At 64.1% G+C, this 57,671-nt stretch carries 49 protein-coding genes (2 of these 49 cut by a window edge); 24 read left to right on the top strand and 25 right to left on the bottom strand.

The window, feature by feature from the left end:
- A protein-coding gene (locus C5B91_RS08495) for a PKD domain-containing protein (protein ID WP_008096252.1) crosses the window boundary here: on the top strand, window positions 1-946 show its 3' portion. The gene continues 485 nt to the left of window position 1, outside the view; the window shows 946 of its 1,431 coding nt (coding positions 486-1,431); its start codon lies off the left edge, out of view; the stop codon is at window positions 944-946.
- 269 nt (window positions 947-1,215) lie between these two features.
- On the opposite strand, the gene C5B91_RS08500 is transcribed toward C5B91_RS08495, so the two are convergent.
- Window positions 1,216-5,733, bottom strand: coding sequence for a dockerin type I domain-containing protein (locus C5B91_RS08500; RefSeq protein ID WP_233514250.1), 4,518 nt, complete (start codon window positions 5,731-5,733; stop codon window positions 1,216-1,218).
- A 490-nt stretch (window positions 5,734-6,223) separates the two neighbouring features.
- Here C5B91_RS08500 and C5B91_RS08505 point away from each other — a divergent pair, with 490 nt between their 5' ends.
- The 5 genes from C5B91_RS08505 to C5B91_RS08525 all read left to right on the top strand — a co-directional run bounded on the left by C5B91_RS08505 (window position 6,224) and on the right by C5B91_RS08525 (window position 10,951).
- A complete protein-coding gene (locus C5B91_RS08505) occupies window positions 6,224-6,475 on the top strand; it encodes a hypothetical protein (RefSeq protein WP_008096243.1) in 252 nt (83 codons plus the stop codon).
- A 485-nt stretch (window positions 6,476-6,960) separates the two neighbouring features.
- Entirely contained in the window at window positions 6,961-7,251 is a 291-nt protein-coding gene (locus tag C5B91_RS08510) for a hypothetical protein (protein ID WP_049967474.1), read from the top strand.
- Between the two features lie 172 nt (window positions 7,252-7,423).
- A complete protein-coding gene (locus C5B91_RS08515) occupies window positions 7,424-9,679 on the top strand; it encodes an NADP-dependent malic enzyme (RefSeq protein WP_115819697.1) in 2,256 nt (751 codons plus the stop codon).
- Between the two features lie 97 nt (window positions 9,680-9,776).
- Entirely contained in the window at window positions 9,777-9,974 is a 198-nt protein-coding gene (locus tag C5B91_RS08520) for a hypothetical protein (protein ID WP_004967129.1), read from the top strand.
- A gap of 77 nt (window positions 9,975-10,051) precedes the next feature.
- Entirely contained in the window at window positions 10,052-10,951 is a 900-nt protein-coding gene (locus C5B91_RS08525) for a universal stress protein (protein ID WP_115819696.1), read from the top strand.
- A gap of 54 nt (window positions 10,952-11,005) precedes the next feature.
- Here the strand turns inward: C5B91_RS08525 and C5B91_RS08530 are convergent, their stop codons facing one another.
- The 5 genes from C5B91_RS08530 to C5B91_RS08550 form a co-directional block, all read right to left on the bottom strand.
- Window positions 11,006-12,040, bottom strand: coding sequence for a sodium:calcium antiporter (locus tag C5B91_RS08530; protein WP_115819695.1), 1,035 nt, complete (start codon window positions 12,038-12,040; stop codon window positions 11,006-11,008).
- Window positions 12,041-12,158: 118 nt separating this feature from the next.
- Entirely contained in the window at window positions 12,159-13,607 is a 1,449-nt protein-coding gene (gene thiC, locus C5B91_RS08535) for a phosphomethylpyrimidine synthase ThiC (RefSeq protein ID WP_049967477.1), read from the bottom strand.
- A gap of 155 nt (window positions 13,608-13,762) precedes the next feature.
- Complete coding sequence (locus tag C5B91_RS08540) at window positions 13,763-14,188, bottom strand: EamA family transporter (RefSeq protein WP_008096222.1); 426 nt, start codon at window positions 14,186-14,188, stop codon at window positions 13,763-13,765.
- 150 nt (window positions 14,189-14,338) lie between these two features.
- Complete coding sequence (locus C5B91_RS08545) at window positions 14,339-18,055, bottom strand: glycoside hydrolase family 97 catalytic domain-containing protein (RefSeq protein ID WP_115819694.1); 3,717 nt, start codon at window positions 18,053-18,055, stop codon at window positions 14,339-14,341.
- Window positions 18,056-18,207: 152 nt separating this feature from the next.
- On the bottom strand, window positions 18,208-19,365 hold the full coding sequence (locus tag C5B91_RS08550) for a multicopper oxidase domain-containing protein (RefSeq protein ID WP_115819693.1): 1,158 nt from the start codon (window positions 19,363-19,365) through the stop codon (window positions 18,208-18,210).
- A 254-nt stretch (window positions 19,366-19,619) separates the two neighbouring features.
- Between C5B91_RS08550 and C5B91_RS08555 the strand changes: the two genes are divergently transcribed.
- The gene (locus tag C5B91_RS08555) at window positions 19,620-19,988 is read left to right on the top strand and encodes a helix-turn-helix domain-containing protein (RefSeq protein ID WP_049967480.1); all 369 of its coding nucleotides are present in this window, start codon (window positions 19,620-19,622) and stop codon (window positions 19,986-19,988) included.
- 3 nt (window positions 19,989-19,991) lie between these two features.
- Here the strand turns inward: C5B91_RS08555 and C5B91_RS08560 are convergent, their stop codons facing one another.
- Window positions 19,992-20,630 (bottom strand): helix-turn-helix domain-containing protein, encoded by a 639-nt coding sequence (locus C5B91_RS08560; protein WP_008096218.1) that lies wholly within the window; start codon window positions 20,628-20,630, stop codon window positions 19,992-19,994.
- A gap of 156 nt (window positions 20,631-20,786) precedes the next feature.
- On the opposite strand from C5B91_RS08560, the gene C5B91_RS08565 reads away from it, so the two are divergent.
- Both C5B91_RS08565 and C5B91_RS08570 read left to right on the top strand, forming a co-directional pair.
- A complete protein-coding gene (locus tag C5B91_RS08565) occupies window positions 20,787-21,884 on the top strand; it encodes a halocyanin domain-containing protein (protein ID WP_115819692.1) in 1,098 nt (365 codons plus the stop codon).
- 153 nt (window positions 21,885-22,037) lie between these two features.
- Window positions 22,038-22,673: a hypothetical protein gene (locus tag C5B91_RS08570; RefSeq protein WP_199519522.1), complete on the top strand. Its 636-nt coding sequence runs from the start codon at window positions 22,038-22,040 to the stop codon at window positions 22,671-22,673.
- 60 nt (window positions 22,674-22,733) lie between these two features.
- Here C5B91_RS08570 and C5B91_RS08575 read toward each other — a convergent pair whose 3' ends face one another.
- Window positions 22,734-23,057 carry a CGCGG family rSAM-modified RiPP protein gene (locus C5B91_RS08575; protein ID WP_115819691.1) on the bottom strand — a complete coding sequence of 108 codons (324 nt, stop codon included), beginning with the start codon at window positions 23,055-23,057 and terminating at the stop codon, window positions 22,734-22,736.
- A 119-nt stretch (window positions 23,058-23,176) separates the two neighbouring features.
- Between C5B91_RS08575 and C5B91_RS08580 the strand changes: the two genes are divergently transcribed.
- The 3 genes from C5B91_RS08580 (at window position 23,177) to C5B91_RS08595 (ending at window position 27,734) form a co-directional block, all read left to right on the top strand.
- Window positions 23,177-25,459, top strand: coding sequence for a nitric-oxide reductase large subunit (locus tag C5B91_RS08580; RefSeq protein ID WP_115819690.1), 2,283 nt, complete (start codon window positions 23,177-23,179; stop codon window positions 25,457-25,459).
- A 531-nt stretch (window positions 25,460-25,990) separates the two neighbouring features.
- Window positions 25,991-26,647 (top strand): helix-turn-helix domain-containing protein, encoded by a 657-nt coding sequence (locus tag C5B91_RS08590; RefSeq protein WP_049913656.1) that lies wholly within the window; start codon window positions 25,991-25,993, stop codon window positions 26,645-26,647.
- Between the two features lie 166 nt (window positions 26,648-26,813).
- Entirely contained in the window at window positions 26,814-27,734 is a 921-nt protein-coding gene (locus C5B91_RS08595; RefSeq protein WP_199514362.1) for an alpha/beta fold hydrolase, read from the top strand.
- Window positions 27,735-27,871: 137 nt separating this feature from the next.
- On the opposite strand, the gene C5B91_RS08600 is transcribed toward C5B91_RS08595, so the two are convergent.
- The 4 genes from C5B91_RS08600 to C5B91_RS08615 form a co-directional block, all read right to left on the bottom strand.
- Window positions 27,872-29,053, bottom strand: a complete 1,182-nt coding sequence (locus C5B91_RS08600; protein ID WP_115819689.1) for a tryptophan--tRNA ligase — start codon at window positions 29,051-29,053, stop codon at window positions 27,872-27,874.
- Window positions 29,054-29,420: 367 nt separating this feature from the next.
- Complete coding sequence (locus C5B91_RS08605) at window positions 29,421-29,915, bottom strand: hypothetical protein (protein WP_008096197.1); 495 nt, start codon at window positions 29,913-29,915, stop codon at window positions 29,421-29,423.
- A 95-nt stretch (window positions 29,916-30,010) separates the two neighbouring features.
- Window positions 30,011-30,577 carry a halocyanin domain-containing protein gene (locus C5B91_RS08610; RefSeq protein ID WP_049967485.1) on the bottom strand — a complete coding sequence of 189 codons (567 nt, stop codon included), beginning with the start codon at window positions 30,575-30,577 and terminating at the stop codon, window positions 30,011-30,013.
- Between the two features lie 85 nt (window positions 30,578-30,662).
- Complete coding sequence (locus tag C5B91_RS08615; protein ID WP_049967486.1) at window positions 30,663-31,835, bottom strand: TIGR04053 family radical SAM/SPASM domain-containing protein; 1,173 nt, start codon at window positions 31,833-31,835, stop codon at window positions 30,663-30,665.
- Between the two features lie 32 nt (window positions 31,836-31,867).
- Between C5B91_RS08615 and C5B91_RS08620 the strand changes: the two genes are divergently transcribed.
- From C5B91_RS08620 to C5B91_RS08630, 4 genes are all read left to right on the top strand, one after another.
- Window positions 31,868-32,227 carry a DUF2249 domain-containing protein gene (locus tag C5B91_RS08620; RefSeq protein ID WP_008096194.1) on the top strand — a complete coding sequence of 120 codons (360 nt, stop codon included), beginning with the start codon at window positions 31,868-31,870 and terminating at the stop codon, window positions 32,225-32,227.
- Between the two features lie 139 nt (window positions 32,228-32,366).
- Complete coding sequence (locus C5B91_RS22075) at window positions 32,367-32,519, top strand: HVO_2142 family zinc finger protein (RefSeq protein WP_008096193.1); 153 nt, start codon at window positions 32,367-32,369, stop codon at window positions 32,517-32,519.
- A gap of 170 nt (window positions 32,520-32,689) precedes the next feature.
- Window positions 32,690-33,769, top strand: a complete 1,080-nt coding sequence (nirK, locus tag C5B91_RS08625; RefSeq protein WP_008096192.1) for a copper-containing nitrite reductase — start codon at window positions 32,690-32,692, stop codon at window positions 33,767-33,769.
- A gap of 153 nt (window positions 33,770-33,922) precedes the next feature.
- On the top strand, window positions 33,923-34,243 hold the full coding sequence (locus C5B91_RS08630; RefSeq protein ID WP_049967487.1) for a hypothetical protein: 321 nt from the start codon (window positions 33,923-33,925) through the stop codon (window positions 34,241-34,243).
- A gap of 216 nt (window positions 34,244-34,459) precedes the next feature.
- On the opposite strand, the gene C5B91_RS08635 is transcribed toward C5B91_RS08630, so the two are convergent.
- Window positions 34,460-34,726 (bottom strand): hypothetical protein, encoded by a 267-nt coding sequence (locus C5B91_RS08635; RefSeq protein WP_049913654.1) that lies wholly within the window; start codon window positions 34,724-34,726, stop codon window positions 34,460-34,462.
- Window positions 34,727-34,901: 175 nt separating this feature from the next.
- On the opposite strand from C5B91_RS08635, the gene C5B91_RS08640 reads away from it, so the two are divergent.
- Window positions 34,902-35,519 (top strand): hypothetical protein, encoded by a 618-nt coding sequence (locus C5B91_RS08640; RefSeq protein WP_115819688.1) that lies wholly within the window; start codon window positions 34,902-34,904, stop codon window positions 35,517-35,519.
- A gap of 33 nt (window positions 35,520-35,552) precedes the next feature.
- Here the strand turns inward: C5B91_RS08640 and C5B91_RS08645 are convergent, their stop codons facing one another.
- Window positions 35,553-35,855, bottom strand: coding sequence for a cupin domain-containing protein (locus C5B91_RS08645; protein WP_115819687.1), 303 nt, complete (start codon window positions 35,853-35,855; stop codon window positions 35,553-35,555).
- 167 nt (window positions 35,856-36,022) lie between these two features.
- Here C5B91_RS08645 and C5B91_RS08650 point away from each other — a divergent pair, with 167 nt between their 5' ends.
- A complete protein-coding gene (locus C5B91_RS08650; protein WP_049913653.1) occupies window positions 36,023-36,322 on the top strand; it encodes a hypothetical protein in 300 nt (99 codons plus the stop codon).
- A 32-nt stretch (window positions 36,323-36,354) separates the two neighbouring features.
- Here the strand turns inward: C5B91_RS08650 and C5B91_RS08655 are convergent, their stop codons facing one another.
- Window positions 36,355-37,695 carry a hypothetical protein gene (locus tag C5B91_RS08655; RefSeq protein WP_115819686.1) on the bottom strand — a complete coding sequence of 447 codons (1,341 nt, stop codon included), beginning with the start codon at window positions 37,693-37,695 and terminating at the stop codon, window positions 36,355-36,357.
- A 110-nt stretch (window positions 37,696-37,805) separates the two neighbouring features.
- On the bottom strand, window positions 37,806-38,039 hold the full coding sequence (locus C5B91_RS08660) for a DUF2249 domain-containing protein (RefSeq protein WP_008096179.1): 234 nt from the start codon (window positions 38,037-38,039) through the stop codon (window positions 37,806-37,808).
- A gap of 372 nt (window positions 38,040-38,411) precedes the next feature.
- On the opposite strand from C5B91_RS08660, the gene glpK reads away from it, so the two are divergent.
- The 3 genes from glpK to C5B91_RS08675 are packed head-to-tail and all read left to right on the top strand — an operon-like array spanning window position 38,412 to window position 42,257.
- A complete protein-coding gene (glpK, locus tag C5B91_RS08665; protein ID WP_008096177.1) occupies window positions 38,412-39,962 on the top strand; it encodes a glycerol kinase GlpK in 1,551 nt (516 codons plus the stop codon).
- 1 nt (window position 39,963) lies between these two features.
- A complete protein-coding gene (locus tag C5B91_RS08670; protein ID WP_115819685.1) occupies window positions 39,964-41,043 on the top strand; it encodes a hypothetical protein in 1,080 nt (359 codons plus the stop codon).
- Window positions 41,044-41,090: 47 nt separating this feature from the next.
- Window positions 41,091-42,257, top strand: a complete 1,167-nt coding sequence (locus tag C5B91_RS08675; RefSeq protein WP_008096173.1) for a Cdc6/Cdc18 family protein — start codon at window positions 41,091-41,093, stop codon at window positions 42,255-42,257.
- Between the two features lie 510 nt (window positions 42,258-42,767).
- On the opposite strand, the gene C5B91_RS23075 is transcribed toward C5B91_RS08675, so the two are convergent.
- Window positions 42,768-43,124 carry a hypothetical protein gene (locus C5B91_RS23075; RefSeq protein ID WP_394337647.1) on the bottom strand — a complete coding sequence of 119 codons (357 nt, stop codon included), beginning with the start codon at window positions 43,122-43,124 and terminating at the stop codon, window positions 42,768-42,770.
- 257 nt (window positions 43,125-43,381) lie between these two features.
- Between C5B91_RS23075 and C5B91_RS08690 the strand changes: the two genes are divergently transcribed.
- Entirely contained in the window at window positions 43,382-44,251 is an 870-nt protein-coding gene (locus C5B91_RS08690; RefSeq protein ID WP_115819683.1) for a class 1 fructose-bisphosphatase, read from the top strand.
- Between the two features lie 757 nt (window positions 44,252-45,008).
- Here C5B91_RS08690 and C5B91_RS08695 read toward each other — a convergent pair.
- The 6 genes from C5B91_RS08695 to C5B91_RS08720 all read right to left on the bottom strand — a co-directional run bounded on the left by C5B91_RS08695 (window position 45,009) and on the right by C5B91_RS08720 (window position 51,239).
- Complete coding sequence (locus tag C5B91_RS08695; protein WP_008096168.1) at window positions 45,009-45,242, bottom strand: hypothetical protein; 234 nt, start codon at window positions 45,240-45,242, stop codon at window positions 45,009-45,011.
- 132 nt (window positions 45,243-45,374) lie between these two features.
- Window positions 45,375-46,481 (bottom strand): ABC transporter ATP-binding protein, encoded by a 1,107-nt coding sequence (locus tag C5B91_RS08700; RefSeq protein ID WP_008096166.1) that lies wholly within the window; start codon window positions 46,479-46,481, stop codon window positions 45,375-45,377.
- Window positions 46,478-47,524: an ABC transporter ATP-binding protein gene (locus tag C5B91_RS08705; protein WP_008096164.1), complete on the bottom strand. Its 1,047-nt coding sequence runs from the start codon at window positions 47,522-47,524 to the stop codon at window positions 46,478-46,480. Before C5B91_RS08705 ends, C5B91_RS08700 begins: the two co-directional genes overlap by 4 nt.
- Window positions 47,525-47,566: 42 nt before the next feature.
- On the bottom strand, window positions 47,567-48,580 hold the full coding sequence (locus C5B91_RS08710; protein WP_008096163.1) for an ABC transporter permease: 1,014 nt from the start codon (window positions 48,578-48,580) through the stop codon (window positions 47,567-47,569).
- Between the two features lie 34 nt (window positions 48,581-48,614).
- The gene (locus tag C5B91_RS08715) at window positions 48,615-49,619 is read right to left on the bottom strand and encodes an ABC transporter permease (RefSeq protein WP_008096162.1); all 1,005 of its coding nucleotides are present in this window, start codon (window positions 49,617-49,619) and stop codon (window positions 48,615-48,617) included.
- Window positions 49,620-49,640: 21 nt separating this feature from the next.
- Window positions 49,641-51,239, bottom strand: a complete 1,599-nt coding sequence (locus C5B91_RS08720; protein ID WP_008096161.1) for an ABC transporter substrate-binding protein — start codon at window positions 51,237-51,239, stop codon at window positions 49,641-49,643.
- A gap of 515 nt (window positions 51,240-51,754) precedes the next feature.
- Between C5B91_RS08720 and C5B91_RS08725 the strand changes: the two genes are divergently transcribed.
- Together C5B91_RS08725 and C5B91_RS08730 are read left to right on the top strand one after the other, a co-directional pair.
- A complete protein-coding gene (locus C5B91_RS08725) occupies window positions 51,755-53,905 on the top strand; it encodes a glycoside hydrolase family 3 N-terminal domain-containing protein (protein WP_115819682.1) in 2,151 nt (716 codons plus the stop codon).
- 996 nt (window positions 53,906-54,901) lie between these two features.
- Entirely contained in the window at window positions 54,902-55,999 is a 1,098-nt protein-coding gene (locus C5B91_RS08730; RefSeq protein WP_115819681.1) for a TrmB family transcriptional regulator, read from the top strand.
- A gap of 179 nt (window positions 56,000-56,178) precedes the next feature.
- Here the strand turns inward: C5B91_RS08730 and C5B91_RS08735 are convergent, their stop codons facing one another.
- Together C5B91_RS08735 and C5B91_RS08740 are read right to left on the bottom strand one after the other, a co-directional pair.
- Complete coding sequence (locus C5B91_RS08735; RefSeq protein ID WP_049967496.1) at window positions 56,179-56,997, bottom strand: IclR family transcriptional regulator; 819 nt, start codon at window positions 56,995-56,997, stop codon at window positions 56,179-56,181.
- 617 nt (window positions 56,998-57,614) lie between these two features.
- A protein-coding gene (locus tag C5B91_RS08740; protein ID WP_115819680.1) for a M20 family metallo-hydrolase crosses the window boundary here: on the bottom strand, window positions 57,615-57,671 show its end. It continues 1,200 nt past the right edge of the window; only the last 57 of its 1,257 coding nucleotides appear in the window; its start codon lies off the right edge, out of view; it ends in the stop codon at window positions 57,615-57,617.

Consider the following 57,671-nt stretch of genomic DNA (forward strand, 5'->3'; position numbering starts at 1 on the left):
GGTCGGTGACGCCGACGCCGGCGAAGATACGTCCGCTCCGGTCGCAGACGCCGGCGACGACCTGACGACACCGGTCAACACGACCGTGACGCTGAACGCGAGCGGTTCGACGGACAACGTCGGTATCGACACCTATCAGTGGGACCTCGATGGGGACGGAGACGTCGAGCGAACGACCGAGACCCCGACGGTGACCACGTCGTTCGCTCGCCCCGGAACGACGGCTGTCGAACTCAGAGTAACCGACGCCGCCGGGAACACCGACTCGGACACCGTGAACGTGACCGCGGTGAGCGACTCGGAGGGCGTTACGGTGCGGTTGGACCCCGAGTCGACCCGTATCTCGCGGGATAACGAGACTGCGGTCGATATCGTCGTTGAGAACGTCACGAACGGCGTCCGGTCGTACGACGTCTCGGTTTCGACGGCTGACGGCTCGCCGGTCACCTTCGAAAACGCGACGCTCGCCGGCGACCCCGGCTTCCAGTCGGTCGATATCGCCCCGAACGGAGACCGAATCTCTATCACCGCAGCGGCGGCTGACACGCCTGACACCGGCGCGGTCACCGTTGCGACGGTGACGGTTCGCGGGACTCGCAGCGGAACCGCGACGCTCGAAGCGACCGTCACGGCGCTCGGCGACGAGGATAACGAGCCATACACCGTCGGGACCGTGTCTAACACGTCGGTGACCGTTGGACAGCGCACCGGACCGCCCGCAATCGTCGCGGACCGCCTCCCGACGGACGTTGACAACGACGGCGTCTACGAGGACATCAACGGCGACGGGAACGTCTCGGTCTCGGACGTGCAGGCGATGTTCGCGAACCGAGACGACGACGCGCTCCGACAGCAGCGCGGCGCGTTCGACTTCACCGGGGACGGTGACATCAACATCGTCGACGTGCAGCGTCTCTTCGCCGACGTTCGCGGCCGTCCCGCCTGACACCCGACACGCCGCTTCCACGGTCGCTCGTGGCCGTGCCGTCGGCGACCGGTTGGTTCTCTTTCTTCCGCCGCCCTGTCCGAACGCTGGGTGTGACCGCGTTCCAGTCCGCCGTTGCATCCCCGCACGCTCGGCTCGCACCCGTGGTGAGCGGTCGCCGTTCGAACGCTCGTGGTGACGGAGGCTCCACACGCCGACCCACGAGGACGAGCGACCGGTGGCCCGCAGAAAAAACGTCCCGTCGCGGGGGCTCCCGCGAGGGTGCTGTCTCAGTCCCGAATATCGACGAACAACCGCTGTACGTCGACGATGTTGACCTCGCCGTTACCGGAGAAGTCGAACGCGTCGGCGTTGTCCGTGATGGCCGGACTGTTCCGGTTCGCGAACATGGCCTGCACGTCGGAGACAGTCACGTTTCCGTCGCCGTTGACGTCTTCGAACGTTCCGTCGCCGTCCGGGTCAGTCGGCACGTCGTCCGATGCGCCGACCGGCTCTAGCGCAACCGCGGTGAGGCTCACACCGCTCTCGGAGCCGATGTCGTACTCGGTTCCGGGTTCGCTTCCCAGCACCGTCTCCGACACTGCGAGTTCGGACGTTCCGGCGGACGTGAGCGTGACGTTCACGCGAGCGAAGGTGACGGTCCCGTTCTGCGCCGTGTCCATGCCGAACGCGTCGATTGCGACCGAGTCGTTCTCCGGGCCGCGATTGACATCCATCCCGTTCGGCGAGCCGAGGACGGTCACGTCGGTAATCGTTCCCGCCGTGCCGTTCGTCAGGTTGAGCGTCGTTTCGAACGCGCCGACGCCGTCGGTGACGTTCGTCGCGACGAGGTCGACGGTCACCGTCTCGTTCACGCTCGCGGTCGTCGGCGTCGCGAGCGCGCGAACGTCGACCGCATCCGGCGTTGTGTTGCTCTCGTCGTCCTCGTCGTCGTCCAACTGGACGGTCACGGTTCGGTCGTCGTCGAGCGAGAGCGTCTCGGTGGTCTCGAGACCTTCGAGGTCGGTCGCGTTCGGCGGCGCTTCGACGGTCAGCCGAAGGTCGCCGACGAGTTCGACACCGGGGCGACCGGTCGCGTCGAGCACCATCGTCCCGTTCGGGAGGGTGCTTCCGGAGACGAAGCCGACCGAACCGTTGTTGCGGTGATCGACGGTAACGCGGGCGTTCTCGACCGGGTCACCGCTCGCGTCGACGACAGAGACGTTGAGCCGGTGGGCCTCGGGGAGCGCGACTGTTCCGGCGTCGTGCGGGGCGGTCCCCACGTTGATCGACGTCGCCGCGTAGACGTCCGGGACGGCGTCACGCGGGAAGCTCGTTCCCTCTTCTGCGTAGCGTTCCTGTCTGAACTTCAGGCTGTAGGTTCCGTTTTCCGCGACTGCCACGCTGAACGACCCGTCGTCGGCCGTGCGAGCGAAGCCGCCGCCGGACGTTCCGTTCGTATCGCCGAGGACGACCGCGGTCCGGTTGACCGCCGGTTCGCCGTCCGCCCGGACGAACTGTCCGGTGACGTCTACACGGTCAGTCAACCGGAGCGTGAGGTCCGTATCCGACGTGACGTTCAGCCGTGTCCCGACGAACGTCTCGTTCGGCCCGTACACTTGGACCTGCACGTTGCCGCCGTAATCGTTGGGGACCGCGTCCGGGCCGGCCACTTCGACACCCTGCGTCTGGCCGAAGATGAGGCGGCCGTCGTTGTCGGTCTCCCCGCTGACGGAGTCGAACACGCGGTTTCCGCCGTAGGCGACGACGACCGTCGCGTCGTCGACCGGGTCACCTTGCCGGTCGAGTACGGTCACGTTGAGGCGGTTGGCATTCGGTAGTTCATCGCTCCCGAGGTGCATCGAGTCGTCGGCGTAGACACGGTGGAGCGGGTAGAGGTCCGGCACCCCGTCGACTTGGCTACTCGGCTGGACGAACGAAACCTGATACGCTCCGCGGGCGGCCGTCAGGTCGTATTCGCCGCTCGGTCCGAGCGACGACACGTCGCCGTCGGGTGCGCCGAGACGAGTGTTGAGCGCGACCTCACCGGGCGGAACCGTTCCGTCGGCGGCCTCCACGAATCCCGTCAGGTTCGACTCCGACCCGCCGGTCTCGTTCGGCGCGAGCGTGAACGAGAGTTCGGTGTCGCTCGTCACGGTGGCGCGCTGCTGTTGAATCGTCTCCTCGTACGCGTCGGAGTCCGCCGGCGGCAGGACCTCGACGGTCACGTTGCCGGTGACTTCCACGCCGGGACGGGATGCATTACTGAGGGTGAGCAGTCCGTCACCGTTCGTCTGCCCTCCGGACACGGCCTCCGCGGGGCCGTTGGCGTGTGTAATTCGCAGCCGCGCATCTTCGACCGTGGTCCCGTTTTCGGCCGTCACAGAGACGTTGAGGACGTGGGCCTCGGGAATCTCACCATCGACGGTCGTCGTCTGTGACGTGTTGATTCGGTCGACCGCGTAGACGTCCGCGACGCCGTCGCGCGGCCACGCGTCGGCTCCGGCGGCCGACTCGCTCCCGTTGAACTGATAGAATCCGACGTGATACTCGGTGTCCTGAAGCACCGACTGGTCGAATTCGGCGATGGCCTGCGTCGTGTTGTAGAACCCGGTATCGTTCGTCGTCGCGGCGGCCGCCGGCGTGTTGGGCGACTCGTCGAAGAACGCGACCGTGTCGTTGACCAGCGGCGTCCCGTCGGTCGTCGTTATGCGACCGGAGACGGACGTGGTCTCGCGGACCGGCTCCGCGTCCTGATTGACGTCGATGTAGCCCTCGTCCGACGAGAGCCGACCGTCTGCGGTGACGGTCTGGACCATCGCGGAGTAGCCGTCTGCTTCAGTCGTCGCCGGAATCGTGACCGACGCGTTCTCGCCCGGTTCGAACGTGCGGGTCATGAGAACGCGTTCTTCCGCCTCGTTATCCCACGAGTAGACGGTGAGAACGCCGCCCTCGACCGTCTCGTCGGGGACGTCGTAGTTGATTGTCACCGTCTCGCCGGGGGCGACTTCGGTGTAGCCGTTCCCGCGGTCAGTGACGTTGACGTCCACGACGTACTGGCTCAGCGACGGCGACGTCCAGTAGTTGAAGTCCCGCGTTCGGCTGTCGGCCGCGAGGGCGACCGAGAGCTGCGCGTCCGCGGGCACGTCGTAGGTGAACGACGCCTGCCCGCTCGCGTTCGTCGTCACCAGCCCGGTCGCGAACACGCCGGCTCGCAGGCCGTCACGCGCACCGACGTACGCGACAGGTGCGTTCGAGACGGGCGAGCCATCCGCGTCGGTGAACGATATCGAACCGTTCGCCGACTGGCCGGCTTCGGCTCCGAACGCTCCGTCGAGTTCGGTTTCGCCCTGTGAGATGTCGGTGTAGCCGTAGCCGACGACCGTGCTGTCGTTGACGGTCGTCGTCGCGCGCAGTCGGATGTTCCTGTTGTGGTAGTTCGCAAGCGACTGCGGCAGGTCGAACGAGATGCTCGCCGCTCCGGTGCTGTTCGTCGTGACGGTCTGGTAGTCGAGAACCGTCGCCTCGACCCCGGATAGCACGCGAACGTCCTGATTACTCACGGCTGTGCCGTTTTCCTCGACGATGACCGTCGCCGTCGCGCTTCCGTCCGGGCTGACGTCACCGCCTGTCCGGACTTCCACCTCGGCCGCCGGCTCGTCCGGCACCGGTTCGTCGTCCTCGCTCGTTCGGTTTTCGACTTCGAGTTCGGCGTCCTCAGCGATTCGGACGCCGTTCGTCTCGAGGGTGACGTCGTAGTGGACGCGGTACTCCGTCTGGTTCGCCGGCACGTCCCACGACGTCACGAACTGGCCGCCGGCAGTCGTCGTGAGCGTCTGGGTCTCCAGAACTGCATCGCTCTCGTTTTCGACGCGCAGCGTTATCTCTTCGTTCGCCAGCGGTTCGCCCGTCTCGGTGAGGACCGTTCCGGAAATCGATGCGCGCTCGCCCGGCCGAAGCTCCCACCAACCCGGGATGTTGACAGTACTGATGTACGCCGCCGAATCGATGGTCGCACGCTCGGTTTCGCCGTTCGGCCCAGTCGCGCGAACGACGTACGGCCCCGTCTGCGTCGTCGTGAACGTGAGTTGAGCGAAACTGTCGGTCCCCGTCGTCACGTTCCGCTCAGTTACGCTTCCGTCGGGTGCCCGAATCTCGACGTGGACCGGGTCGCCGGTCGTTGGTTCCCCGTCGACGCTCGTGTGGACCGCAACGTCCACGGTGCTGTTCCGCGGCGTCGTCTGGCGGTAGTACTGCGGAACGAGCTGGGCTCTCGCGCCCGCGGTGAAGCTCGCGTAGCCCGAATAGCCGCTCACGTCCGACGTAACGAACACTCGGTACTCGCCGTCGTCGCGGCCGGTGAGGTCGTAGTCGACGACCGCTGTCCCGTTTTCACCGGTCGTCACGTTGAACGTGTCCGTGCCGTTCGGCGTCTCGACTTCGACCGTGAGCGACGTGTTCGCCGGCACGTACTCCTCGGTCGTCACGTTCACTGCACTCACGCGGATGTCGACAGTACCGTCGCTGTCGTACGACGGTTCGCCGTACTCGTAGGCGACGCTCGCGGCCACTTCTATCTCCGCGTTCGAGTCGTGACTGAACGAACTGAGGAGTTCGTCGGACGACTCGGCGTCGGTCGCCGTGACCGTCGAATCGTCCGAGAGCTCGACGCGTTCGGTCTGCTTCTCGATGCCGTCGTCGGTCCGCGTGTAGGTGACGACGAGATACTCCCCGCGCGGGAGCGACGACGTGTCCACGTCACCCCCTTCGAAGTGATAGTCTGCCCCCGAGCCCGTGTCGATAAACACCACCTCGAGGACCCCGCTTTCGTTTATCGGTTGTACCTCTGTATCCGGTTGCTGCTGTATCTCCTCTGCCGCACTAACCCCAACCAATGCGACCGAGCAGACGAACAGCGCTGCCCCTAGTGTAATGGCTATCCGTGCTCGCATCGGCCGCAAGTGGTTATTGAAATAGTATAATTGTATGGTTCGTTGGAAACAATTGACTGTCCCGCGCTTTCGACGGACTCCGCGGCTTTCTACTGACCCCTTTCGAGAACCGTTCTCGAAGTCTCTCAGAGCAGAGTCGATGAGTATAATACCTTTAAGTTTGTTACACTAGGTGTGCGAATCGGTAACGAGACTTCCCCTCTCCGACTCGTCGACGCTGATGGACACATCACTGTCATTCGGAGAAACAATTATTGGCTGTCACATGGACTTCCAACCGAATGAGTGCCTTCAGTACCCGTGAACGTGCGGATTCGTAGGTGCTGACAAGAACGTTCCATACAATATGGTGGCTACACACTACGAAGTGGGTGAAACAGTACCTGCGGACATCTGCTCGGTCCCCGCCGAGGAAGAAGAGATAACGTTCGCCGTCTCCGTCGACGTCTACGACGGGTACGGGAGCGCCAAGCACGTCTATCCGACAGAGCAAGTCGAACGCATCTGGGACCTGTTCGTCACGAACGCCGAAACCGACGAGGTGGTGGTCGAAGACGAAGTTCGGCTCTACACGATTCCACACGACGCGCTCCGCTGAGTGTGTCGTGGTTGCACGCACGCTCGCCTCCGCGTCCTGCTCGACTCGCGTTCGACGACCGAACAGGGGACGAACTATCCGAAAGCTGACTATCGGTCGAACGGTCCAAAACTCGTTGATATACCACCGAAAGGACCAGACAGATTAAAGACATCTACGCGTGACCACGCGACGACGAACGCATCGATTTGCACCGGACTAGCGGGTGTCGGTTCCGAGTGATTCGCGTGTAGATGGCCCGAGAATCGCGCTCGGTGGCCGTGTCCAAAAATCGGTGACTGACCCAGAATTGCGGCACGGCAGGCCGACGACCGGTGAAAACCCCGCGTTAGACGTATCAAATAGCCTGTTAGTTCTGTGGGTTGAGTAATAATTATCACGGTGCTCGTTGGACATATGGATGAAACTTGAGCGGTACGCCTCCGGAGTATGGGTAGGGAGCGGTACTGCTTATAGTAATGAAAAATTGTGTGGGTTGTCAACGCATGGCCAAAGAGAGATACGATGCAGGGGAAACCGTACCGTCGAACATCTGTACAATCGCCGACGACGAGGACGGACTGACGTCCGGGGCGACAGTCGAAGTCGACGAGGGAGAGGTTGCGTTCGCCGTGCCGGTCGAAGTCTATCACGGCTACGGGAGCGCGAAGCACATCTATCCGGTCGAGCAGGTCGAAGACGTGTCGGACCTGTTCGCGACGGAGAGCCACTTCGAGGAGGTGTCTATCGCGGAGAGCGTGCAGTTGTACACGATGCCGCACGAGTCGCTCCGCTGACTGCGCGGCGCGCGAGTCGGCCTCCGCGTCGCGACCCGCGTCGCTCGCTCCGCTCGCTCGCCTCCTCGGCGCGAAATCCCGGTTCCGTGTCGCCTGATTCTACATGATTATTTCTACGAACGCCTCTGTCGGAGCGAAGACTCTACCTATCTTACCGTTCCCATCACGAGCAATGACGCTCGAAGACGACGCCCGGGACTACCATCGGCGGCCGCCCGCGGGGAAAGTGGAGATAGCGACGACGAAGCCGACGAACACCCAACGCGACCTGAGTCTGGCGTACTCGCCGGGCGTGGCCGCGCCGTGTCGCGACATTGCCGACGACGAGACGGCGGCCTACGAGTACACGGCGAAGGGCAACCTCGTCGGCGTCGTCTCGAACGGCTCCGCCGTCCTCGGGCTGGGGGACATCGGGGCGCAGGCGTCGAAGCCGGTGATGGAGGGCAAGGGCGTGCTGTTCAAGCGCTTCGCCGACATCGACGTGTTCGACGTCGAGTTCGACCACGACGACCCCCAAGCGTTCGTGGAGTCGGTCGCCGCGATGGAGCCGACGTTCGGCGGCATCAACTTGGAGGACATCCGTGCGCCCGAGTGCTTCGAAATCGAGGAATCCCTGCGCGACCGGATGGACATCCCCGTGTTCCACGACGACCAGCACGGCACGGCCATCATCTCCGGCGCGGCGCTCCTCAACGCCGCCGACATCGCGGACAAGGACCTGTCGTCGCTGAACGTCACCTTCTCCGGTGCGGGCGCGGCCGCGACCGCGACGGCGCGGTTCTACGTCTCGCTGGGCATCCCCCACGAGAACATCACGCTGTGCGACATCGACGGCGTTCTCTCGGATTCGCGGGCCGAGGCCGGCGAACTCGACGAGTACGCCGAACCGTTCGCCCGCGGCGTCGACGACGGCGACCTCGAAGACGCAATCGAGGGCGCGGACGTGCTCGTCGGCCTCTCGGTCGGCGGCATCGTGAGCCAGGAGATGGTGCGGTCGATGGCCGACAACCCCATCATCTTCGCGATGGCGAATCCGGACCCCGAAATCGCCTACGAAGACGCGAAAGAGGCCCGCGAGGACACCGTCATCATGGCCACCGGACGGTCGGACTACCCGAATCAGGTGAACAACGTCCTCGGCTTCCCGTTCATCTTCCGCGGCGCGCTCGACGTACGCGCCACCGAAATCAACGAGGAGATGAAGCGCGCGGCCGCCGAGGCGCTGGCGAACCTCGCCCGACAGGACGTGCCCGACGCGGTCGTCAAGGCCTACGGCGACGGGCCGCTGCAGTTCGGCCCCGACTACCTCATCCCCAAGCCGCTCGACCAGCGCGTCCTCTACGAGGTGACGCCCGCCGTCGCCGAGGCGGCCATGGAGAGCGGCGCGGCCCGCCGCGAGCGCGACCTCGACGACTACCGCGAGGAGTTGGAGGCCCGCCTCGGGAAGTCCCGCGAGATGATGCGCGTCGTCCTCAACAAGGCGGCGACGAACCCCAAGCGGGTCGTTCTCGCCGAGGGCGAAGACGAGAAGATGATTCGCGCCGCGAGCCAGTTGGTCGAAGAGGGCATCGCCGAACCCATCCTCGTCGGCCGGACGAAGGAGATTCTCCGCACCGCCGAGGACCTCGGTCTCGATTTCGACCCGACCATCGCCGACCCCGAAAGCGGTCAGTGGAACCACTACGTCGACCACCTCTACGAGCGCCGCCAGCGCAAGGGCCTCACCCGGACGGAGGCTGCCGAACTCGTGCGGAGCGACTCGAACTACTTCGCCAGCGTGATGGTCGCCATGGACGACGCGGATGCGATGCTGACGGGGCTGACTCACCACTATCCCTCGGCGCTCCGCCCGCCGCTGCAGATTATCGGCACGGCCGACGACGCCGACTACGCCGCCGGCGTCTACATGCTGACGTTCCGGAACCGCGTCATCTTCTGCGCCGACGCGACGGTCAACCTCGACCCCGACGAGAACGTGCTCGCCGAGGTGACGAAACACACCGCCGAACTCGCCCGGCGGTTCAACGTCGACCCCCGCGCGGCCCTGCTCTCGTACTCCGACTTCGGGAGCGTCACGAACGAGGGGACGCGCAAGCCCCGCGACGCGGTCGAACAACTGCACGCCGACCCAGACGTGGACTTCCCGGTGGACGGCGAGATGCAGGCCGACACCGCCCTCGTCGAGGAGATGCTGACCGACACCTACGACTTCGCGGAACTCGACAACCCCGCGAACGTCCTCGTGTTCCCGAACCTCGAAGCGGGCAACATCGGCTACAAACTCCTCCAGCGTCTCGGCGGCGCGGAGGCAATCGGCCCGATGCTCGTCGGCATGGACAAGCCGGTCCACGTCCTCCAGCGCGGCGACGAAGTCAAAGACATCGTCAACTTGGCCGGTGTCGCCGTGGTGGACGCCCAAGAGGAGTAACGCGCTCCGAGCGGCGTCGAGCCACCTCGGCTGGCCGCGGCGGCCACTCCGTCGTGTCAGCACGAGAAATTAAATACGTTCAGCCGAGTCAGGGTGTATGGTCGAGTTGGGTACACACACGTCGGCGTCGGAACGCCGGTTCGCACTCGGGTGGGTCGGGATGGCCATCGTGATGTCGCTCGCGGTGGCGGCCATCGATTTCCTCGAACTGCCGTTGCAGACGGTGTACGTGTTCGCGGCGGGCGTGACGCTTCGAGAAGCTATCGGACTGGCCGTCTGGGCGCTCCGGCGCTGACGGCGAGACACGACCGCCTTCTCACCGCGCGATGACCACCCTCCCCGCTTTTGTGAGTTCGCTGAGAATATCGAACCATGTTCGACCGACTCCTCTTTCCGACCGACGGGAGCGAGGGCGCGGACGCCGTCCTCGACCACGTCATCGACATCGCCGCCGCCCACGACGCGACCCTCCACCTGCTGCACGTCGCCCCGCCGGAGTCCGAGCGCCGCCCGAACCTGAGCGACGAGGGTGAGAGCGAGGGAGACGAACCCGACGAGCGCCGCCGAAGCGACGGCGAGCGCTTCGTGAGCGACGCCGCGGCCCGCGCGTCCCAGTCCGACGTGGCGGTCGTGACGAGCGTCGAGCGCGGCGAACCGTATCGAGTCATCACCGAGTACGCCGCCGAACAGGACAGTGACCTCGTCGTCATGCCGACTCACGGGCGGACGGGGCTGAGCCGCCTGCTCCTCGGGAGCACCACGGAACGCGTCGTCCGACGGTCCGACGTGCCCGTGCTCACCGTCCGGCCGGACGCGGCGACCGACCTCGCGTACCCCTACGCCGACGTGCTGACGCCCACCGACGGGAGCGCCTGCGCGACCGCGGCGGTCACGTTCGGCAGCGAGGTGGCGGCGGCGACCGACGCCGCGCTCCACGCGGTCTCGGTCGTCAACGTCGCCGCCTTCGGCGCGGACATCCGCGGGCCGCTCCTCATCGACGAACTCGAAGAGCGGGCGAGCGACGCGGTCGAACAGGCGGGCGACGTGGCGGCCGCCGCGGGCGTCGAGACGGTCAGGGAGTCCGTCGGCCGCGACGTGTCGATTCACCACGGTATCCTCGCGTACATCGACGAACACGACGTGGACATCGTGGTGATGGGAACCCACGGCCACACGGGCTTCGACCGCTACATGCTCGGAAGCGTCGCAGAGAAACTGGTCCGAACCTCGCCGGTGCCGGTGGTGACGGTCAGAGAGCCGCGAAACGAGTAGGGAGAGCCGTCGGGCGTCGGCCCGCGGTCGGCGGACGCCGGTCGCTTTCGCCCGTCAGTTCCGAAGCAGGCTCGTGACGCCCGCGGTCTCGGCGATGATCCACCCGACGAAGACGAGATACGCCGCGCCGAGCGCGTAGCACTCCAGCCGCGAGAGCGACAGGTCCGTCCGGAGCAGGCCGAACAGCAGGACGGTCGCCAGCGTCAGCACGCCCAGCATGGGGACGGCGACGGCGAAGTCGACCGGGACGCTCCCGACGATGAGGACGCCCACGGGGATGGCGACGAGCAGGTCGAACGTGTTCGACCCGAGGACGTTGCCGAGGCTCGTCGCGCTGTTGCCGTCGGCGGCCGAGCGGACGCTGACGAGCGTGTCGGGGAGGCTCGTCGCGGCGGCGACCACGGTGACCCCCGCGAGGAACGTCGGGACGCCGAAGGTCCCGCTGAGCGACTCGACGCTCCCGACCAGTTGCTCGACGCCGACGAGGATGACGAGGAGGCCGCCGAGGAGGCGCATCCACTCGCGACCGATGCCGTCGGCGACGCCCGCGTTCTCGGCTTCGTACTCCGAGACGTCCTGCCACTGGATGAACAGGTAGAGGCCGTAGAGGAGCAGGGGGATGAGCGCCACCGGGCGGGTGAGCTGTCCCGTCAGCGCCGGGCCGTCGGGGACGGGGAAGTAGATAACCGCCAGCGAGAACGTGACGACGAGCGTGGCGACGGCGACCATGTAGAACTGCGCCTCCTTGTAGACGACCAGCCGACTCGTTTCGAGGTCGCCGTCGGTGGCGAGCCCCGACAGCGCCGGAATCACGAGGATGTTGAAGATGGCCGAGCCGACGATTGCGCCGACACCCATGTCGAAGACGCCCGCGGTGGCGGCGATGGCGACGCTGGCGAACTCGGGAAAGCTCGACCCGAGGGCGACGATAATAGAGCCCTGGACGACCGCGGGGAGGCCGTAGTACGCCGCGAGGTGGTCTGCCGACTCTTCGAGCCAGCCGCTGCCGACCCAGATGAGGCCGGTCGTCAGGAGAATCACGACGACGTTCGCGAGCGGCGACGACGGGACGAGACTGCCGAGGACCATTGGTACTCCCTTTCAGCGACGCGGAAAAAGAACCCACCGACACGGGTGGTCGGCGGTGGGTACCCAGTCGGTCGGTGGTTCGCGGACTCGGTCGATGGCCCGCGGACTCAGACGGTCGTCAGTCGTCGCCGTGGGCCGATTCGGGCGTGAACGTGACGCCGCCGATTTCGATTTCGTCGGGGACGCGGTCGGTGTCGTGCGCGCCGACCGGAGGGAGGTTCGCGTCGGCCGCGAGCGACGCGTCGAGGTCGGTCGCGGACGCGATTGTCTCCATCTCGCCGTCGGCCTCGCGCGCGTCCTGGTCGATGCGCATCGAACAGAACTCGACGCCGCACATCGAGCAGAAGCGCGCCTCTTTGTAGTTGTCGCCGGGGAGCGTCTGGTCGTGGTACGACCGCGCCCGCTCGGGGTCGAGCGCGAGGTCGAACTGCCGCGCCCAGTCGAACTCGTAGCGGGCCTCCGAGAGCGCGTCGTCCCAGTCGCGCGCGCCGGGGAGGTCGGTCGCCACGTCGGCCGCGTGGGCGGCGATTCGGTAGGCTGCGAGCCCCTCGCGCACGTCCTCGCGGTCGGGAAGCCCGAGGTGTTCTTTCGGCGTGACGTAACACAGCATCGCCGCGCCGGCGCGGCCCGCCTCGGTCGCGCCGATGGCGCTCGTGATGTGGTCGTAGCCCGGAGCCACGTCGGTGACGAGCGGGCCGAGGACGTAGAACGGCGCGCCGTCGCAGACCTCCTGTTGACGTTCGACGTTCTCGGCGATGTGGTCCATCGGAACGTGGCCGGGTCCCTCGACCATCACCTGCACGCCGTAGTCCCACGCGGTCCGCGTGAGTTCGCCCAGCGTGTCGAGTTCGGCGAACTGCGCGTCGTCGCCGGCGTCGGCCAGACAGCCGGGTCGGAGGCCGTCGCCGAGCGAGAACGTCACATCGTGTTCGGCGAAGATGTCGCAGATGTCCTCGAACGCGACGTACAGGGGGTTCTGCTCGCCGTTTTCCTCCATCCACTGAGCGAGGATGGAGCCGCCGCGGGAGACGATGCCCGTCTTCCGGCCGTCGGTCAGGGGGAGGTGCTCCATCAGCACGCCCGCGTGAATCGTCATGTAATCGACGCCCTGTTCGGCCTGTTTCTCGATGATTTCGAGGAGCAGGTCGCGGGTGATGTCTTCGGGGCTGTCGACGCGCTTGACCGCCTCGTAGATGGGGACGGTGCCGATTGGGACCGGCGAGTACGCGACGTTCGCCTCCCGAATCTCGTCGAGGTTCGACCCCGTCGAGAGGTCCATTACCGTGTCCGCGCCGTAGTGGACCGCGGTGTGGAGCTTCTCCAACTCCTCGGTGAGGTCGCTCGTCGTCTCGCTGTTGCCGATGTTCGCGTTGACCTTCGTGGCGAACTCGCGGCCGATGACCATCGGGTCGAGCGAGTCGTGGTTGCGGTTCGCGGGGATGACCGCCTGCCCCTCGGCGACCTGCGTTCTGACGAACTCGGGGTCGCGGTTCTCGCGCTCGGCGACGCGTTCCATCGCGGGGGTGACGCGTCCTGCTCGGGCGTGCTGGAGTTGCGTTGACGCCATTAATTAACTAGTGATACAACTGACTAATAACTGTTGTGACAGTCGCGGCCAGCGGAAGATAGTCGTCGGAAAATGGCGGCTTACGCCGAGTTCAACACGGCGACAGAACCCTCACGAGTATTGTCTGAAGCGGCGTGACACAGACGGTGTTCAATCTATCGGGTGACCAAGACGATTCCGAGAACTGCGAACGCGATACCCGTGACTTTCGTCACTGTGAGGTTCTCTCCGAGAACGACGATGCCGATGACGGCCGCGACGACGAAGTACATGGCACCGAGCGTCGAGACAACTGTCGTCGACCCGTGGGTGAACCCGATATACATCGAAATGAGGCCGGTTCCGGTAAACAACCCGGCCACGCCAGCGAGGAGACCTCCCCTTGCAGTAACCGCGAGCGATGCGTCCGAAACGATGATGAAGCCGAATGCGAGGAGTGCCGCTACGAGATACGAGATAGCCGCGGCAGTCCTCGGGTCCATGGACTCCGACGCGGCGTTGCCTAAGATTATCCAAATCCCCCACGTCACCATCGTAATCAGGCCGAACAACACAGCCGAGTCCATCTCAGCGAATTCCATCTGTAACGCCTCGCGTCGGCATTCAAAAGAAACCGGACCTCGATTATGACTGGTGTATATACGGGGCGGACAGAGATACCTGTAGAACGCGATGCGGTGACTCGTCGTTCGGGAAAAACTCGGGCGATTGTGGTGGGCCGACGCGTCGACCTACTCCAGCGAGACGAACGGAATCGTCGCGCGCTGTCCGGCGGCGTAGTCGAGGACGGAGGACTGCGCCCGCCCGTCGGGTGTGACGAGGTCGGCGAGGAGCGGCGCGGTATCGACTGCACCCGCCTTCGCGCCGCCGAAGACGTACTCACCGGCCGACTCCGCGACGGGACGAAGCGACCCCCGGTCTTCGGACTGGACCGCGGCGACGACTTCGAGGTCGGCGGCGTCGACGCCGTCGAAGGCGGCCCGGTCGAGCGTCAGCGTGACGGTGTTCGCGTCGGCATCGACCGCCTCGCCGAGCGTGACCGTGCTCCCCTCGTCGTCGGTGAGGGTCGCGCCGGTGGCGTCGACGGCGCTCTTCGTGAAACCGCTGATTTCGAGGCGGTAGTGCCACGGGTCGGCGAACGTCACATTCGCCCCGAGGTCGTCGAGGCTCTCGTCTGTCCCACCCTGTTTCTCGGGGTCGCGCACCCACAGGAGGAACAACTGCGGTGAGAAGCCGCGACTGCTCCCGAAGGCGTTGTAGAGGTTCTCGACCTCGAAACTGAACTGGTACCGACTCGGCGTCTGTTCGACCGTGACCGACCGGAGGTCGAACGCGCCGTCCTCGAAGGCCGCGTTCGTCGGATAGACGTACCCGCCGGGGCCGTGGTCGTCTCCCGCCGGGTCGGCGAGGTCGGCGACCGTCTCGGGCGGCTTCACCGTCACCGTTTCGTCGGCCAGCGTCTCACCGTCGGCCGCCAGGACGGCGACCTCGTACTCGCCGGGCGTCTCGATGGCGTACGAGAGTTCGTCTCGCGCGTCGGTCGTCCCCGGTTCGAACCGCACGTTCGAGGGCGCGGCGAGGTCGCCGTCGACGACGAGGCGGATGGTCGTCCCGCCGATGTAGCCTCCCTCGTTCGACCCCGTCGCGGTCACGAACGACTCGCCGACGAACGGGTCGTCGCGCACCTCGATATCCACTTCCTGTTCGGGCCGTCGGTACCTCGGCAGTCGCGCGAGGTCGTCGTTCGTGGCCGGTCGGAGTCGCATCGCGGTTCCGCCGGTCTCGACCATCGACGCGAGGACAGTCGTGTCCGCGGTGACGATTGCCTCGTCGACGCGGACGGCGTCGAGGTTCGAGTCGTACGCCGCGTCGATGCCGTCGGAGTAGAGTTCGAGGACGTACGCTCCCTTGGTGTGGCCGCGGCCGTTCGACCCGCCGTGACCCGCGCCGTGGTCGTTCTTGTTGTGTCCCTTGCGTTCGCCCGGCGCGTCGTCGAGGAAGTCCAACGGAACGTCCAGCGCGCGGCCGTTCTCGTCGGTCATCGCGCCGACGAACCACTCGTCTTCGTGCCTTCGCGCGACCACCGAGTACGAGCCGATTTCGGCGTCGACGACGCGGGTGTCGCTCCACGGCCCGGCCGGGATCGACTCGATGAAGTCGAAGGCGTCGACGGTCGGCCCGAGCGTCGGGTCAGTCGCCGGTTCGGGCATCGGCGCACCGGTCTGCGTGACGGCGACAGAATCGAGGTTGAACCCGCCCGTGTCGCCATCGGCGAGGCGCACCGCTAGCTCGTTGTCGCCCGCCGACAGCGACACCGGCGTCGAAACCGCGTTCCAGTCGTCCCAGTAGTCGGTCGGCGGGAGCGTCACTTGACCCTGTTCGGCCCCGTCGACCAGGACCGTGGCCGTCCGCGGCGTGCCTTCGGGGACGGCGTTGTTCTCCCCGTCGCTGGCGTACCGGAGGTGCAACTCGTACGTGACGTCCTCGGTGACGCTCTCGACGGTCCACGAGAGCCCCGCGCCGGCGTCGACGGTATTGGGGTCGACCGGGACGTACCGGCCGCCCTGCGCGCCCGCCCACCGCGCGGCAGTCGAAACGCCATCCAGCTCCGCGTTCTCGGCCTGTGCCACGTCGCCGACGCCGACCGTGGCGTCCCGGTCGGCGAGGTACGAACTCGGGAGGTCGGCGACCATCTGGAGGCCACTGAAGTAGGTCGGATACATCGCGAGCTGTTTGGCTCGCGTCGTCTCGATGCCGCCGGACCCGGAGTCGGAGTCGAAGATACCGGGCGTGTACTCGACGGGGCCGCCGAGCATCCGGGTGAAGGGGAACGTCACGTGGTGTTCGGGGTCGACGTAGCCGAAGGCGTCGTACTCCTGTCCGAGGACGCCCTCGCGGGTCATGACGTTGGGGAAGGTCCGCCGCTCGCCGGTCGGTTTGAGCGGCTCGTGGACTTCGAGCATCTGGCGGTGTTTGGCCGCTTCGCGGTAGACCAACCGGTGGTGGTTCACGAGCGGTTGGCAGTGGTGGTTGTACGTCTCCCCGTCGATGGTAACGCCGCTGTCCGCGACGTACCCCGTCTTTATCGAGTTGATGCCGAGGTCGTCGTAGAAGGCGAACGGACTCGACTCGCCCGTGAGTTGCGACTCGTAGTTCGAGACGTTGCCGGCGGTCTCGTTGTGGGCGGTCATCGCGACCGGCGGGTCGAGACTGCGGCCGTACGCGGTCACCGCCTCGATGTCGAAATCGGGGTAGGACTCGTCGAAGTCCATCGCGCTGCCGTCGCCGGGATAGGTGCGCCAGCCCTCGTTCCATCCCTCCACGAGGACGCTCGGAACGTCGTGCTCGCTGGCGAAGTCCATGTACCGCTTCATGCGCTTCGTCTGCGCGCCGTGGTTCCCGGTCTGTGGGCCGCGGTACTGCCAGTCGGCGCGCCCAGTTATCATGAGCCACCAGACGCCCAGGAACTTCTGCGGTTCTATCCAGTCGGTCCCCTGGGGGAAGTCCGCGGGGTCGTGCGGCTCGTTGAGGTTCACGACGAGCGTCGATTCGACGAGGTCGCCGGGGCTGGACCCGACCTGCACCGTCCGCCACGGCGTCGCGTGCGGCGCGCTCGCGGTCACTTTCGTCCCGTCGGGACGCGGTGCGAGCGTCGAGCGGAAGGTCGTGGACCCGGCCGAGACGGGTTCGACCGCCATCGCCGCGTAATCGACGAGGCTCGCCTCGTGGACGCTCAGATAGCAGTCGTCGTCGGCTCGCATCGTCATTGGGGTGTGTGCGCCGCCGAACGAACTCTCGTCGCCGATTTCGCTCAGCGGGGTCCGCTCGTGGACGTACTCGTAGCTGTTGAAGTCGTTTTCGACCCACCAGGCGGTGAAGTCGTCGGCGAACGCGAACTCCGTTCGCTCGCTCGTGACGACGAAGTCGCCGAAGCCGGACGACTCGGGGAAGACGTAGCGGAGGCCGACGCCGTCGTCGAAGACGCGAATCGCGAGCGTGACGGTTCGCTCCGGTTCGGCCGTCTCGACGAGACCGATACGGAGTTCGTTGTAGTGCTCGCGAACCTCGTCGTACTGTCCCCAGACGGGCGTCCAGCGCTCGTCGACCGTCGCCCGCTCGGTGCCGGCGACGGCGAGGTCGGTCCCGAACGCCGGTTGGTCTGCGAACTCGAACCCGAGTCCCGACGGTTCGACGACCCGGCGGCCCTCGTACGAGACCGCGTAGGTCGGCGTCCCGGTCGAGACATCGACGCGGACGACAAGCGACCCATCGGGTGACGAAACCGTCTGAACGGGCCCGTCGTCGTTGTTCGAGACGGTGGCAGCGACATCGTCGGGAACGTCGAGCGTGTACGACGTCGCCGCGGCCAACGACGTGAGGCCACCGAGGAACTGTCTCCTACTGAACTCCGACTCGTCTGAGCTTGTATGAGATTGTTCATCAAACATTCTGGAAAAATTGTTATTCTATAACGAATAAAAATCTTATTGCCGCCTCGATAGTTGACACGATGGGGCGGCTCGGCCACGGCCGGTCGCGCAGAATCAGTCGCCGAAACGCCGTCGAAAGCGCGCGTGAACGCCGTTACCGACTCGTCACCTCACCCCTTATAGCCGGCGTACTCCATCAGTTTCGCGAAGATGTCGGTGTCCATCGCCTCCTTGTAGACGACGCCGCCCAGCATGCCGCCGGGGTAGAAGCCCCCGTTCATGACGTGGTTGACCTTGTGGCAGTGCATGAGGTAGATGCCGGGTTGGGCGTCCGCCGTGAACTCGATGGTGTGGCGCTCCGCGGGCGCGATGTTCGTCACGTCCATGTCGTGGCGGGCGGCCTCGGGGACGACGCCGCCGTCCTTTTCGACGACTTGGAAGCGGTGGTTGTGGATGTGCATCGGGTGGCTCATGTAGCCCGCGTTGACGTAGTGAATGCGGACGGTGTCGTCCTGCTCGACGATGATGGGCGAGCCGTCTTCGGGGTGGAGCGTCCGCGGCGCGCTCTTGCCGTTGACGGTGAACACGTCCGGCTTCCGGTTCCGGGGGTCGTAGGCCACGTTCTCGCCGGCCATCTGCCGGGGAAGCCGTGAGTCCCAGTCGCGGACGGTCATGAAGTACTCCCTGTCGGCCGGTTCGTACCCCTTCGGGTCGACGCGGAGGATGCCGTACATCCCCATCTCGATGTGCCGGTGGGTCTGGTAGTGACAGTGGTAGAGGTGCGTCCCGGGGACGTTCGCCGGGATGGTGTAGGTGTGTTTCTCGCCGGGGTCGACGCGGATGCCCGTCGTCGTCGGCACGCCGTCGTCCTTCCAGGCCTTGCGCACGCCGTGGAAGTGGACCGTGTGCGGGCGCATCCCGTCGGTGTTGTCCAGCGTGACCTCCATGTCGTTGCCCTCGGTCGTCCGGAGAATCGGCCCGGGGACGCTCGGCGCGCCGTCGTCGGCGCTGAACGCCCACACCTGCGGGAGTTCGACCGGCCCGCCCATCGTCTCGAGGGGATGGGCCGCGTGGCGCGCCGGCGCGCTCTTGAGGGTGACCTTCCCGCCCTGTTCGTCCACCTGCACGACCTCCGGCGGACTGGTGTACGGCAGGCTCGACTCGCTCGTCTGGGAGACGGTCGTCTCGTCTGCGCCGACGGCGGCGTTGCCATCGCCGTTCGTGGGCGCGGCGCACCCCGCGAGGCCGAGCGCTCCGACGCTCCCCGTTGCGGCGAGGAATTCACGACGCGACACCGTCGAACCGGGTGCACCGACGTAGTTGCTCATTACAGTCGGTCGTTGGCCCGGGGGAGTGGAATACCGCCTCGCCGGTTCCCGTTCCACAGGAGCCTTCCGAACATGTTCGGCGCGGTCGATACGTACCGGGCGGGGGAACAGTCGAGTCGGGCGTGCCAGTGTGAATCGACGGCCATCGGTTCGACCGACTCGACGCTGGTGCCCACACCTTTCATACGACTCGGTGGCGTATCGGAACCCGAACCGACGGCGCGCGCCGCGCCGAGCAACCCAAGCCTACGCAGATGTCGACGAATCCACTCTCAGATGCGCTCGAACCGGACTTCGAGACGGTGTTCGACGCCCTCACCAGCACGCAGTGTCGCGCCGTCCTCAAGCGACTCGACGGGCCGATGACCGCCTCGGACATCGCCGCCGCGTGCGACCTCCCGCGCTCGACGGTGTACCGAAAGCTCGAACAGATGGTGGAGGCGGGGCTGTTGGAGAAACACGACCGCGGCCGCGAGGCCGCTCGCTACGCGCTCGGCTTCGAGGAGGTGGTCGTCACGCGCGAACCGGGCGACCTCTCGATTTCGGTGTCGTCGCCGTCGCGGTCGGCCTCAGACCAGCTCTCGACGCTGTGGTCGGCCGTCAGCGACCAGACCGACGACTGAGGGTTAGATCGTCGCGTCGTCCCGCGCGAGAAACGCCTTCATGACTTTCCCTTCCGCCCGGTGGAGCTTCTCGCTCGTCGTCGACTTCGCCAGCCCGACGGCCTCGGCGAGCCCGGTGAGCGTGCACGTCCGCGGCGTGTCGTAGTAGCCCTCGGCGACCGCCGTCTCGAGGAGGGCGTACTGGTCGTCGGTGAGCAGCGACTCCGTGTCTATCGACTGGTGGATAGAGACGAGGTCGAACGGGATACCGAACTGGGTGAGCTGTTCGCCCAGCTCCGAGAGGTTCTCGCGCGGCGCGGTCACCTCGACGGTCACCTCGCCGTCGACGATGGTGATAGGCAGTTCCAGCGGGATGCCCACCTCGCTGAGCGTGAGAATCAACAGCGGCTCGGTCGTCTCGAACTGCACCAGCGCGCGCTCCGGCTGCGCTTCGAGAATCGTCACCGAGACGACCGACTCGTACTCGTCGATGGTGGTGACGACTGGCTCGATGTCGGCCGCCCGTATCTCGACGAGGCCGACGCCCGTCTCGTCGGCCGGCATCGCCGCGAGGACGGTGAACTCGGCGTCCGGATAGCGGCCCGAGAGGTCGGAAACCCAGACTTCCTCGGGGAGCGTGATGGAGAGTGTTGCCCGGGGCATCGGTAGTGAAACGAAGTCGTCCCCGCCGCACAAAGATAGTTCCGAACATGTTCGGCCCCCGGCCGCGTTTCGGGAACCAGCGAGGTGGGTTTTTCACCGGAACACGGACCGTCGAGTGTCGAGCGGGGCGGGTCCACCGTCTCGCCGCACTCAATCATGAGTTCGAACGATGCCACATCTCCGACGCTCGGCCGGCGAACCGTACTTCGACTCCTCGGCGGCGCGGCCGTCTCCACGACCGCGCTGGGAGGCGTCGCCGACTCCGCGCGAGCGCAGTCGGGGACCGACCTCGACTCGTGGTTCGCACAGACCTCGAACTACGAGGGGGTAGTGGACGAGACGGGGAGTTCGACGGTGACGGTGACGGTGGGGTCGCAGGCCAACGGCGGGGCGTTCGGCTTCGGCCCGGCCGCCGTACGCGTCGACCCCGGAACGACCGTCGTCTGGGAGTGGAACGGGAAGGGCGGGTCGCACAACGTCGCCGCCAGCGACGGGAGTTTCGAGTCCGACCTCGTCGGCGACAGCGGCCACACGTTCGAGCAGACGTTCGACGCGGCGGGCGTCTACACCTACGTCTGTACGCCGCACAAGACGCTCGGGATGAAGGGCGCAATCGTCGTCGGCGACGCCGGCGGCGCGACCGCGACCGAGGCGGCCGACTCGGCCGGCGAGGAAGAGACGGAGGCGTCCGCCGAGAGCGGCGGCGAGGGGGACGCCGACCTCGACGCGTGGTTCGAGAACACCTCGAACTTCGACGGCGTGGAGGGACAGACCGGTCTCCAGCGCGTGACGGTCGAGGTCGGGTCGCAGGCAAACGGCGGGGCGTTCGGCTTCGGCCCCGCGGCGATTCGCGTCTCGAAGGGGACGACCGTCGCGTGGACGTGGTCCGGAAAGGGCGGGTCGCACAACGTCGTCGCCGAGGACGGGAGCTTCGAGTCCGACCTCGTCAGCGCCGGCGACCACACGTTCGAACACACCTTCGAGGAGGCCGGGACGTACAGATACGCCTGCACCCCGCACGAGACGCTCGGGATGAAAGGCGCGGTCGTCGTCACCGACGACGAGGGCGGGTCGAACGCGTCGGTCGCCGAACCGTTCGGCGACCCCGAGACGGAGCGCCTCGGCGGCATCGCGCTGGCCGGGACGTTCGGGGCGATGCTGGCGTCGCCCGCGCTGTTCGGCGCGTTCATGTGGCTCAAAGGCGAGGGCGACGAATCGGCGGGCGAGACGTATCCGAAGGAGAAGTCGGAGTAGGCCGCCCACAGCCGGGCAACGTCTTCGAAGACTGGGTGACTGTGCCGCGTTCGCGGCGTGGCGACGGTGAGAGGAGACCGTGGCGCTGTCGAACACTCACGGCGCGTGTCGCCAGTCCAGAACATTGTTACTGCTACCAGCGTGTTGATAACTATGCGCCGCCGCGCGTTCCTCGCGTCCGCACTGACCGCCGCCTCCACCCTGACCGCGGGATGCGGTTCCATCGGGTCGCCGACCGAACACACGGACCCGGTGGTCGAGCCCGACGACAACCCCCGAGACAGGGCGAAATATCTCCAGTTCGACGGGGACGGAGACGACGGAGACGACGGAGACCTCGCCACCGTTGGTGTCGACCCCACTTCCGGGCCCCTCCCGAGACCGCTCGCCGTCTCGATTTCGCATACAGAAGACACCGAACTGCGGTCGCTCACACAGCGCTTTACGGCACCCGACGGTGACGGGTCCCCGCCGCGACTCTCGCTCCGGGGGCCGTTCGAGGGAGGCCACAAGCCTCACCCGTCCGTGTCGCTGTTCCGAGACGAGACGGCCGCGGTCGTCGAAGTCCACCGGTTCGGCGAGCTCGCCGACGAGACCGCGTTTCTCAACCTCGCGGTCACCGAATGGCCGGAATCGGCCCGCAGGCTCGTCGTCGACAGTACCGTGGAACTCGTCGAGACGGGGGTCTTCGAGCACACGCACGTCCTCGACGGGGAACTAGAGTTCGACTTCTTCGCCGAAACGGATACTGGCGACGGAACCGTTGAAACCCCGGACTCGTCGGGGTAGCTAGACACCGACTCGTCGCGAGTGCGGACACCGGTCTCGACGTTCGAGACCGAGATGCGACTACTCCACGTACACCCGCGTCACGTGCCCGCCACAGCCGCATTGCTCGACGTAGTCGTACGATAGGTCCGCGCCAAATCGCTCTGCGAGCGCGTCGTAGAGGTACGCCTCCGGGTGGCCGTGGTCGCCGTGGGTGACGAGATTGACGTGGTGGCCGGCGGTCGTGTGTTCGACCGCGGCGACCGCCTCCGAAACCACGAGGTCGCGGTCGGCGGCGTGCCGCGGGAGTTCGAGGTTCGCCGACCACGAGGTGTCGTGGACGCGGTCGGTCGCAGAGTCGGGCGTTTCGTGGTCGTGGTCCGCGGGTCGGGAGTCGGTCGTCATCACGGTTCGAGAGACGGCTTCCGGCTCAAAGAGCGGCTATCCGAACATGTTCGTCCGGGCTGTGCGAGGTCGGGAAGCGCCGCGTGTAGCCTATAGCAGGCGTGTGAACCACGACCTGTATGGAGCTTCAACGCAAGACCATCGCGAAGGCAATCGTCGTCGTGTTCGTCTTCAACCTCGTCGTGATGGGCGCGGGCGCCTGGTTCGCCTACCAGGAGGCCCCGCCGATTCCCGACGAGGTGGTCGGACCCGACGGAGACGTCGTCGTCAGCGGCGACGTGATTCGAGAGGGCAAGACCGTGTTCCAGAAAGACGGCCTGATGAACCACGGGTCGATACTGGGCAACGGCGCGTACTACGGCGCGGACTACACCGCCGACGCGCTGGACTTGAAAGTCCAGTTCATGCGGAACTACTACGCCCAAGAGCGGTACGGTGACCCCTACGACCAACTCGACTCCGCCGACCAGGCCGCCGTCGCCGACGTGGTGAAATCCGACCTCGACGACAGCTACGAGGGCGGCGCGATTCGGTACACCGCGGCCGAGGTCTACGCCCACGAGCAGGTGCGCCAGGAGTACGTCGAGCGCTACCACGAGGGCGACCACGAGCGCGGCGTCCCCACGAACATGATCGACTCCGAGGAGGAGGCGCAGGCGTTCGCGGACTTCGCCATGTGGACGGCGTGGTTCTCCCACACCGACCGCCCTGACGGCACTCACTCGTACACGAACGACTGGCCGTACCAGCCCGGCGCGGGCAACGACGCCACCGCCGCCTCGATGACGTGGAGCGTCATCGCCATGGTGCTTCTCGTCGCGGGCGCGGGTCTCGGCATCTGGCTGTACAAGTCGGTCGAACTCCCCGAGCCGTCGGCCGAGGACATCACGGTGCCCGAACCGGGCGACGTGAGCGTCTTCCCGAGCCAGCGGGCGGCGCTCCGGTTCGTCCCGGTGGCCGCCGGGTTGTTCTTGGCGCAGGTGCTGTTGGGCGGCCTGCTCGCGCACTTCTACATCGAGCGCGCCGGCTTCTTCGGCATCGAGTCGATATTCGGCGTGCCCATCTTGCAACTGCTCCCGTTCGCCATCGCCAAGACGTGGCACATCGACCTCGGCATCCTCTGGATCGCCGCGACGTGGCTCGGCGCGGGGCTGTTCCTCCCGCCGCTTTTGACCGGCTACGAACCGCCGAAGCAGTCGACGTACATCAACGTCCTCCTCGGCGCTATCGTCGTCGTCGTGGTCGGCGGCCTGTCGGGCATCTGGCTGGGCGCGAACGGCTACATCGACGGCTCGCTGTGGTGGATTCTCGGCAACGAGGGGCTCGAATACCTCGAAGTCGGCAAGCTCTGGCAGTTCGGCATCCTCGCCGGCTTCCTCATCTGGGCGGGGTTGGCGGTTCGCGGGCTGAAGCCGCTTCTCGACAAGGAACCGCCGTACGGGCTGGCGCACATGATTCTGTACGCTGGCGGCTCTATCGCCCTCTTGTTCACCGCGGGCTTCCTCTTTACCCCCGAGACGAACATCGCCGTCACGGAGTTCTGGCGCTGGTGGGTCGTCCACATGTGGGTCGAGGGGGCCTTCGAGTTCTTCATCGTCGCCATCGTCGGCCTGACGCTGGTGTCGATGAACCTCCTGTCGCGCCGGAGCGCCGAGAAGGCAGTCATGCTCCAGGCGCTGCTCGTCATGGGGACGGGCATCATCGGCGTCTCGCACCACTACTGGTGGGTCGGCATGCCCGACATGTGGGTGCCCATCGGGAGCGTCTTCTCGACGCTCGAACTCATCCCGCTGGTGTTCATCCTCTACGAGGCGCTCGGGCAGTACCGGGCGATGTCGGGCGAGTCGTTCCCGTACCGTCTGCCGTTCATGTTTATCGTCGCCAGCGGCGTCTGGAACTTCGTCGGCGCGGGCGTGCTCGGCTTCTTCATCAACCTCCCGCTCATCAACTACTACGAGCACGGGACGTACCTGACGGTCGGTCACGCCCACGCCGCGATGTTCGGCGCGTTCGGTTTCCTCGCGCTCGGCATGGTCACCTACATGCTCCAGCTCTCCATCGACGCCGAGCGCTGGGACGGCTCGTGGCTGCACGCCGCCTTCTGGTGTTGGAACGTCGGCCTCGTGTTGATGGTGTTCGTCTCCGTCCTCCCGGTCGGCTTCCTCCAGTTGGAGACGGCGTTCACCGGGAGCTACGCCGCCGCCCGGAGCGTCGCCTTCTACGACCAGCCGCTGATTCAGACGCTGTTCTGGGCGCGGCTCCCCGGCGACTCCCTCATCATCCTCGGGACGGTCATCTACGCGGCTGACCTCGTCAGAAAGCGGTTCGTCCTCCGGCAGTCCGCCGACGACCCGAGCGTCGAGGACATGGCCGTCGCCGAGGGCATCCTGGGCGACGACTAACGGGCGAGCGCTGTCGAATCGCTTCTTTTCTGCTCACTTGTTACGGTCGTGGTGAATGGCGAGCCGAGTTGGTCAGTTTGTTCTGGTTATGCAGAAGCACTCCCCAGTCGCTTCCGCCAATTTAGGGGAAGGTGTGTTGAGACTAAAACCGATTTAGCAGAGCTGTGATGCGTGAATTTCACCGATTCGGTCAGCGGACACTTCCCCAGATAGCTCTCCAGGCGGCTATTCTTATCACACATCCAACCAGACCCAATTTCCGAGCGAAGCGCCGAGAGTGCCTTCTGGACGTGATCGGCTCGAATCACGAGTGCGGGGGTGTTCTCGTGTGAGCCACGGTTGACGATGACATCCCGGGGAGGGTTGTGACCGGTTCGTCCACGAGTGGGTTGACGGTCAAGAACTGTTGCTGTTGCATCGTCCTTCGGCTGTTAGGTCTCGGTAGGGTCCCGTAGCCACGCTACCTCACCAGTAGGAGGTTTAAACCTCGATTACAGAGGTATTTTACTGCGCGCAGTTTTGGTTGACGCTATGAGATACCTTACTGCCTTAGTCAAACCAGATGGAGGGGCGGCATTCCATCCACTCGGAGAGGAACTGGCGGATGACCCGTCGATCAGGCGGCGGGCTATCCATCATCTTGAGCTTCTTGATGATGATACTGTCCTCCTGTTTGCCGAGGCAAGCGGCAGTAAGAAACGATACAAACAGATTATGGAGGATTCGTCTCATGTCACTAGTTATCTTACTGCGGGTGAAGACCGATGGATGGCTGTGAGCCAATTCGAACCGACAGAAGCGGTTCGCCGATCTCTTCAACTGCAACAGGAATCACTGCTGGTGATAGAGACCCCGATTCACTTCACGTCCGAGAATCACCTTAAAATCACTTACCTGGGAACTGACGAAACGTTCAGTCAGTTATACGAATACGCCAGGAAAATGGATCAACTCACATTCGAGGTCCTTGGACTGGGAGATTATAAGACTGATAAATCATCGCTCAATAGAATGATTACACCGAGGCAGGAGGAAGTGCTTGAGGCAGCAGTTGATCTAGGATATTATCGTGAGCCCCGCGAAGCGTCACTCGAAGACATCGGCGACATCGTTGGGATTTCTCCCGGAACAGTCGGTGAGCACCTTCGGAAAGCCGAAGAACGCGTGTTCAGCGAGCTCGTTCACTGATTCTGATCTTCGCTCACGAATCGTAGCGTCAGTGAGATTCCCGCCGTACAGTAGCCAGAAGCTTCAGGAGATATAAGGAGCCACATTGGTGCGGCAGTTCTCGTATTCAGCTTTGTCGCGTATGTCCTCCCACGAGAGCACGATGCCGACGACGAAACCCAGACCCATGGCCACAGAGACGGTTACAACGACTGATGCATCGTTGCTCAGTGGGCACGATGTCGAATCGACCTATCGTGACATCAATGGCGTGCAGTTACACGTCGTCACCGCCGGCGATCCCGACGCACCTCTGGTCGTCCTTCTACACGGACATCCCGATTTCTGGTACGGCTGGCGTCATCAGATTCGTTCGCTCGTTGAGGCCGGTTTTCGAGTGGTTGTTCCGGATCAGCGAGGCTGTAATCTGAGCGACGCACCTGATGAGGTCGATGCCTACCGGCAATCGGAATTAGTCGCTGACGTGCGCGAATTGATTCACAGCGAGGGCCGAGACTCGGCCCACGTAGTCGGGCACGACTTTGGCGGGTTCGTCGCTTGGAACGTCGCACTCTGTTATCCATCTGTTGTTAATCGTCTCGGAATCTTAAACGTCCCACACCCCACGGTGTATCGAGAGACCTTACGGTCTAGCCTCGAACAAATTCTCCGGAGCTGGTACGTCTGGTTCTATCAGGTACCGAAGCTCCCCGAGTGGATGCTGCGTCGGAACGATATGGCCAATATGGTTGACTCGCTTGAAATAACCTCGAACGAAGGGACATTCGACGAAGAAACGATTAACCGCTACAAGGCGGCTTGGCAGCATACAGGTATTGAGCCGAGGATTAATTGGTATCGTGGATTCCGTCGGTCGGAACACCCATCATGCGACATCGTTACCCAGAAGACGCTGATTTGTTGGGGAGAAGATGACATAGCCCTCCTACCCTCAATGGCTGAAAGAAGCATCGACTACTGTGAAGACGGCCAGATACGGATGTTTCCTGACGCTTCACATTGGGTCCATCACGAGCGTGAAGAGGTTACTGATGCGCTAGACCGTCATCTCAGAGGAACAACAGACTCGAATCAACCGAGTCGGTGAAACCGCACTATTAGTTTCCGACGGGAGCAATAATCACTCTGTTGACGAAGTCGCTCTCGACCACAAAGTAATTTGAGAACCGTATGCATTGAGACAGTCGATCTCAACTACTGTAGGGGAACGGTGAAACGATATGCCTACTGTCGTGAGAGTTCGTTATCGGGATATCCTACCCGCCTTCTTGCAGCCTGCCGCTCGGTTTCAGTCAGTCGATATGCAGACAACTCGTCTTCCAGCGAACCGAGGGCCGACCGACGTGCTTGATGAGTTTCGAGGAAATCCGCGATACGCTCTGCCGCGAATGCCTTGAGTTCACCACTCAATAGAGAGCCCTCACGGTAATCTGCTGCCAGTTGTTCAACCCGCTCGTCGCTCTCCTCAAAGAAGTAGTACAACAATAGATAGGGGACGTCAACCTCTGGATTCCCACCTTTCGCCCGATGTTCCTCGATGCTCGTCTGTCCACCTGAGTACGCGTACGTCCGGATTTTATCGGTGACCGTCTCTCGGTCGTCCGAAAGGAGGATACTCGGGGCGTCGTCAGACGAACTCATCTTTCCCGGCCCTTCGAGACTCGGGAGGAACTTCGAAAGCAATGCCCCGGGCTTGCTCACGTCGTAGCGTTGCTTCGCGGCGATATCACGACAGACGCGTACGTGCGGGTCTTGGTCTACTGCAATTGGAACGAGTGTCGGGTGGCGTCCCTCGACAAGTTGTGGAAGGAGCAGATGAGTTGCTTGCACGGCAGGGTAGAACGACAGGCCGATATTCTCCGGTTCTCCGTACGTCGCGTCGACTGTCGATTGGGTCACTTCCTTTGCAAAGGCAGTAGCAAGTGGGTACACCACGTCGGCGTCTGCTGTATCAACGATGATGCGAGTGCGGTCAGGGTCGAAGCCGACGGCAAGGAGGTCACGGAGATTCTGGCGAGTGTAGTCGCTGATTTCGTCCAGCGATTTGTCCTTGAGAACGTACTTCTCGTCGTCGGAGAACGGTATGTAGACGCGTGTCCCAGTCTGTTCTTGGAGATATTTTGCAAAGTAAAAGGGGAAGATGTGGCCGATATGCATCGGCCCGGAGGGGCCACGTCCGGTCACAATTGAATGGGGTTCGCCATCGTTTGCGGCATCAAGGAACGAGTCTACATCTCGTTGGGCGTAGAAGACGTCTCGACGGACGAGCGGGTGGCCGGGGTCGGGGAATCGCGTTTTCTGTTCGGAGGTGAGTTGGTCGGCTCCGAATCGGTCGAGGAGTCGGTCGTAGTCGATGTCGCCTTCGACGGCGTAGGGCGTTACGGTGAAGTTGTCTTCTGCTGGCATTGGTGGTGTTGATAGGGTAGTCACTTGGAGTGCGGTACAGCGAAGAAGCGAGTGAGCATCGCGGTGGTATCGTTGGGTGAAGCCCGTCAGACCCTACACCGAGATACTGTCCACTTCCCGTGACGCGTGCCAACGCCAGCAGTTGGCGGAGGAAGTGGACTCCATACACCTGACGAAGGGTACTTCAGATATATAATCTGTGCTTCGATTGTTACGTTTTCTTCGATGCTGTACTATCGTGGCTGTCAATCCAACCCGCTGCACACACCCGTTGTCCGTGTCCCGTACACCCACCAGTAAGCGGATTCAACGAGCCACCAGCGACTGATTCACCTCTTCCGATTTATGCCGGCGGTGGACTCCCGACTCACTCCCACGCGAGTACCAGCCCCGTCGCGGCCCCGACGACGACCGTTCCGCCGAGGGTCGCAATCACGCCCAGCGCCCCGAGCAACAGCGGGACGACGAGAAACAGGATAACGGTCTCCACGAGCGCCGAGACCGGCCCCGCGCCGGCCGACGCTTCGAACGGACTGCCCTCCATCACGACGACCGCGAGTTCGAGCAGGTACATCGGGACCGGGAGCGCGAGCAATCCCACGAGGCCGCCGACGAGCGCGCCGCGGACTCGGGAGTTCGCCCCGCCGAGTCGCCGCCAGAGCAGGCTGGCGAGCAGGCCGCCCCCGAGAAAGCCCCCGGCGACGAGCACCACCATCGGTCCGGAGGGGACGGCAGGGTCGCCGCCGGTCAGTAACGCGACCACTGGGTCGGCGAGAACGTACCAGAGCGCGAACGCGCCGCCCGCGAGGGCGAACGTCATCGAGGGGCGGCGGCGCGCGGCGGCGAGGAGCGGGTGGCCCATGCGAGAGATTCGTCGCACCGGGAGAAGAAGTTCGCGGCAGTCGAGAACCGGCCGACTCCGGGCGGAAACAGACCGAAAAACGGCGCGGCCGGACGCTACTCGACGACGACCGCGCCCTTCATGCCGAGCGTCTCGTGGGGCGTACAGGCGTATCTGTACGTCCCGACTTCCTCGAAGGTGTGTTCGAACGTGTGACCGCTGTCGCCGACGAGTTCCGATTCGAACCCGCCGTCGGCGGCGGCGACGTTGTGTGACCCGCCCTTCCCGTTCCACTCCCAGACGACCGTGGTTCCCGTCGAGACCCGCACGGCGGCCGGGCCGAACCCGAACGCCCCGCCGTTGGCCTGCGCACCAACAGTCACCGTCACCGTCGAACTCCCCGTCTTGTCCAGCACTCCGTCGTAGTTGTCGACGTTGTCGAACCAGCCGTCGAACTGTGGAGCGCTCCCGTCGCCGGAACCGTCGTCGCCGCCGGTCGTGCCGCCGGATTCGGTCGTCGGCTCGGCGGTCGATTCGGCGGTCGTCGCGTCGTCCCCGTCCGCCGCGGCCGCGTTCGCGGCGTCACCGCCGGAGCCGGAACAGCCGGCGAGCGCCGTCGACAGCGCCGCCGTCGCAGTCAGTGCCGTAAAGCGCCGTCTCGTAAAGGTTGTGTCGCGCGTCATCAGCTACACCTCGGCGGCGACGGATGCAAGCGGTTGTCCCGAACGTGTTCGGGTCGCTTCCCGTGCGCTGCCACTTCCCGAGGCGTCAGTCGCCCGCCGACCGAGTCCCGGGTATCGGGCCGTCGTAGTCGGTGGGCACGTACCCGCAGAGCGGGTCGCTGGCCAGCGGGTCGCCGGTGTGGGCGTAGGCCCGCGAGCGACTGCCGCCGCAGACGTGGCGGAACTCGCACGCGCCGCACTTCCCGCGGAGGGCGTCGCGGTCCCGGAGCGACCGAAAGAGGTCGCTCTCGCGGTACCGCTCGACGAGTCCGCCGTCGCGGACCGAGCCGGCGGACGCGGGGAGGAAGCCCGACGGGAACAGCTCTCCGGTGTGGCTGACGAAGGCGAAGCCGTCACCGGCGGTGATACCGAGTCGGCGGCCGATGCCGTCGGTCGGGGGCGCGTCGCTCGCGTCCCGCCGGCGCTGGATGGCGACTCGGCGGTAGTGGGGCGCTTCGGTCGTCTTGACGCCGAAGGGCGCTTCCTCGCTCACCTCGGTCAGCCACTCCATGACGCGCTCGGCGCGTTCGGGGGAAATCGGGTCGAGAACGCGCCCCCGACCGACGGGGACGAGGAAGAACACGGACCAGAGGACCGCGCCGAGGTCGGCCACGAGGTCGCAGAGCGCGGGGAGCTCGTCGACCGTTTCGGCGCAGACGGTCGTGTTTATCTGGAGCGGGAGCCCGGCCTCGCGGGCCGCGCGGGCGGCCGCGACGGTCTGCTCGAAGCTTCCGTCTTCGCCTCGGAAGGCGTCGTGCGACGCCGCGGTCGCGCCGTCGAGGCTGAGCGCCATGCGCTTGACGCCCGCGTCGGCGAGGGCGGCGACCGTCTCGGACGTCAGCGACGACGTCCCGCTCGGCGTGAGCGTCATCCTGAGGCCCATGTCGGTCCCGTACTCGACGAGGTCGACGAGGTCCGAGCGGGCGAGCGGGTCGCCGCCGGAGAGGACGACGAGCTGCCCGGGGCCGAACTCGCGGGCCTGGTCGAGCAGGCGCGTTCCCTCCGCCGTCGTCAGTTCGTCGGGGTGTCGCGCCGGCGTCGCGTCCGCCCGGCAGTGGTCGCACGCGAGGTCGCACGCCTGGGTGACCTCCCAGATGAGGACGAACGGCCGCCGCGAGGTGTCGATGCTCGACGGGTCCGGCGGGGCGGTCGCCGTCGGCGGCGCGTCCGCGTCGCTCCCCGTGCCCGTGTCGGTGTCGAGGTGTGGCGGTCGAGACATGGCTCTGGTCGGGTGGTTCGAGGGCGTGAAAGGTGAGCCACACCCCGAACGCGTTCGGCCGCAAGACCGGTGGCGACGGGACGAACACGTTCGGGGTGAACTTCCTGCTCCGGCGGCCCCACGACACCGGTATGGAGCACGAAGCGTACCTCGACGGACTCGACGCACCGAGCGAACGAGCGGTGAGCTTCCTCGACGTTCGGGAGCTGCCGCCGCCGGAACCGCTCACGGAGACGATGAACCGCCTCGCCGCACTCGACGGCGACACCGTGTTCGTCCAGCTCAACGACCGCGAGCCGAAGTTCCTCTACCCGAAGCTCGACGACCGGGGGTTCGCCTACTGCTCCGCCGAGCGAGACGACGGCGTCGTCACCGCGATTTGGGAACCCTGAGTCGTCGCCGTCACCGATCCTCCTCCAGCGTGCCCCTCGATAACGTCGGCGTTGCCCCGTCTGCGGCCCGAAACGTATCAATCGCGCGCAATTTGGCATAATCGTTAATGTAATAACTCCTCACGCGTTTGTACGTGGTATGAGTTCAGACCACACGAATACCACCCACTCCGAATGGTGCCCTGACTGCGGCTCCGAGATGGCCTTCACCGGCACACAACCAGCGGGACTCGCGCAGTTCTTCTGCGAGCAGTGCCGGTACCGCCGTGACCGCTTCGTCGGCGACGACTGAACTGACCGTTCGTCTTCTCGGGATTCACGCGCTCGAAAGCGGCCGCGCTTCTTCGCGTCTCGCGGCGTGGTACGACTCGCGAAGATGTTCGGAGTGCGTCTCCCAACCGTACAACCATTGTTCGTTTATACCCGTGTTCGGGCACTCGATTCAACTGGAGGGAGACACAGATGCTATCTACGACCCGGCGGCGGACGCTCCAGTGGCTCGGACTCGGCGGCGTCGCCTCGCTCGCCGGCTGTGCGACGGACGCACCGACCGCCGCGCAGTCGCTCGACGAGACGGAGGAACCGACACAACAGAGTTCGACGAATCTGGTCGACCAAGTCGCGGCCGACCCGACGGACATCCCCGGTCCCATCGACCGGCGCGAACCCGCCGAAGTCGACGTGACGCTCCGGCCGGAGGAGGTGACAGCCGAGGTCGAAGACGGTGTGACGTTCACCTACACGACGTACAACGGGCAGGTTCCCGGCCCGCTCGTCCGCGTCCGGCAGGGCGACACGGTGAACGTGACGTTCGAGAACCCCGAGGAAAACACCATGCCGCACAACGTCGACTTCCACGCGGTCGCCGGCCCCGGCGGGGGCGCGGAAGCGACGATGACGAACCCCGGCGAGACGGCGCACCTGCGGTTCAAGGCCACCTACCCCGGCGCGTACATCTACCACTGCGCCGTGCCGAACATGGACATGCACATCAGCGCCGGGATGTTCGGCCTCATCCTCGTCGAACCGCCGGAGGGGATGCCCGAGGTCGACCACGAGATATACCTCGGCCAGCACGAACTCTACACCGACAAGGACGCCGGCGAGGAGGGCCAACACAGCTTCGACTACGAGGCCATGCGGAACGAGGACCCGACGTACGTCCTCATGAACGGCGAGAAGTACGCGTGGACGCCCAACGGTCGGGGGCCGGCCGCGACGGTCGGCCTCGACGAGACGGTCCGGGTGTACTTCGTCGACGGGGGGCCGAACCTCTCCAGTAGCTTCCACCCCATCGGGAGCGTCTGGGAGACGCTCTACCCCGAGGGGTCGCTGACGACCGACCCGCAGACCCACATCCAGACGCGACAAGTGCCGCCGGGGAGCACGACCATCGCAACGATGAGTTCGCCCGTCCCCGGCGACTTCAAACTCGTCGACCACTCGCTGTCCCGCGTCGTCCGCAAGGGCTGTATGGCGGTCGTCCGCGCCGAAGGGCCGGAAGACCCCGAGATATTCGACCCCGACCCTGACCCGCAGTAGCGCCATCGCACCGGCCGGCAGTCCCCGGACTGACCGGTTTTCTACCTGACGCTGTTGAACCCCGCCGGGACTGACAGAACCCGTGTGTCGGAAGCGACTACCGAGAACCGACCACAGCATTATGCCGTTCGCTTTCAAAATGCGAAGCCAAGGATGCCAGACGATAAACAGGGACGAGATAAGCAAGCGGCCAACGAAGAACAGCGCCAGCGCGAGCGAGCGCTCCAAGAGGCACGTGACCGCGCCGACGAACCCAAACCCGGGAAGGAACTTGGGGACCTCGACGATGCACTCGAAGTTCAAGACTATCCGACCACAACGGAGCAACTCGCCGAGAACTACGGCGACTACGAGGTCGAAACGCAAGGAGGGTGGAAACCCCTCGACGAGGTGCTCGCTTCGGTCGACAACGAAATATACGACTCCGCGGACGACGTTCGCGACCGGATACAGCGACAAATAAATCGGAGATGAGTGCGTCCAAAGCAGCTTCTGTCGTGACGATATTTCGGTAACCTGCGTTCCGAGACGCGTCCTCGCTGTTTGTCCTACGCGTGGCTCGTCCGCATCAGTAGCTCCCTTCCCACAACCGAGGCGCGCACTCGATTCAGCACACCTGCTGAGACTCACCCGACGTCTGTCAGAAGGTGCGTGCAAGATGTAGAGGGCGTATTCACACATCTTGGCGTGTCAGTCCCAGTAGGTGTCAACCGATTCGCCAGCGAGTCGTGCGCGGATGAACAGGTACGCGAAATGAACTGGGACGTAGCCGAGACAGAGAACCCAGCCCTGTGGTTTCGAGACTAAGTCCCATGTGCGTTCAACGCCGCTTGTGGCATCCATCGAGAGCGTTTCAAAGCCGAGTATCGACTCGATAGCTGGTCCGACGACCATCACAAACACGCACAGATAGAGAATAGCCACGGCAAGAATTTCGAGCGATTGGTTAGAACTCATCGTTCCGCAAGCGGTGTACCGTAGATGTAGACCGCAGATAAAGCCACTTCGAGACTGGGTGGACGGTTCAGTATGTAGTCGACCGCTCCGACCCAGCCGGAGCGCCGGCACCCCGCACAGTGTGGTGAACGTGTTCGGGGGTGGGCCTACGCCCGTGGCGACCCTATTTCGGACTATGCCAGACATTTCGTCCCTGTTCGGCGGCGGGTCGCGGGCCGACCGCTTCGACGATAGCGACCAGTTCGTCCCGGAGCACCTGCCCGACCCGGACGCCTTCCTCGACGGTCACCGCGTCCTCGACGGCGACGACCACGTCGCCGTCCACCGGGTCGCCCGCGAACTATTCGAAGACCGCGGGGTCTACGACGTGACGTTCGGCTACAACCTCGCGCGACTAAATCTCGACCGACGACACCCCAACGCGGGCTTCCGCTACGCGGAGGACCGAGACGACCCGTCGGTCCTCCGCGCGGAGTTCACGCCGACGACGCCGTTTTGCCCGCAGTCGAAGACGCTCACCGTCGGCGCGTTCCGGGCGTGGAACGGCCTCGCCGACCGCCACGACTACGACCGCGTCCGGGTCCGCGTCGCGCCGATGCACCAGCAGGCCGGCGCCATCAACGCGGAACTCGACGCGATGGACGCGGGCGACGCGCAGGCGGAGACGGACGGCTCGACCACCGATGCCGGGACGCCAACGGACGAGCGCGACGACGAGTCGGACCCGGAGTCGCTGTCGCTGTCCGAGGGATTCGAGGCGGCGCTGAATCGGCTGTCGGGCGAAAAACAGTAGGCGTCCGTTTTTCGTTCGTCGTGACCCCGCGGTTCAGTCGTCAGCCGGCGCGAACACGAGCACTGCGCTACTATCAACCGGCGCGCGCGGCGAGATGTCGCGGTCGCCGCCGAACCGCAGCAACTCCCCCGCCGCGACCTCGTGCGTCTCGCTGTCGAGCGCGAGTTCCATCCGGCCGTCGACGACGTGGAAGACGATGTCGAAGCCGGGATGGGAGTGCGCCGGCACCTCGTCGCCGGCCTCGAGGCGGAGTCTGACGGTTTTCGGTCTGTCGGTTTCGAAGACGGGCGCGTGCATCTGTGCCGGAAGGTCGTCGAGCGCGGCGTGTTCTGGCATCACGACTGAGTCGTCGCCCGCGCCGTCGGTAAGCCTGCGGCCGAACCTGTTCGGGAGAGACACGACCGGGAGCGAATGAGCGCGAGCGCGAGTCTGAGTGTGAGAACGAGGGCTAACGGGGTGGCGAATGCAGGCGCTTTTGTCTGTCGCGGGAGATGACACGTTCGATGCCCTCCATTGTGAACGAAACCGTGTTCAGCGAGCCCTCCGGCGGCCTCTTTCCAGTCGTCCAGCTCTGCGGCGCGCTCGTCTTCTCGGGTCTGTACTGGCAGTACGCGGTCGTGGAACAGTCTTTGTCGGGCGGGTGGCTGCTGTTCATGATAGCCGGGACTGCGCTGTCCGGACTCGCGGAATCGCTTCCGAAGCACCGACGACGAGCAGCCGGCGTCCTGCGCGTTGCGGCGATTCTCGTCCTGACATGCCTGCTCGCGATTCTCTTCCTCGCTCCCGAACTCTTCGGACTGTGAGGGAGTGCGAGACGCGTCGCTGACGACCCGACTCAGTGCGCGCCGTCGTCCGCATCGGCGGCCGACGCGACTGCGCCGCCGACCAGCGACTGCGGGCTGTGGAGCCAGATGACCCGCAGGAGGTTCGCGGCGAACACCGCGACACCGACGAGTATGAGCGTCCAGCCCAACGTCTCAGCGGCCGGAGAGAGTCCGACGAGGCCGTGTGCGACGACGGCGGTGACGCCCGCGACGACGAGGGCGAAGTCGAGGCGGGCGAGGCGGTCGCTGTAGAGGTCGTCGAGCATCGGTACGGGTTCGAGGCCGAGGCGGTCGCTGTAGCGGTGGACCCAGATGATGAAGGGGACGACGTGGTAGAGCGTCCCGAGCACGACGAAGCCGACGAACCCGAGGAGGAACAGCGAGTCGCCCCCCGACGCGCCGAACAAGCGGTCCCCGGCCAGCGGGTCTGCGAACCACGCGGGGAGCGTCAGGACGGCCCAGGCGGCGAGCGCGACGGCCGCGACGGCGTACCGTGTGAGCATGGGCGTCCAGTCGACCGACGACTCGACGAGGCGGCGGGCGAGAATCGCCGCGACGCCGAGAAGCGAGAGAGCGACGAGTGCGCCGCCGACCCGCGCGAGCGTCGGCTCGGAGACGAGTCTCCCGCCGGCGAGTGCGACGACGCCGAGCGGATAGCCGATTTCCTCGACGCGGCGGAGCCACACGTCGACGCCGCGGAGTTTCGTCTGGGTGAACATCGTCGCGAGTTGGTAGAGCGCGCCGACGACGGTCGTCACGACGACCCCGAAGACGGCGAGCGTGACGTGGGTCGCGCGGACGGTTCCGTGGGTCGCGCCGACGCCGGCGAAAAGCGGCCGCGTGAAGTCGACTGCGAGCAGGAACCCGAGCGCGGTGACGACCACGAGCGCGCCGATTGCGAGGCCGAAATGGCGCTCGGTCACGTCGAACCCGTCGAGTCGAGAGAGCGTGCGCGCGATGTTGTAAGCGAACGTCCAGAAGCCGAGGAGGGCGGCGGCACCGAAGACCGGGAGCCACGCGAACGCGCCGAGGAGGAAGCACGCGGCGAGGCCGACGAGACCGACGCCGACGGCCCACAGTTGGGCGGTCGCGAGTCGTCGGGAGTAGAGGTCGACGCCGGACCAGACCGGGACGAACTGCGTCATCGCGCCCATGATGGTGACGCACACCCACCCCGCGACGAGGAGGTGGACGTGCGCGAGGCGGGCGGCACCGGGAGCGACGCCGACGGCGAGGCCGACCCGGAGGCCCACCGCGGCCGCGAGGAGACCGAGCGCGACGACGAAGTGCCGGAGCGGAATCGTCATCGGTGGCTGTCGAGCCGTGTCGATGTCGGCGGGAATGGCGCTCATACGCGACCTAGCGCGGCGCGGAGTCCTACCGGTGACTCCGAACATATTCGTCGAGGTGGAGAACTGCGGGTGGCGGGTCGGAAGCGCGGTCACGACCCGCGGCCGCGACGCTACTTCTTCGGGAACGTCGCCGCGAACTCGTCGGGGGCGCGCTGTTCGACGGTGTAGTTGTCGGCGTCGAAGGCGTCGACTTCCGCCTGCATCTCGTAGAACAGCGGCTTGGGGTCGTGGTCGTTGAGAATCGTCAGCGACTCGCCGGCGTCGAGGTCGTCGAAGGCGGCGTGAATCTTCGGATGGCGCTCTACCGGGGGAAGGTCGCGCACGTCGAGGGTGGTGTCTGCCATGCGTATCGTCCCTCGCGGGAGACCACCGAGTCGATTACCCCGAACACGTTCGCTCGCACAGCTGAACCGAATCGACACTACCCACTGCGGATGGCTAGTAAACATACTGATTCTGTGATTGTTCTCGGTGAAGAATACGTTCGTCGCCGAGCGTCGGTTGCTTTCGGATGAACACTGGATGGGCCGGGAATTCGTGGAATAACGCGCTTCTATAGTGTCTATGGGTTCTCGGAGTACCCACCCGAACGACAGTCGTTTCTCGAGTGTCACCGACGAAAATCAGTCTGAGAGATATATTTATAACGATTCAATATATTGTTTACTGGTAAGACCACACCAGCAATAACAAATTGGGCAGGGCACGGAACACACATGGTAGACACATACGTCGGTTCGATCGACCAGGGGACGACCGGAACGCGCTTCATGATCTTCGATCACAGCGGGCAGGTCGTCGGCAACGCCTACGAGAAACACGAGCAGATTTACCCGAATCCGGGCTGGGTCGAACACGACCCCCTCGAAATCTGGGAGAACACGAAACAGGTCATCGCGGACGGGCTGGCCGACGCCGGCCTCGACGCGGAGCAACTCGAAGCGCTGGGCATCACGAACCAGCGCGAGACGACCATCGTCTGGGACCGCGAGACGGGCAAGCCGGTCCACAACGCGCTCGTCTGGCAGGACCGCCGGACGACCGACCGCGTCGAGGAGCTCCAGGCCGAAGACAAAGTCGAGTGGATTCGCGAGAAGACCGGCCTCGAAGCAGACGCCTACTTCTCGGCGACGAAAGTCGAGTGGATTCTCGACAACGCGGAGCCGCTGAAGCTCCAGAGTTCGCGCGGCGACGACCTCCGTAGTCGGGCGGAGGAGGGCGAACTCCTGATGGGCACCATCGACGCGTGGCTCATCTACAACCTGACGGGCAACCACATCACTGACGTGTCGAACGCCTCGCGGACGATGCTCTACGACATCGAGGCGCTCGACTGGGACGACGACCTCCTCGCCGAGTTCGACGTACCCAAAGAGATGGTTCCGGAGGTCCGGCCGTCCTCGGACGAGGACCTCTACGGCCACACGGACGCGGACGGCTTCCTCGGCGCGGAAATCCCCGTCGCGGGCGCGCTCGGCGACCAGCAGGCCGCGCTGTTCGGCCAGACCTGCTTCGACGAGGGCGACGCGAAGAACACCTACGGCACCGGCTCGTTCTACCTCATGAACACCGGGACCGAGGCGGTCTCGTCCGACCACGGCCTCCTGACGACCATCGGATTCCAACTCTCCGGCGAGCCCGTCCAGTACGCCCTCGAAGGCTCTATCTTCATCACCGGCGCGGCCATCGAGTGGCTCGAAGACGTCGACCTCATCAACAACGCCGCCCAGACGGCGGAGCTCGCTCGCTCCGTGAAGTCTACGGACGGTGTCTACATGGTCCCGGCGTTCACGGGCCTCGGCGCGCCCCACTGGGACGGCCGCGCCCGCGGTACCATCGTCGGCATGACCCGCGGCACGCGGAAGGAGCATCTCGTCCGCGCGACGCTCGAATCCATCGCCTACCAGACCCGCGACGTGGCCGAGGCCATGGAGGCCGACTCGGGCGTCGAACTGAACGCGCTCCGCGTCGACGGCGGCGCGGTCAAGAACAACTTCCTCTGTCAGCTCCAGTCCGACATCATCCAGACGGACATCGCCCGGCCGGAGGTCGACGAGACGACCGCCCTCGGGTCGGCGTACGCCGCCGGCCTCGCCGTCGGCTACTGGGACACCGTGGACGAACTCCGCGACAACTGGCAGGTCGACCGAGAGTTCTCGCCCGAAGCCGACGCCGAGCGCGTCGACAAGATGTACGACCGCTGGCACGACGCGGTTGACCGCTCGCTCGACTGGGCGCGCGAAGACGAAGCCGAGGGGGACGAGTGAGATGGCCATCGTGTTCGGCCTCGAAGCCATCGACATCCTCGTGCTCGTCATCGCCTCGTTCGCGGGCGGGATGTTCGGCGCGTCCCTCGGGGCGCTACCGGCGTTCATTTTCACCGGTATCATGGTGCTCGTCGGCGAGGCCGGCAACGTCGTCTCCACGGAGTTCGTCGGGGGCGGTAGCCTCGTCGCCGACGCCGCGGGCGGCTACGGTGCCGGCATCGTCGGCCCGCTGGCGTTCGGCCCCGTCTTCGGCCCCCACGTCGCCTTCGCGGGCGGCGTCGCCGCCGCGGCCTACGCCGCGAAGAACGACGGTATGCCCGCGCCCGCCGACGGCGACTACCACCCCGCGAAGGACATCGCGTACGCGCTCGGCACCCGACCGGACATCCTCGCGGTGGGCGGCGTCTTCGGCGTCATCGGGATGGCGATTCGTCAGACCTCTGCTGGCCTCGCGCTCCCGCTCGACCCGCCCGCGGTCGGCGTCGTCCTGACCGCGCTGCTCGCCCGCGCCGTCTTCGGCTACGAACTCGTCGGAACCCCCCGCGGCAAGGGCTTCCTCGACGTGTCGCCGTTCGAGACGGGCAAAAAACGCGAGGCGATGACCGACGGTGGGACTGCCACCGGCGGTTCGTACCGCCTCGCGGTCGAGCCGTGGCTCCCGCACCAGTACAAGTGGAGCGGCGTTGCCGCCGTCGGGATGGCCGTTGGCATCCTCAGCGCGTACATCTTCGCGCGCACGGGGAGCCTGTTCATCCCGTTCGGCATCTCCGCGACGAGCCTGCTGTTCTTGAACCTCGGCGTCGAGAAAATTCCGGTCACCCACCACATGAGCCTCCCGGCGACGTTCATCGCCAGCATGGCCATGCTCGACGGCGCGAGCGTCCCCGTGGCGCTCGTGCTCGGTGCGGGCTTCGGCGTCCTCGGCGGCGTCCTCGGCGAGGTGTACGAGCGCGTCTTCTACGCGCACGGCAGCACCCACTTCGACCCGCCCGCGGCCTCCATCGTGACGACCACGTTCGTCCTCGGCCTGCTCGCCATCGCGGGCGTCTTCACCACGGCCGGCGCGGTGCCGCTGCCGTGAGCAGTCAGAACTGATATACCTCCCATTTCGGAACTATCATCCACGACATGGATATCGAAGCGAGGATCAAACGTCGGCAGCGCCGTGACGGTGAGCCTCGCCTCCTCGTCGACTACGATTCGCTCTCGCCGGTCGTGCACATCGACGACCCGGTGAACTGCGGGCCGGTGTTGGAGCGATTACTCGACTACCTCGACCCGGTGTTCGACGGCCACCTCCCGCCGAACGCCTACGTCTACGGCCCCAAAGGGTCGGGGAAGTCGGCGGTCGTGACGGCGCTTTTCGACCGCCTCGTCCGCGTGTCGAGCGTCAACAACGCCGCCATTCACACGACGACCCGCGTGCAGGCAACGTTCGCGCCGCGGTTCGTCTACGTCGACGCGCGCGAGACGACGAGCGCGTTCGCGTTCTATCACGCCGTGCTCGCCGCGCTCGTCGACGAGTCGGTGCCGAAGCAAGGCATCAAGACGGAGGCGCTCCAGTCGCGGCTCAAAGCGACGCTCGACGGCCCGCAGACGGGAGCCATCGTCGCCGTCGACCACCTCGAAGAGCCGGGGACGCTCGACGGCGAGGCGTTCGTCGACCTCTGTGCTGGACTGCCGAGCAAGGTCAGTTGGTTGGCCATCGGGCGTTCGTCGCCCGACGAGACGGTGCTGACCGACTACACGGCCAGCGAGATTCAGTTCGAACCGTACCAGAGTCAGGTGCTCATCGACGTGTTGATGACCCGGGCGTCGTCGGCCGGGTCCCAGCGGACGCTCGACCACCGACTCGCGCGCGACATCGCCGAGTGGGCCGACGGCGACGCCCACGACGCGCTCGCGGCGCTGTTCGGCGCGGCCGACGAGGCGACTCGGAACAGACACCAGAGCATCACCGCGGCCGACACCGCCGCGGGAATCGCTGCGGTGCCGCGCCCGTGCGTCTCGCTCGGCCGCGTGTTCGCGCTCCCGGAGAACCGCCAGCAGGTGCTTCACGAACTCCTCGCGTTGCGACCCGACCAACAGCAGTCGGTGCGGGCGACGAGTCAGCACATCGCCAAGTCGGTCGACCTCTCGGCGGCGACGGTCAAGCGGATCCTCTACGAACTCGCCGAAGACGGCATCACCCGTCGGGTCACGGCGGAGCGCGTCGACCGGAAGGGCCGGCCGCCGAGCCGACTCGAACCGCGGTTCCCGACGGTCGTGTTCGAACGACTGTTCGCCGCTCGGTAATCTGTTTCCACCGAGCGACAACGAATTTATTATAGAGTATTGTCACAACTTCGTATGGGATTGACGATTACGCGACGGGCCACCGCTGGCATCCTCGCTGTCTGTTGTGGACTCCTTTCTACAACGATCGCTGTGGACGTTATTGGTGGCTACCTCTCGATGGAAGGAATGCCAATCGTGTACGGCCTTCTGGGACTGTCAGCAGTCGGGACTCTCGTGTCGAATTGGGTCGGCCCAGCCCCCTCGTGGAAGTCTCTGCCTCTGTACGGAGCATTGACGTTTGGCAGTTCGATTGTTCTGTTCACCTATTTATTCTCTCTACCGAATGCCTGATGTTCCTTGACCCGGCGCTGGTGTATCACTACGCCGCCAGTTTCAACCGATGACCGGTCAAGTTCTGTCAGAAGGAGTGTGCAACAGACAGAGGGTGTAATCTCTCACGGAGCCTTCGTTTATTCCATCGTATCGACGCTGAACCAACCGTTCAGTAGCGCGTGCGAGTGGATTAACTCAGACGTCGAATCCGTTTCGCCTGAGTGCCTCTGCTAGTTCCCCATCAGGGTCAGCCGCAAACTCAACCAACGATGACTCAGGCCTTGTTGTCGTATATAGTTCAGAGTCAATATTGTCCGGAATCTCGTTCGCGTGCGTCTTATCTACAACTGCAACTGATATTTTTGGCCTCGCGTCCGCGTCTTTTGACTCGCTCATTAACTGATGGTACAGGGAAGCGATGTTTGGCTTTTCGCATATCCGATTGTGAAATTCTGGACTTGTTGAAATGATTGAGAATTGAGTAGTGAGGTATGCTGAATATAGAGGGTGTACGTAGCGATTTGCTCTGCCCATATCGAGTGCTGAACTCATAGCCGACTCGCACCCTGTATTCAGCACGAGTCCAACAACCTTCACCAGCGGAGGACTTCAACAGCGCCCGAGCCGAAAACCCGCCGCAAACCCCGTCGTCGGCGCGGTGCAACGCTTACGCTCGGGGACAGAACTATACTCCGTCCACGGAATCTGTAGGTAATGACGACCACTCCGAGGCCCGTCCGCGCGCCGCCCGTCGGCGTCCCGTCGAATCGCTTCGACGCATCCGCGACCCCGCAGGGTGTATCGAACGCATGACAGACGAATCGAGTCGGGAGGACGACGTGGTCGACGCCGTCGTCGAGACGCTCTGTGCGGCCGCGCCGTCGATTCGCGCGGGGCTGCCCGGCCGGCGCGTCTACGAGGAGGGCACGAATCCGAGCGGCGAGCGCCAGTTGGAAGCCGACACCTACGCCGACGAACTGCTGTTGAAGCGGCTCCGGCCCCTCGACGGCGTTGGCGAGTACGCCAGCGAGGAGCGCGCCGACGTCATCGACATCGGCGAGGGCGTGTCCGTCGCGCTCGACCCGCTCGACGGGTCGACGAACCTGAAGCCGAACAACGTGATGGGGACGCTGTACAGCGTCTACGACGAACCGCTCCCCACGGGTGGCGAGAACCTGCTCGCCGCTGGCTACATCCTCTACGGCCCGGTGACGACGCTCGTGGCCGCCCGCGACGGCGTCGTCAGCGAGTACATCCTCGAATCGGGCATCAAGCGCCCGCTCCGCGAGGAGTTGACGCTGCCCGACGACCCCGCCATCTTCAGTTTCGGCGGCCGCGTCAACCACTGGTTCGACGAGTTCGAGGCGTTCGCCAGCGAGACCGAGCGCACCGAGGGGATGAAACTCCGCTACGGCGGGTCGATGATCGGTGACGTGAACCAGATTCTCCACTACGGCGGCGTCTTCGCGTACCCCGCACAGACCGACGCACCGAGCGGGAAACTCCGACAGCAGTTCGAGGGCTTTCCCATCGGCTACATCATCGAGTGCGCGGGCGGGCGGTCGTCGGACGGCGAGCAATCGCTCCTCTCGGGGACGCCCGACGGCATCCACGACCGCGTCCCGGTCTACATCGGCAACGACTCGCTCGTCGAGTCGCTGGAAGCGCGACTGGACTGACGGTCCGACTCACGCGGTGGCGGAGTCGCGGTCCGATACGAGCCAGACTCACCGACACCCACCGAACCGAGCAACGCGCTCGCTACCATGGGACCCGACCGTTCCGACTGCTGGAAAAATATCAACAAAGTTAATATTAAATTTCTATGTCTGCTTGAGGTGACTCAGGGACTCGGCGACAACGTCTCCAACTGGGCTCGTCAGTTAACTACCGAGGCCGTACGAGTCACATAAAATTGTATGGTAATCAAAATATTGTCTGTGGCGTGTGCTATCCACTCGTAGGAGGGGATTCCCGGTCAAACGGTACTCAATCGTGTGAAAAGGGCTCTTTTGGAGATCCTCTTCACGTGGTCGAATCGAGTCGGTCAGGAGGTTCGGGACTGAGCCCAATACCGGTGGTCAACGACGTGGATGGCGTCAAACGGGTGATTAAGTGCCTCTTTCGGGGAGGTAGAACGTACTCAGAGCAGCTTCACGGCGTCAAACCAATTTAGCGCCAAGAAGCAACCGACCCATTATTATTGTGTGATAATATCAATACTATGCTGTCGAAGTTGAGTATCGTTGACGAGAGAACCACCCAGAACGCTGTTATTTCAGATGAAGACCCTCGAAGGAATCAGGCCAACAATTAAATATATTGAATTTGGTATAAAACGAGAATATCTAGTTCCAATACACGGCTGACTCCGTGTTTCTCGCGAGACCGGCCGCTCGTCCGCTCCGAGCGCTCATCGCCGTCGCCAGTACCGTATCACTCCTCTACGGACCGCTTCGTACAGAGCCAAAAGCCGCCGCCAAATCCGACCACCGTGACTGCAACGAGGCCAATGTCGATGAGCGCGATCGCGTACGCGGCAGTTCCCGGTTCGAGATACAACAACGAGAACCCGAGCAGGAGCCCCATCACGATGCCGATTGCGACGAACAGCGGAAACCGGTCACGCTGGTCGCAGATCACGTCGACAACCGTCTCTAAGCGTGCCATATGGTTCCATATCAAGCACAGAGTATCAAGCTCCCGATTCGAACGGTATCGGCTCGGTTTCGGTCGAGATTGGAGGGCGGGTTCGCACCGGTGACCAGCGGGTGAGGCGGAAGCGACAACCACCCATTCACATCAGTCATCCTCCCCCGTCAGCGGGTCGCTATCCCAATAGGAGTGGTTCGGGTCGTCTCTGAAGCAGGCGACGCGATGGCCGGCAGCCTCACCGGACTGTTGGAGTTGTGGGACTACCTCTTGGCACGCCTCACGGGCTTCGGGACAGCGCGTGTGGAAACGGCACCCGCTCGGTGGGTTGACCGGGTCTGGGATGTCTATCTTCCGCATCGGTGGCTCACTAGCCTCACCCGACTGTCGGGACAAGTTAGGCGTCGCCCAGCGGAGGACGTTCGTGTACGGGTGACTGGGGTCGCCGATGAGTTGTTCTGCTGGACCGACTTCGACCAGATTTCCGAGATACATCACACCGATTCGACCGTCACCGTGTTCCGCGAAGTACCGCGCGTTCGAGAGGTCGTGCGAGACGAACACGAACGAGGTGTCGAAATCCGACTGCAAATCGAGCATCAGGTCCATCATTTCGACCCGTAAGGAGACGTCGAGTGCGCTGATGGCCTCGTCTGCGAGGATCACGTCGGGATTCATCAAGAGCGCGCGAGCGAGCGCCACGCGCTGTTTCTCCCCGCCGCTGAGCTGGTGTGGGTACCGGTCTGCGAAGTCTGCTGCGGGGTTCATACCGACGCGCTCGAGAAGCGCGTGAATCCGCTCGCGGCGTTCGCTGGCCCCGACCGCTGGGTGAGTGAGCTTAATCGGCTCTGCGAGGATGTTCAGAATCCGTCGATTGGGGTTGAGCGAACTCCCAGGGTCCTGATGGATAATCTGGAGCGACGACCGAATCTCGTCGAACGGTATCTCTCCGTTGCCGTCTTTGGCGGCCCAGATGTCCTGTCCCTTGTACGTCACTGTCCCGCCCGTCGGCCGCTGGAGCCCGATGGTCGTCTTGCCCAGGGTGGTCTTTCCACACCCGCTTTCCCCGACGAGTGCGAGGACGTCGTTCTCCTCGATGTCGAGCGAGACGCCGTCGACCGCTTTGACCACGTCTGGCTCCTCGAAGAGGTCGGACAGTCCTTGCTCTTTTTCGAAGTGGACTTCGACGTTTTCGAGTGAGATGAGTGGTTCGTCGTGCTGGTCGAACCCGGTCGACGATTCGTCGACACGGCTCACGACCCATCACCTCCCGAGACCGGAACGGTCTCCTCGGAACGGTCGAAGTGCAGCGCAATCTCGTCTCGTGCGTCTTCAGCGTAGTGACAGGCAACGGCGTGGTCGTCGTCGAGTTGCGTGGACGCCGGGTCTTCAACTCGGCACTCTTCGGTGGCAAGTGGACATCGTGGTGCGAAGGCGCACCCCTGTGGAACGTTGATGGGTGCCGGACTCTGTCCCTCGATCGGTCGCATCTCTTCGAGCGGCGCTTCGATGTCGGGCGTCGCATTGAGCAACGCTCGCGTGTATGGGTGCCCGCTATTCGCGATGAGTTGCTCACGGTCGCCGACCTCGATGAGTTGGAAGGCGTACATGACGGCCATCCGGTCGGCGAGTTCGGCGACCAGCGGCAGGTCGTGGGTGATGAACACCATCGTCAGGTCGTACTTTTCCTGTAAGTCCTCGAGGAGCGTCAGAATCGAACGCTGCATCAGGAGGTCGAGTGCGGCGGTCGGTTCGTCCATCACCAGCACCTCGGGTTCGAGAACGAGCGACAGGGCGATGAGTGCCCGCTGCTGCATCCCGCCGGAGAGTTCGTGCGGGTACGACGTCAGCACGCGCTCCGGGTCGAGGTACAGGTCAGACAGGAGTTCACGGGCGAACTCCATTCCCGACGTGACATCGGCGTCGTGGGCCTTCAGCGTCTCTCTGAAGTGCCCGCCAATCTTCATCGTCGGGTTGAACGAACTCATCGCGCCCTGGAAGACCATCGACACCTCCTCCCACCGAAACTCTCGAAGTTCGTCGTCGGAGAGTTCGAGCACGTCGACTGTGGTCCCATCGTCACGGTGGTAGCGTATCTCACCGGACAGTCGCCCGGGGTCGGGGATGGCGTCCAGCATCGAGTCGGCGAACATCGACTTGCCGCTTCCACTCTCGCCCACGATGCCGAGAATCTCGCCACGTTCGATCGACATGCTCACGTGGTCCAACACGAACGTCTCGCCGCCGTCGTACGTGACGGCCGCGTCGTTGATCTCGATGATTGGGTCGTCTGTCGTCATAGCTGTCGTAGGGGTCGTCGTTTCGCGCTGTTTGGCAGTCATCTACAGTACCTCCGTCATCCCGGTCTCTTTCTCGTCGGCCGAAGCGGTCGACGCTGATTCTCCCGTCAGACGAGTCCGAACGCGCGGGTTGAACACGCGGTCCATCCCCTGGCCGAGGAGGATGAGTCCGACCGAGAGGCCGATAATCGCGGCCATCGGGACGAGAAGCCAGTGTGCGGCACTCCAAGAGAACAGGGCACCACCATTGTACGCGAAGTTCAGGGTGACGCCCCAGTTCTGGTCGGAGTACGGCAACACGCCGAGGAAGAACAGTCCGATCGATGCGAACACGACGTACCGCGCGGCGAACACGAAGTTGACCGTCACGTACGGCATGATGTTCGGAAGCACGTCCTTCAGGATGATTCGCGGCGTGCTCACGCCCATCGTCCGGGAGGCTTCGACGTAGTTGTTCTCCCGAATCGTCAGCACCTGTGAATGGATCGACCGGCCGAGGCCAGCCCAGTAGTTGATGTTGATGACGATTCCGAGCAGGATCGGGTTCTTGGGATTGAACGTAATCGCGAGAATCATCACCAGCGGGAGCCCGGGGATGGCCATGACGAAGTCCGATATCGACATCAACGCGCGTCCGACCGAACCGCCCTTGTACCCAGCGACGGTCCCGACGAGGACGGCGATACCGGTCGCCCAGAGTCCACCCGAGGTGACCATCAGCAAGATGTCTGGAGTCGAGTGGATGATGAGTGCGGCGAGGTCCGTCCCCGACGCAGTCGTCCCGAGTGGGTACTGCATGTTCTCGAACAGCGTCAGGTACCGAGGGGCCTGACTCGTCGAAGGCGCTCGCCAGAGACCGAGGACGGCCACGAGCGCCAACGACACGTAGAAACCGATGATGAGCAGTCCGAGTCGGGTTCTGCTGTCCGACCACGCGACGAGCATCGGTTTCAAGACGGTTTCCTCGTAGAACTCTCGAAGTCGCTCCGCACGAGTCACCGTCACCGACGACGAGGCCGACCCCCGCCAGTCGACGCCGGCACCGTCGGTAACCACTGCGCTGGACTCCGTTGCGCTGGACTCTTCTCTCTCAGTACGCTTCATCAGAACCTCCGGCACTGATTCGTGGGTCGATCTTGCTGTAGGTCAGGTCGGCGATATAGACGCCGACGATGAGCGCGACGGTGATGATGAGGAACGTCGCCATCATGAGCGGGTAGTCGTTCGCCTTCAGCGCGGCGAACATGTAGTAGCCGAGTCCGGTGTACGAGAATATCTGCTCCAGAATGACGGTCCCCGACAGGCGGAATCCGAGGAGCAACAGGAACCCGGTGTACATCGGAAGGATGGCGTTCCTCGCCACGTACCGAGTCGCGATACGGCGGTCGGGGAGTCCGCGGAGTCTCGCGACCCGGACGTAGTCGTTACCGAGCACCTGGATACTGTTCCCGCGCATGGCCAACGCCTGCCCGCCGATCCCGCCCAGCGTGTACGAGAAGATGGGCAAGAGACTGTGTTCGAGCGCGCTGAGCACGAACGGGACGCTCAGTTCTTTCTCGACGTTGGTCCCGACCGTTCCCGCCGTCGGCAACCATCCCCACTGGTACGCGAAGACGTACAGTGAGATGACGGCGACGACGTAGAAGGGGACGGACATGAGGCCGATCGAGAGGCCACTGAACGCCTTGTCGAACCGTGAGCCTTCCCAGTAGGCCTGTAACGACCCGAGGAAGATACCGACGGCGAACATGAGAATCGTCGACACCAGGACGACGAACACCGTCCACGGCACCGCTTCGGCGATGATCTGCGCCACCGGTTCGCCCAGCGAGATCGACTCGCCGAAGTTCCCCTGAGCGACGGCGCCCATGTAGTCCAGGTACTGCCGCCAGAGCGGCGCGTTGGGGTCGATGTTCTGGAGGTTCGAAATCCGGGCGTCGACCTCCGATGCCGGAACGCCCTGCCGAAGCAGTTGCGCGCGCAACTGCGTGAAGGGGCCGCCCGGAAGGAGGCGAATCAGCCCGAACGTGAGCGTCGCGACCGCGAAGATGGTCGCGAACACCCTGGCCGTCCGACGGACGTAGTAGTTACTCATGGTTACGTTGCTCCACTTCGATTATTGCTCGGCCATGAGCTGTCCCTGGCGTGGGAGCCACTCGCTTGGCCACTTGATTGCTCGGTCGTCGCTCCCTTCCGCCGGGATGTCCCACTCGTCGGTGGTGAGCCACGACTGTTCGAGCTTCGCGACCAGCCCCAGTATTGGAAGGTTCTGGTTGTGGTGCCACGCGACACGCTTGATGAGTTCCTCCGTCGTGGCTCGGTCCTGCGTGGTCGAAATCTCCTGTGCCACCGAGAGTGGGTCGATAGTCATCTCGCCGCCGTCCATCCCGGGGACAGTCTGTTCGCCCTCCGGGAAGTTGTGCCCGCCGTCGATGTCCGGGTTAGTGAGCTGCCAGCGGAGCGGGAAGTACGGGAACGCCGACCGTGCACCGCCGGGCATCCAGTAGAACGCGCCGATCTTGAAGTTGGATTCGATGTAGCCGCCGAAGAAATCTCCCGTCGGCTTCTGGCTGATTTCGAAGTCGAAGCCGAACGCGTTCAACTGGTCGACGACAGTGTTCGTCGCCGTGGTCCAGTCCGTCCAGCCAGCGGGAGTGTAGTACGTCCCACCGAGGGTTCGACCGCTGCTGTGTGTCCACGTGCCGTCTTCCTTCGAGTAGCCGGCCTCGCGGAGGAGCGCAGCGGCTTTGTCCGTCTGCGACGCCGCCATGCCGTACCCCTCGAAGGAGTCGTACGCGTCACCGAGCCACGACTCCTGGTCGTCCGGGGCGATGCCAGTCACCTTCGGTGCGGGCGCTTTCGTTCGCGGCCCTGCGTTATCAACGACCTGCTGGCGGTTGATGACGTGAGCGACCGCCTGCCGGACGTTTCGCTTCCCGAAGTCGGGGTCGTCGTGATTGAACAGGACACCGTACCCCCATTTCGCGGAGATGGTCACTTCTTCGACGGAGTCGGGGAAGTTGCCGACGATCTTCGGCGGCGCGAAGAGGCTCGTGACGAAGTCGAGTTCGCGGCCCATCAGGCCCTGTTGGAGTGCGGTGTTGTCCCCCCGCGAGAGAAGCGAGATACCCGCGAAGTTGATGTTGTCAGCGCCGTAGTATTCGGGATTCCTCGTGAGTTCCCACGACTGCTTCGACTTCGACGCGACCGAGAAGGGACCGCTCGCGACCACGTCTCCTTCGTATTTGAACTGCTGGAGCTCCTCGGCTTCTTTGTCGAGGAACTGTTCGAAGGTCGGATGGTACGCGAACAGTCGGAGTGACCCGTTGGCGAGCGTGTGTTTGATGACCTCCGGGTTGGATGGTCGTTTGAGGTTGAGAACGACGGTCTTGTCGTCGTCGCCCCGTTCGACGCTCTCGGTGAAGTCCCAAAGCGACGTGTTCATCTTCTTCATCAGGCGGAACTGCGTCAGGACGTCACGCGCGGTCACGTCCTCGCCGGTATCCCACAACAGGTCGTCCCGGAGCGTGAGTGTCACCGTCTGCCCCTCGATAGACCACGAGTCGAGCGCGGCTAACTCGAACTCACCGGTCGAGAAGTTGTAGGCGGCGAACCGTTCGAAGACGAAGTTCCCCGCTCGTGGGTCGTAGTTCTGTGTCGCTTCCGGGTTCAGGTGGAGGTTCGTCGGGACACCGTTGTTCGTGGCACCGACCATCTTCTTGTCGAGGACAGTCGTCCCACTCGTCTCGGAATCGTCACCGTCTGTCTCGTCCCCGTTGGACCCGGTCGCGTCCCCGTTGGACCCACCGTCGTCGGTCGTTCCCCCTCCGGTGGACGCACCACTACACCCCGCAAGGGCTGCGATTCCGGTTGTACCGGTTAGTTCGACGAAACTGCGCCGGCTAATCAAGTCGCTAAAGCGGTCAGTACTGTCTGACATGGCGTACTGATAACAAACCATACCCATTGTTAATAAATATTTGGTTAGGTGCGGTCGTTCGTTGTTGTAACGCTCCCGAGAGCGCCGCCCGAACACGTCGGCGTCGGAGGGCACGACACGGTCTCGCGCTCGTCGCGAAACACAACCCCTGCGCGACGTTAGCCACCCGTTGGCAAATGTATAAGTAGTAGTGGTCTTCTCTTCGCTGTATGCAGTCAGAAAGCAAGCATCCCCCTTACAGAGATGAGACTCTCCCGACTGAGAAGCGCATCGAGGACCTTCTCGACCGAATGACGGTCGAAGAGAAAGTCGGGCAACTCGTCGGCACGTGGGCGGGACAACTTGAGGAGTTCAAATCGGTCGAAGACGTCGAAGACGAAATCGTCGAATCCGCAGTCGGTGCTGTTGCGTCGTTCGGATGGGCAGGAGCGCTCGACTCTCGAATAGACGACGTCGTCGAGACGGTCAACCACCTTCAAGAAGTCGCGTTGTCGAAGACTCGACTCGGCATCCCGCTGTTGTTCAACGTGGATGCTGTCCACGGTCACGCGTACGTCGCCGAAGGGACGGCGTTCCCGAACGGGCTCGGGATGGCGGCGACGTGGGACGAAGACGGTGTCGAGAGCGCAGCAGCGGTCACTGCAACCGAAGTCCGGAAGTCGGGGGCACAGCAGAACTATTCGCCCACGTGCGACGTTGCTCGGGAGCCGCGGTGGGGTCGCACCTTCGAGACGTTCGGCGAGAGTCCATTTTTGTGCGGCCGGATGGCAGGTGCGATGGTACGTGGATACCAAGGCGACGGCCTCGACGACTCCAACTCCGTGGCGGCAACCGCGAAACACTTCCCGGCCTATAGCGAGCCCGCACGGGGGGAAGATACTGCCCCCGTCGAAGTGTCTTCGTACCTCCTTCGAAACGTCTTCTTACCGTCGTTCCTCGACGCGATTGACGAGGGTGTCGCGTCCGTTATGCCCTGCTACAACGCAATCGACGGGAAACCCGCACACGCCTCACGCGAGTATCTCACGGACCTTCTCCGAGGGAAACTCGGATTCGATGGAACCGTCGTCTCTGATTGGAACGGTGTCCGGATGCTTCACGAAGACCACCACGTCGCGAGCGACCACCGTGAGTCGGTCCGGATGACTCGCAACGCTGGACTCGATGTCGCATCAGTCGATGCGGTCGCGCACGCGGACCACCTCGCGTCGCTCGTCGAAGCGGGTGCGGTTGCAGAGCACGTGCTCGACGAGAGCGTCAGGCGCGTCCTCGACCTCAAATTCCGGCTCGGACTCTTCGAAGACGCGTTCGTCGATGCGAACGAAGCGCGAGACGTCGTTGGTGCCGAGGCGCACCGTGCCGAGGCATTAGAGACGGCGCGGAAGTCGATGACGCTCCTGCAGAACGACGACACGCTCCCCTTGGACCCCGCTGCCGACGTCCTCGTCGCTGGGCCGAACGCGGACAACCCCATCCACCAACTCGGTGGCTGGAGTGTCCCCGACGAGGCGGGCACCGACGTCATCTCAATCAAAGACGGAATCGAATCCGCGTGTGACGGGACGGTGACCTACGAGCAGGGGACGACGATAACCGAAGCAGTCGATATCGACGCCGCAGTCGAAGCGGCGAAGGATGCGGATATCGCGGTGGTCGCCGTCGGGGAAAACTGGTATATCCACGAGTTCGGGCCGACCGCGGAGAGCGGTACCGCTCCCGACGAGTTTCCGAACCGAACCACGCTCGAACTCCCCGATGCGCAGCGCGACCTCGTGACAGCGTTGTACGAGACGGGGACGCCTGTCGTTGGTGTCCTCGTCACGGGTCGACCGCTGGCCGTGGAGTGGATGGCAGCGAATCTCCCCTCGCTGTTGCTGGCGTACTACCCGGGGACGATGGGTGGCCAAGCCGTCGCGGAGACGCTCTTCGGGGCGTGCGACCCCGGCGGGCGATTACCGATTTCGTTCCCCCGGTCCGCGAGTCACCTTCCAACCCGGTTCAATCACTTTCCGCACCCGACACCGATCGGTCCCGACGAGCATCTTCCGTCGTACGACCCACTCTTCGAATTCGGTCACGGGCTGAGTTACACTGCGTTCGAGTTCGGCTCGATGACCGTGACGAACGAGCGGATGTCACCCCACGGGACCACGACAGTCGAACTCCCCGTGGAGAACGTCGGGGACCGACACGGTTCGACCGTCGTACAGGTGTACGTCACCGACCAGGCTGGAACGCGCGTAACCCCGGTCCGGGAACTCTGTGGGTTCGAGCGTGTCTCGCTCGACCCCGGTGCCACAGAGACGGTGTCGGTCCCCATCGATGCGGCATCGATCGGGCGCGTCGACGAAACCGGGAGGGTGTCGGCGATTCCGGGTGAGTACACCCTTCGTGTCGGCGAGCAAGCTGTCACGATTACCGTCGAACCGAAGTCCGACTGACCGGCCTCGTCGCAGACTGCGTAGCCCGCCCCGAGCGAGGTTGTCGGCGGCGATAGTCTTCCTGGCGGTTTTTCGTGGAGAGAGCGCCGCCACTACGTGTCCCCCTCCCGACGCCGCGGCGAGAACGGACACGGAATGTCTCCTGTTGAGCCGTCGCCCGCGTTTCGTGAGGCTCTCGTCGACGACCGTTCGGGCCATCGTTCGGTATTCTACGGGCATCCATTGTCTGACATTCGGCCACATGAAACACACATATACAGGATATCAGGTCATTTTGATTAGAGATTGAGAAAACAAATCAGCGTAGCATAAGTTTGTCGAGAACACTCTGACTCCTTAATCAGGGCTTAGAAGGCATATAAGTCGTGATTATGTTTCAGTTGGGTTTGAAAACTAAGAAATCAGACACAAGCAGATTTTCTGTATAGGACGATGAAAAATAAGTATGACGACATCCCAAACTCCTGATTGACGGCTTCTAACGGCGTATCTGAGAATGTCGACCGAATTGATTCGCTGCTCGGTAGGGACACGAAGCCGTGTCGCCGGCTCAGCTATCATATCGTAGAGTATATCCGGGTCGTAGGCGGCATATCTATTACGGACGTAGGCCTGTAATGGCTTGGTGTGCCCGCCGTTCACAGCGTTCCACACGGGATACTCGGACAACCACTCAGCAGTTGAATCGTGCCTCGAGACAGGCACCGTACATTCGACTGGCTCTGGGTGAGTCGGAATCTCGGTGGCGGTGTCTCTGACGGCCTCCCGGGTGTAGTATATCGCCCACCAACGACATCCAAATTGTTGGCAGAAAAGTAACTGTTTCTGGTGGAACCCGAACGGTGAGTCGTTCGCGAGCGACGGCAGTCGTTTTGAAGCGGTCGAACTCCCCCACACAGGCGGCTTACCACGAACTGGTCGAACGCAAACGGCTCCACGAATACGAGGTCGGACATCAACGAAGTATTCATAGTGAACGATTGTGTGAGTACGGGTATGGACCGCGAAACGCTGACGAACGCACTCGAGTACGCGGACCTCACGTCGTACCAAGCCGACGCCTATCTCACACTCCTCGAGATGGGCGTCTCGCCTGCTATCGAAGTGGGCCGTGAGAGCGCCGTCCCCGTCTCGCAAGTGTACGACGTTCTCCGGAGCCTCGAATCGAAGGGATACGTCGAAACGATCGAACGAGAGAAACTGTACGTTCAACCGTGTGACCCGGAGGCGGCGATGGCGGACCTAGAGTCCAGGGGTGAACTCCTCCACGATGCTGCCGAAGCGGTCCGCGAGCGATACCGTACTCCCGAGCGGATGGACGCGAGAGTCGGCGTCACCAAGCGTGTCGAGACAGCAGTCGAGAACGCACAGGACCTCATCGACGACGCAGAAACCGTCGTGGAGGTCGCCGGGTCGTTCGAACAACTCCAGTCGCTTTCTCCGGCGCTTCGAGAGGCCCGTGACCGAGGTGTCGTCGTCCGTGCGGCCGTCTACATCGACCAAGATGATGAACCACCCGCGGCGTTCGACCCGAGTGGGGTACTCTCGGAACTTCGTGTGTGTACCATTCCGGGACCGTACCTCGTCGTCATCGACCGAAACCGGACGTGTTTCGGACCGAACACCCGCTCCGACGAAGACTACGGCGTCCTCGTCTACGACCGTATCCTGCCGTTTGTCTTTCACTGGTTCTTCCTCACCTGTCTGTGGAACCTGTACCCGACCGTCTACCTCGACGCCGAAGACCAGTACACCTACGTTACCATCGAAGAGTTCATTCGAGATATCGTCCCGCTTTGGGAACGCGGGTTCGAACTCGGGGTCACCGTCGAAGGCATCGACCTTGCGGATGGCGGAGAGACGACTGTCGAAGGGAGCGTCGCCGACATCTCGTTCTACGGAGACGAGCGACCGCCGTCACGGCTGGCGCTGTCCGACCTGGGGGCGTACAAGAACCTCACACTCGACACGGGCGATGAAACGGCCGTCGTTGGCGGATGGGGTGCTGTCTTCGAAGACATGGAGATTCGGACGATCACTTTGGAGCGTATCGACATCGGGGAGACTCCGTTCACCCACGAGAGACGGGACTGACGGGGCAGCTCTCGCTCGCTTCGAGCGAGCGACGACGGCTGCGGGACGGCCCCCGGTGAAACGGTCGGGACGACGGTCAGAACGCCGAACCGCTCGGCCGGACACCGCACCCGAAACCGGATGAGATGTCGCAAAAGATTACGGGCATATCTGTGTCATGGCTGTCGGGGGTGGGCGGTTCAATCGAAGCGCCCGGCGTTCGAACTCCGCGCCGCCATGTTCATGTTCACCTCGATGATGTTGGCCGTGCTCGTGACCATCTCGGGGATGGTGTCGCGGAACTGCTCGCCCTTGATTCGGCTCGTCGGCCCGGAGACGCTCAGCGCGCCGAGGACGGTGCCGTTGCGGTCTCGAATCGGTGCGCCGACGGCGCGGAGGCCTTCGATTTCCTCCTCGTCGTTGCAGGCGTACCCCCGTTCGCGGATGGCGTCGAGTTCGTCGAACAGCGCCTCGCGGTCGGTGATCGTCGCCTCGGTCTTCGCCGGCAGGCCGTGTTGGTCGACGATTTCCTCCACCCGACTGCGCGGGAGGAACGCGAGGATGGCCTTCCCGGTCGACGACGCGTGGAGGTTGTCCGGGCGCTGAATCTTCGAGCGCTGGTACTGGCTGCCGACCGCGCGCTCGCCGCGCACCTTGAGCAGGCTGATTCGCAGGCCGTGCTGTTCGGTCGAGAGGTGGGCGTACTCGCCGGTCTTCTCCGCGAGCGCCTCGACTTCCTCCTTGCCGACTTGGTAGAGTATCTGCTGGTTGCGCACGTACTCGCCCAGAAGCAGGAACTGGAGGCTGAGATGGTAGCTGTCGCCGTCCTTGGCGACGAGGTTGTTCTTCCGCAGGGTCGCGAGATGGTTGTACACCGTGGACTTCGAGAGGTCGAGGTAGTCGACCAACTCGGCGACGCGCGCCCCGTTCAACTCCTCGAGCGCCCTGACGACGCTGACCGCCGTGTCCACCGTGCTGAGGGTCCGCGACGGCGCATCGGTGTTGGGGTTCTCGGGCATGCTACGAGAACGTCTATCGGGTGTCATAGCTGTTCCGAATATCTTGCAATCGAAACGTGATGCGGACAATCGGTGTTGAGACCGCCGCTCGAAGGCGGTTTCGGTCGATAATTGTCAACCCAACTCGAAGCCGGAGCCGCCCACCACCCTCGCCCAGCGCGAGCGCGAATGTGCGTATCCCCCGAGACACACCGGAAGCGACGGCCGCCGCCCGCGACTTCGCTTGTCAGATGCGTGGAATCGGTATCTCCCTCGATACCCGGACGCTCGGCGACGCTCTTCGCGGTCGAACCACACACGACTCGAAGAATCGTTGTATTTGATGACAACACCGCGGAGCAGAGCGAATAGCTGCAGGTTTCGCAGGGTAAACTCGATGACCCACGAGGTGACGTTTCGACCGAAGCGGCACGGAAAAACTGTGGTTCGCGTTCGAGCGCCCCCAGACCGTCGGAATACGAACGTCTGCGCGGGAGACGGTCCAGTTCGGGGCCGCGTGCCACATATCGAGACAGACACCGCGGCCGCGACGGAATCGCGGCAGAGACGCGAATCTGGCCGTGAAATGTCTGAAAGCGGGAACCTAGTTCACAACGGGGCAGGCCGCCGGTCGCAACTCACGCGCCGGCGAGGCGTGCGAGCGTCCCCGCGAGAACCGACGCTGCGGTCGCACA

Origin of the sequence: Haloferax sp. Atlit-10N, from assembly GCF_003586325.1 — an archaeon.
GTDB classification, from domain to species: Archaea; Halobacteriota; Halobacteria; order Halobacteriales; family Haloferacaceae; genus Haloferax; species Haloferax prahovense.

Coding starts and splice junctions, on each gene's coding strand:
- C5B91_RS08600 (WP_115819689.1), bottom strand. CDS start 29,053: ATGCCAGCAGAAGACAACTTCACCGTAACGCCCTACGCCGTCGAAGGC.
- thiC (WP_049967477.1), bottom strand. CDS start 13,607: ATGGCGTCAACGCAACTCCAGCACGCCCGAGCAGGACGCGTCACCCCC.
- C5B91_RS08640 (WP_115819688.1), top strand. CDS start 34,902: ATGCCAGACATTTCGTCCCTGTTCGGCGGCGGGTCGCGGGCCGACCGC.
- C5B91_RS08705 (WP_008096164.1), bottom strand. CDS start 47,524: ATGACGACAGACGACCCAATCATCGAGATCAACGACGCGGCCGTCACG.
- C5B91_RS08555 (WP_049967480.1), top strand. CDS start 19,620: ATGTCGACGAATCCACTCTCAGATGCGCTCGAACCGGACTTCGAGACG.
- C5B91_RS08690 (WP_115819683.1), top strand. CDS start 43,382: ATGACAGACGAATCGAGTCGGGAGGACGACGTGGTCGACGCCGTCGTC.
- C5B91_RS08560 (WP_008096218.1), bottom strand. CDS start 20,630: ATGCCCCGGGCAACACTCTCCATCACGCTCCCCGAGGAAGTCTGGGTT.
- C5B91_RS08660 (WP_008096179.1), bottom strand. CDS start 38,039: ATGGCAGACACCACCCTCGACGTGCGCGACCTTCCCCCGGTAGAGCGC.
- C5B91_RS08720 (WP_008096161.1), bottom strand. CDS start 51,239: ATGGTCGGTGCCACGAACAACGGTGTCCCGACGAACCTCCACCTGAAC.
- C5B91_RS08520 (WP_004967129.1), top strand. CDS start 9,777: ATGGTCGAGTTGGGTACACACACGTCGGCGTCGGAACGCCGGTTCGCA.
- C5B91_RS08725 (WP_115819682.1), top strand. CDS start 51,755: ATGACGGTCGAAGAGAAAGTCGGGCAACTCGTCGGCACGTGGGCGGGA.
- C5B91_RS08650 (WP_049913653.1), top strand. CDS start 36,023: ATGCCCTCCATTGTGAACGAAACCGTGTTCAGCGAGCCCTCCGGCGGC.
- nirK (WP_008096192.1), top strand. CDS start 32,690: ATGCTATCTACGACCCGGCGGCGGACGCTCCAGTGGCTCGGACTCGGC.
- C5B91_RS08565 (WP_115819692.1), top strand. CDS start 20,787: ATGAGTTCGAACGATGCCACATCTCCGACGCTCGGCCGGCGAACCGTA.
- C5B91_RS08675 (WP_008096173.1), top strand. CDS start 41,091: ATGGATATCGAAGCGAGGATCAAACGTCGGCAGCGCCGTGACGGTGAG.
- C5B91_RS08615 (WP_049967486.1), bottom strand. CDS start 31,835: ATGTCTCGACCGCCACACCTCGACACCGACACGGGCACGGGGAGCGAC.
- C5B91_RS08655 (WP_115819686.1), bottom strand. CDS start 37,695: ATGAGCGCCATTCCCGCCGACATCGACACGGCTCGACAGCCACCGATG.
- C5B91_RS08580 (WP_115819690.1), top strand. CDS start 23,177: ATGGAGCTTCAACGCAAGACCATCGCGAAGGCAATCGTCGTCGTGTTC.
- C5B91_RS23075 (WP_394337647.1), bottom strand. CDS start 43,124: ATGAGTTCAGCACTCGATATGGGCAGAGCAAATCGCTACGTACACCCT.
- glpK (WP_008096177.1), top strand. CDS start 38,412: ATGGTAGACACATACGTCGGTTCGATCGACCAGGGGACGACCGGAACG.
- C5B91_RS08530 (WP_115819695.1), bottom strand. CDS start 12,040: ATGGTCCTCGGCAGTCTCGTCCCGTCGTCGCCGCTCGCGAACGTCGTC.
- C5B91_RS08515 (WP_115819697.1), top strand. CDS start 7,424: ATGACGCTCGAAGACGACGCCCGGGACTACCATCGGCGGCCGCCCGCG.
- C5B91_RS08545 (WP_115819694.1), bottom strand. CDS start 18,055: ATGTTTGATGAACAATCTCATACAAGCTCAGACGAGTCGGAGTTCAGT.
- C5B91_RS08715 (WP_008096162.1), bottom strand. CDS start 49,619: ATGAGTAACTACTACGTCCGTCGGACGGCCAGGGTGTTCGCGACCATC.
- C5B91_RS22075 (WP_008096193.1), top strand. CDS start 32,367: ATGAGTTCAGACCACACGAATACCACCCACTCCGAATGGTGCCCTGAC.
- C5B91_RS08645 (WP_115819687.1), bottom strand. CDS start 35,855: ATGCCAGAACACGCCGCGCTCGACGACCTTCCGGCACAGATGCACGCG.
- C5B91_RS08540 (WP_008096222.1), bottom strand. CDS start 14,188: ATGGAATTCGCTGAGATGGACTCGGCTGTGTTGTTCGGCCTGATTACG.
- C5B91_RS08575 (WP_115819691.1), bottom strand. CDS start 23,057: ATGACGACCGACTCCCGACCCGCGGACCACGACCACGAAACGCCCGAC.
- C5B91_RS08505 (WP_008096243.1), top strand. CDS start 6,224: ATGGTGGCTACACACTACGAAGTGGGTGAAACAGTACCTGCGGACATC.
- C5B91_RS08570 (WP_199519522.1), top strand. CDS start 22,038: ATGCGCCGCCGCGCGTTCCTCGCGTCCGCACTGACCGCCGCCTCCACC.
- C5B91_RS08605 (WP_008096197.1), bottom strand. CDS start 29,915: ATGGGCCACCCGCTCCTCGCCGCCGCGCGCCGCCGCCCCTCGATGACG.
- C5B91_RS08630 (WP_049967487.1), top strand. CDS start 33,923: ATGCCAGACGATAAACAGGGACGAGATAAGCAAGCGGCCAACGAAGAA.
- C5B91_RS08635 (WP_049913654.1), bottom strand. CDS start 34,726: ATGAGTTCTAACCAATCGCTCGAAATTCTTGCCGTGGCTATTCTCTAT.
- C5B91_RS08670 (WP_115819685.1), top strand. CDS start 39,964: ATGGCCATCGTGTTCGGCCTCGAAGCCATCGACATCCTCGTGCTCGTC.
- C5B91_RS08550 (WP_115819693.1), bottom strand. CDS start 19,365: ATGAGCAACTACGTCGGTGCACCCGGTTCGACGGTGTCGCGTCGTGAA.
- C5B91_RS08695 (WP_008096168.1), bottom strand. CDS start 45,242: ATGGCACGCTTAGAGACGGTTGTCGACGTGATCTGCGACCAGCGTGAC.
- C5B91_RS08510 (WP_049967474.1), top strand. CDS start 6,961: ATGGCCAAAGAGAGATACGATGCAGGGGAAACCGTACCGTCGAACATC.
- C5B91_RS08730 (WP_115819681.1), top strand. CDS start 54,902: ATGGACCGCGAAACGCTGACGAACGCACTCGAGTACGCGGACCTCACG.
- C5B91_RS08610 (WP_049967485.1), bottom strand. CDS start 30,577: ATGACGCGCGACACAACCTTTACGAGACGGCGCTTTACGGCACTGACT.
- C5B91_RS08590 (WP_049913656.1), top strand. CDS start 25,991: ATGAGATACCTTACTGCCTTAGTCAAACCAGATGGAGGGGCGGCATTC.
- C5B91_RS08595 (WP_199514362.1), top strand. CDS start 26,814: ATGGCCACAGAGACGGTTACAACGACTGATGCATCGTTGCTCAGTGGG.
- C5B91_RS08525 (WP_115819696.1), top strand. CDS start 10,052: ATGTTCGACCGACTCCTCTTTCCGACCGACGGGAGCGAGGGCGCGGAC.
- C5B91_RS08735 (WP_049967496.1), bottom strand. CDS start 56,997: ATGCCCGAGAACCCCAACACCGATGCGCCGTCGCGGACCCTCAGCACG.